This is a genomic window from Siminovitchia terrae (genome assembly GCF_003605405.2).
GTDB lineage: Bacteria > Bacillota > Bacilli > Bacillales > Bacillaceae_C > Siminovitchia > Siminovitchia terrae.
Genome location: NZ_QYTW02000004.1, coordinates 57,672 through 115,342 on the forward strand (window position 1 = coordinate 57,672; position 57,671 = coordinate 115,342).

53 protein-coding genes (2 of these 53 cut by a window edge) are annotated in these 57,671 nt (G+C 42.1%); 44 read left to right on the forward strand and 9 right to left on the reverse strand.

Features of this window, described 5'->3' with window-relative positions:
- The 6 genes from D5F11_RS06310 to argH all read left to right on the forward strand — a co-directional run.
- A protein-coding gene (locus D5F11_RS06310; protein WP_185830532.1) for a class I SAM-dependent methyltransferase crosses the window boundary here: on the forward strand, positions 1–26 show its 3' portion. It extends 970 nt beyond the left edge of the window; the window shows 26 of its 996 coding nt (coding positions 971–996); the start codon falls outside the window, past its left edge; its stop codon occupies positions 24–26.
- A gap of 5 nt (positions 27–31) precedes the next feature.
- Positions 32–1,222, forward strand: a complete 1,191-nt coding sequence (locus D5F11_RS06315) for an acetate kinase (protein WP_120115517.1) — start codon at positions 32–34, stop codon at positions 1,220–1,222.
- Positions 1,223–1,292: 70 nt separating this feature from the next.
- Positions 1,293–2,132, forward strand: a complete 840-nt coding sequence (locus D5F11_RS06320; RefSeq protein WP_245998096.1) for an EcsC family protein — start codon at positions 1,293–1,295, stop codon at positions 2,130–2,132.
- Positions 2,132–2,638 (forward strand): MogA/MoaB family molybdenum cofactor biosynthesis protein, encoded by a 507-nt coding sequence (locus D5F11_RS06325; protein WP_120115469.1) that lies wholly within the window; start codon positions 2,132–2,134, stop codon positions 2,636–2,638. Before D5F11_RS06320 ends, D5F11_RS06325 begins: the two co-directional genes overlap by 1 nt.
- 201 nt (positions 2,639–2,839) lie before the next feature.
- Positions 2,840–4,045, forward strand: coding sequence for an argininosuccinate synthase (locus D5F11_RS06330; RefSeq protein WP_120115468.1), 1,206 nt, complete (start codon positions 2,840–2,842; stop codon positions 4,043–4,045).
- Positions 4,042–5,412: an argininosuccinate lyase gene (argH, locus tag D5F11_RS06335; RefSeq protein WP_120115467.1), complete on the forward strand. Its 1,371-nt coding sequence runs from the start codon at positions 4,042–4,044 to the stop codon at positions 5,410–5,412. The genes D5F11_RS06330 and argH overlap by 4 nt, the downstream gene beginning before the upstream one ends.
- A gap of 71 nt (positions 5,413–5,483) precedes the next feature.
- Here argH and D5F11_RS06340 read toward each other — a convergent pair whose 3' ends face one another.
- The gene (locus tag D5F11_RS06340; protein WP_120115466.1) at positions 5,484–5,936 is read right to left on the reverse strand and encodes a universal stress protein; all 453 of its coding nucleotides are present in this window, start codon (positions 5,934–5,936) and stop codon (positions 5,484–5,486) included.
- Between the two features lie 270 nt (positions 5,937–6,206).
- On the opposite strand from D5F11_RS06340, the gene D5F11_RS06345 reads away from it, so the two are divergent.
- From D5F11_RS06345 to D5F11_RS06355, 3 genes are all read left to right on the forward strand, one after another.
- Positions 6,207–7,049, forward strand: coding sequence for a basic amino acid ABC transporter substrate-binding protein (locus D5F11_RS06345; RefSeq protein WP_120115465.1), 843 nt, complete (start codon positions 6,207–6,209; stop codon positions 7,047–7,049).
- 96 nt (positions 7,050–7,145) lie between these two features.
- A complete protein-coding gene (locus D5F11_RS06350) occupies positions 7,146–7,802 on the forward strand; it encodes an amino acid ABC transporter permease (RefSeq protein WP_120115464.1) in 657 nt (218 codons plus the stop codon).
- The gene (locus tag D5F11_RS06355) at positions 7,799–8,521 is read left to right on the forward strand and encodes an amino acid ABC transporter ATP-binding protein (protein WP_120115463.1); all 723 of its coding nucleotides are present in this window, start codon (positions 7,799–7,801) and stop codon (positions 8,519–8,521) included. The genes D5F11_RS06350 and D5F11_RS06355 overlap by 4 nt, the downstream gene beginning before the upstream one ends.
- 224 nt (positions 8,522–8,745) lie before the next feature.
- Here D5F11_RS06355 and D5F11_RS06360 read toward each other — a convergent pair whose 3' ends face one another.
- Positions 8,746–11,562, reverse strand: a complete 2,817-nt coding sequence (locus D5F11_RS06360; protein WP_120115462.1) for an AfsR/SARP family transcriptional regulator — start codon at positions 11,560–11,562, stop codon at positions 8,746–8,748.
- Positions 11,563–11,747: 185 nt separating this feature from the next.
- Here D5F11_RS06360 and D5F11_RS06365 point away from each other — a divergent pair, with 185 nt between their 5' ends.
- The 3 genes from D5F11_RS06365 to D5F11_RS06375 all read left to right on the forward strand — a co-directional run bounded on the left by D5F11_RS06365 (position 11,748) and on the right by D5F11_RS06375 (position 16,205).
- Positions 11,748–13,217: an aldehyde dehydrogenase family protein gene (locus D5F11_RS06365; protein WP_120115461.1), complete on the forward strand. Its 1,470-nt coding sequence runs from the start codon at positions 11,748–11,750 to the stop codon at positions 13,215–13,217.
- 56 nt (positions 13,218–13,273) lie between these two features.
- Positions 13,274–14,656 (forward strand): aminotransferase family protein, encoded by a 1,383-nt coding sequence (locus tag D5F11_RS06370; protein WP_120115460.1) that lies wholly within the window; start codon positions 13,274–13,276, stop codon positions 14,654–14,656.
- Positions 14,657–14,813: 157 nt separating this feature from the next.
- The gene (locus tag D5F11_RS06375; RefSeq protein ID WP_120115459.1) at positions 14,814–16,205 is read left to right on the forward strand and encodes an APC family permease; all 1,392 of its coding nucleotides are present in this window, start codon (positions 14,814–14,816) and stop codon (positions 16,203–16,205) included.
- A 129-nt stretch (positions 16,206–16,334) separates the two neighbouring features.
- On the opposite strand, the gene D5F11_RS06380 is transcribed toward D5F11_RS06375, so the two are convergent.
- Positions 16,335–17,966 (reverse strand): PucR family transcriptional regulator, encoded by a 1,632-nt coding sequence (locus D5F11_RS06380; RefSeq protein ID WP_120115458.1) that lies wholly within the window; start codon positions 17,964–17,966, stop codon positions 16,335–16,337.
- Between the two features lie 150 nt (positions 17,967–18,116).
- On the opposite strand from D5F11_RS06380, the gene D5F11_RS06385 reads away from it, so the two are divergent.
- The 4 genes from D5F11_RS06385 (at position 18,117) to ald (ending at position 22,564) form a co-directional block, all read left to right on the forward strand.
- Entirely contained in the window at positions 18,117–19,586 is a 1,470-nt protein-coding gene (locus D5F11_RS06385) for a CoA-acylating methylmalonate-semialdehyde dehydrogenase (RefSeq protein WP_120115457.1), read from the forward strand.
- 137 nt (positions 19,587–19,723) lie between these two features.
- Positions 19,724–19,876: a hypothetical protein gene (locus tag D5F11_RS26040; protein WP_185830533.1), complete on the forward strand. Its 153-nt coding sequence runs from the start codon at positions 19,724–19,726 to the stop codon at positions 19,874–19,876.
- Positions 19,877–19,951: 75 nt separating this feature from the next.
- Complete coding sequence (locus tag D5F11_RS06390) at positions 19,952–21,304, forward strand: aspartate aminotransferase family protein (protein ID WP_120115456.1); 1,353 nt, start codon at positions 19,952–19,954, stop codon at positions 21,302–21,304.
- Between the two features lie 147 nt (positions 21,305–21,451).
- Positions 21,452–22,564, forward strand: a complete 1,113-nt coding sequence (ald, locus tag D5F11_RS06395; protein WP_120115455.1) for an alanine dehydrogenase — start codon at positions 21,452–21,454, stop codon at positions 22,562–22,564.
- A 916-nt stretch (positions 22,565–23,480) separates the two neighbouring features.
- Here the strand turns inward: ald and D5F11_RS06400 are convergent.
- Positions 23,481–24,575: a M24 family metallopeptidase gene (locus D5F11_RS06400; RefSeq protein ID WP_120115452.1), complete on the reverse strand. Its 1,095-nt coding sequence runs from the start codon at positions 24,573–24,575 to the stop codon at positions 23,481–23,483.
- Between the two features lie 192 nt (positions 24,576–24,767).
- Here D5F11_RS06400 and D5F11_RS26045 point away from each other — a divergent pair, with 192 nt between their 5' ends.
- From D5F11_RS26045 to D5F11_RS06415, 4 genes are all read left to right on the forward strand, one after another.
- Positions 24,768–24,908, forward strand: a complete 141-nt coding sequence (locus tag D5F11_RS26045; RefSeq protein ID WP_185830534.1) for a hypothetical protein — start codon at positions 24,768–24,770, stop codon at positions 24,906–24,908.
- 17 nt (positions 24,909–24,925) lie between these two features.
- Positions 24,926–25,609, forward strand: a complete 684-nt coding sequence (locus tag D5F11_RS06405; protein ID WP_120115451.1) for a metal-dependent hydrolase — start codon at positions 24,926–24,928, stop codon at positions 25,607–25,609.
- A gap of 52 nt (positions 25,610–25,661) precedes the next feature.
- On the forward strand, positions 25,662–25,904 hold the full coding sequence (locus D5F11_RS06410) for a hypothetical protein (protein WP_120115450.1): 243 nt from the start codon (positions 25,662–25,664) through the stop codon (positions 25,902–25,904).
- Positions 25,905–25,986: 82 nt separating this feature from the next.
- Positions 25,987–27,297, forward strand: a complete 1,311-nt coding sequence (locus D5F11_RS06415) for a CBS domain-containing protein (RefSeq protein WP_120115449.1) — start codon at positions 25,987–25,989, stop codon at positions 27,295–27,297.
- A 347-nt stretch (positions 27,298–27,644) separates the two neighbouring features.
- Here the strand turns inward: D5F11_RS06415 and D5F11_RS06420 are convergent, their stop codons facing one another.
- Complete coding sequence (locus tag D5F11_RS06420) at positions 27,645–27,956, reverse strand: YtpI family protein (RefSeq protein WP_120115448.1); 312 nt, start codon at positions 27,954–27,956, stop codon at positions 27,645–27,647.
- A gap of 130 nt (positions 27,957–28,086) precedes the next feature.
- Here D5F11_RS06420 and D5F11_RS06425 point away from each other — a divergent pair, with 130 nt between their 5' ends.
- A complete protein-coding gene (locus D5F11_RS06425) occupies positions 28,087–29,025 on the forward strand; it encodes a DHH family phosphoesterase (RefSeq protein WP_120115447.1) in 939 nt (312 codons plus the stop codon).
- A gap of 11 nt (positions 29,026–29,036) precedes the next feature.
- Here the strand turns inward: D5F11_RS06425 and ytrI are convergent, their stop codons facing one another.
- Together ytrI and ytrH are read right to left on the reverse strand one after the other, a co-directional pair.
- A complete protein-coding gene (gene ytrI / locus D5F11_RS06430) occupies positions 29,037–29,543 on the reverse strand; it encodes a sporulation membrane protein YtrI (protein ID WP_120115446.1) in 507 nt (168 codons plus the stop codon).
- Entirely contained in the window at positions 29,540–29,872 is a 333-nt protein-coding gene (gene ytrH / locus D5F11_RS06435; protein WP_120115445.1) for a sporulation membrane protein YtrH, read from the reverse strand. The genes ytrI and ytrH overlap by 4 nt, the downstream gene beginning before the upstream one ends.
- Before the next feature lie 160 nt (positions 29,873–30,032).
- On the opposite strand from ytrH, the gene dnaE reads away from it, so the two are divergent.
- From dnaE to D5F11_RS06470, 7 genes are all read left to right on the forward strand, one after another.
- Complete coding sequence (dnaE, locus tag D5F11_RS06440) at positions 30,033–33,386, forward strand: DNA polymerase III subunit alpha (protein WP_120115444.1); 3,354 nt, start codon at positions 30,033–30,035, stop codon at positions 33,384–33,386.
- Between the two features lie 97 nt (positions 33,387–33,483).
- Positions 33,484–34,722 (forward strand): NADP-dependent malic enzyme, encoded by a 1,239-nt coding sequence (ystJ, locus tag D5F11_RS06445; protein ID WP_120115443.1) that lies wholly within the window; start codon positions 33,484–33,486, stop codon positions 34,720–34,722.
- Positions 34,723–34,989: 267 nt separating this feature from the next.
- Complete coding sequence (accD, locus tag D5F11_RS06450) at positions 34,990–35,874, forward strand: acetyl-CoA carboxylase, carboxyltransferase subunit beta (RefSeq protein WP_120115515.1); 885 nt, start codon at positions 34,990–34,992, stop codon at positions 35,872–35,874.
- The gene (accA, locus tag D5F11_RS06455) at positions 35,868–36,848 is read left to right on the forward strand and encodes an acetyl-CoA carboxylase carboxyl transferase subunit alpha (protein WP_120115442.1); all 981 of its coding nucleotides are present in this window, start codon (positions 35,868–35,870) and stop codon (positions 36,846–36,848) included. The genes accD and accA overlap by 7 nt, the downstream gene beginning before the upstream one ends.
- Before the next feature lie 684 nt (positions 36,849–37,532).
- Positions 37,533–38,492 (forward strand): 6-phosphofructokinase, encoded by a 960-nt coding sequence (pfkA, locus tag D5F11_RS06460; RefSeq protein ID WP_120115441.1) that lies wholly within the window; start codon positions 37,533–37,535, stop codon positions 38,490–38,492.
- Positions 38,493–38,518: 26 nt separating this feature from the next.
- A complete protein-coding gene (gene pyk / locus D5F11_RS06465) occupies positions 38,519–40,279 on the forward strand; it encodes a pyruvate kinase (RefSeq protein WP_120115440.1) in 1,761 nt (586 codons plus the stop codon).
- A gap of 47 nt (positions 40,280–40,326) precedes the next feature.
- Positions 40,327–40,713 (forward strand): FxsA family protein, encoded by a 387-nt coding sequence (locus tag D5F11_RS06470; protein WP_120115439.1) that lies wholly within the window; start codon positions 40,327–40,329, stop codon positions 40,711–40,713.
- A 185-nt stretch (positions 40,714–40,898) separates the two neighbouring features.
- Here D5F11_RS06470 and ytvI read toward each other — a convergent pair whose 3' ends face one another.
- The gene (gene ytvI / locus D5F11_RS06475; RefSeq protein ID WP_120115438.1) at positions 40,899–42,026 is read right to left on the reverse strand and encodes a sporulation integral membrane protein YtvI; all 1,128 of its coding nucleotides are present in this window, start codon (positions 42,024–42,026) and stop codon (positions 40,899–40,901) included.
- 86 nt (positions 42,027–42,112) lie between these two features.
- On the opposite strand from ytvI, the gene D5F11_RS06480 reads away from it, so the two are divergent.
- The 14 genes from D5F11_RS06480 (at position 42,113) to D5F11_RS06540 (ending at position 55,817) form a co-directional block, all read left to right on the forward strand.
- Positions 42,113–42,595, forward strand: a complete 483-nt coding sequence (locus tag D5F11_RS06480) for a DUF441 domain-containing protein (protein ID WP_120115437.1) — start codon at positions 42,113–42,115, stop codon at positions 42,593–42,595.
- A 227-nt stretch (positions 42,596–42,822) separates the two neighbouring features.
- Positions 42,823–43,941, forward strand: coding sequence for a citrate synthase (citZ, locus tag D5F11_RS06485; protein WP_120115436.1), 1,119 nt, complete (start codon positions 42,823–42,825; stop codon positions 43,939–43,941).
- 104 nt (positions 43,942–44,045) lie between these two features.
- Complete coding sequence (icd, locus tag D5F11_RS06490; RefSeq protein WP_120115435.1) at positions 44,046–45,317, forward strand: NADP-dependent isocitrate dehydrogenase; 1,272 nt, start codon at positions 44,046–44,048, stop codon at positions 45,315–45,317.
- Between the two features lie 105 nt (positions 45,318–45,422).
- The gene (mdh, locus tag D5F11_RS06495) at positions 45,423–46,361 is read left to right on the forward strand and encodes a malate dehydrogenase (protein ID WP_120115434.1); all 939 of its coding nucleotides are present in this window, start codon (positions 45,423–45,425) and stop codon (positions 46,359–46,361) included.
- A 121-nt stretch (positions 46,362–46,482) separates the two neighbouring features.
- Entirely contained in the window at positions 46,483–46,932 is a 450-nt protein-coding gene (locus tag D5F11_RS06500) for a MaoC/PaaZ C-terminal domain-containing protein (RefSeq protein WP_120115433.1), read from the forward strand.
- 121 nt (positions 46,933–47,053) lie between these two features.
- Positions 47,054–48,010: an FtsH protease activity modulator HflK gene (gene hflK, locus D5F11_RS06505; RefSeq protein WP_120115432.1), complete on the forward strand. Its 957-nt coding sequence runs from the start codon at positions 47,054–47,056 to the stop codon at positions 48,008–48,010.
- Position 48,011: 1 nt separating this feature from the next.
- Positions 48,012–48,944 carry a protease modulator HflC gene (gene hflC, locus D5F11_RS06510; RefSeq protein WP_120115431.1) on the forward strand — a complete coding sequence of 311 codons (933 nt, stop codon included), beginning with the start codon at positions 48,012–48,014 and terminating at the stop codon, positions 48,942–48,944.
- Between the two features lie 79 nt (positions 48,945–49,023).
- A complete protein-coding gene (locus D5F11_RS26050) occupies positions 49,024–49,188 on the forward strand; it encodes a hypothetical protein (RefSeq protein WP_185830535.1) in 165 nt (54 codons plus the stop codon).
- Positions 49,189–49,207: 19 nt separating this feature from the next.
- The gene (locus D5F11_RS06515) at positions 49,208–49,555 is read left to right on the forward strand and encodes a DUF4260 domain-containing protein (RefSeq protein ID WP_120115430.1); all 348 of its coding nucleotides are present in this window, start codon (positions 49,208–49,210) and stop codon (positions 49,553–49,555) included.
- A 253-nt stretch (positions 49,556–49,808) separates the two neighbouring features.
- Entirely contained in the window at positions 49,809–52,430 is a 2,622-nt protein-coding gene (gene polA / locus D5F11_RS06520; RefSeq protein WP_120115514.1) for a DNA polymerase I, read from the forward strand.
- A gap of 42 nt (positions 52,431–52,472) precedes the next feature.
- Positions 52,473–53,303 (forward strand): DNA-formamidopyrimidine glycosylase, encoded by an 831-nt coding sequence (mutM, locus tag D5F11_RS06525; RefSeq protein ID WP_120115429.1) that lies wholly within the window; start codon positions 52,473–52,475, stop codon positions 53,301–53,303.
- Between the two features lie 86 nt (positions 53,304–53,389).
- Entirely contained in the window at positions 53,390–54,022 is a 633-nt protein-coding gene (gene ytaF, locus D5F11_RS06530) for a sporulation membrane protein YtaF (RefSeq protein WP_120115428.1), read from the forward strand.
- Positions 54,023–54,040: 18 nt separating this feature from the next.
- Positions 54,041–54,643, forward strand: a complete 603-nt coding sequence (coaE, locus tag D5F11_RS06535) for a dephospho-CoA kinase (RefSeq protein WP_120115427.1) — start codon at positions 54,041–54,043, stop codon at positions 54,641–54,643.
- A gap of 145 nt (positions 54,644–54,788) precedes the next feature.
- The gene (locus D5F11_RS06540; RefSeq protein ID WP_120115426.1) at positions 54,789–55,817 is read left to right on the forward strand and encodes a glyceraldehyde-3-phosphate dehydrogenase; all 1,029 of its coding nucleotides are present in this window, start codon (positions 54,789–54,791) and stop codon (positions 55,815–55,817) included.
- Positions 55,818–55,980: 163 nt separating this feature from the next.
- On the opposite strand, the gene lepB is transcribed toward D5F11_RS06540, so the two are convergent.
- On the reverse strand, positions 55,981–56,529 hold the full coding sequence (gene lepB / locus D5F11_RS06545) for a signal peptidase I (RefSeq protein WP_120115425.1): 549 nt from the start codon (positions 56,527–56,529) through the stop codon (positions 55,981–55,983).
- Positions 56,530–56,736: 207 nt separating this feature from the next.
- On the opposite strand from lepB, the gene nrdR reads away from it, so the two are divergent.
- Complete coding sequence (gene nrdR, locus D5F11_RS06550; RefSeq protein WP_120115424.1) at positions 56,737–57,192, forward strand: transcriptional regulator NrdR; 456 nt, start codon at positions 56,737–56,739, stop codon at positions 57,190–57,192.
- 16 nt (positions 57,193–57,208) lie between these two features.
- Positions 57,209–57,671 carry the beginning of a replication initiation and membrane attachment family protein gene (locus tag D5F11_RS06555; protein WP_120115423.1) on the forward strand. It continues 968 nt past the right edge of the window, so 463 of the gene's 1,431 nt are visible here — the first part of the coding sequence; its start codon is at positions 57,209–57,211; its stop codon lies off the right edge, out of view.

A 57,671-nucleotide genomic window follows, 5' to 3' on the forward strand; every position in this document is an offset into this window, starting at 1 on the left:
GGTTTGAGGAAAATAAAAAGGGATGATTGGTTTGGCAAAAGTGATTGCGGTCAATGCTGGGAGCTCGTCTATTAAATTTCAGCTATTTCAGATGCCCGATGAAAAAGTCATTGCAAAGGGATTGATTGAACGGATCGGCTTGCCGGGTTCTTTATTGTCTATGTCGGTAAATGAAAAAAGATTTAAAGAGAAGCTTGAAATCCCCAACCATGAGCAGGCGATCAAGCTGCTTTTGGACAGACTGGTAACAAACGGTGCTATTCGGTCTTTTGGGGATTTAGACGGAGTCGGCCACAGAGTTGTCCATGGAGGAGAGAAATTCAATGACTCGGTGTTGATCACGGATACGACCTTGAAAGAGATTGAAGGTCTCGTTGAACTGGCTCCGCTTCATAACCCGGCTAATATTGTCGGAATCAAGGAATTTCAAAAGGTGCTTCCGGATGTTCCACAGTTGGCCGTCTTTGATACAGCGTTCCATCAGACAATGCCTGAGAGCTCTTTTCTGTATAGTCTACCGTATGATTATTATAAAACATTTGGTATCAGGAAATATGGCTTCCATGGGACCTCACACAAATATGTCTCGCAAAGAGCGGCTGAAATTCTTGGACGGCCAATCGAGCAGCTGCGGCTTATCTCCTGCCATTTAGGAAATGGTGCCAGTATTGCTGCAATCAAGGGTGGAAAATCGATAGACACTTCCATGGGTTTTACACCGCTTGCAGGTGTAACAATGGGAACAAGATCAGGAAATATTGATCCGGCGCTAATACCTTATTTAATGGAAAAAACAGACCAGACGGCGGATGAGGTATTGGATATTTTGAATAAGAAATCTGGAATGCTCGGCGTATCTGGTTTTTCCAGTGATTTACGTGATATTGAACTTGAGGCTTCCAGAGGAAATCACCGGGCAGAACTGGCCTTGGATATCTTTGCTGATCGGATCCATAAATATCTCGGTTCATATGCGGCGCGGATGTCTGGAGTAGACGCTATTATCTTTACAGCCGGTATCGGGGAAAACAGCAGCTTTATTCGGGCAAAGGTTTTGAAAGGTCTTCAATTCATGGGAGTGTACTGGGATCCTGATTTGAATAAAGTAACTGGGAAAGAGGCTTTTCTTAATTACTCTTACTCACCTGTAAAAGTGCTTGTAATCCCCACAAATGAAGAAATCATGATTGCACGCGATGTTATGCGGGCCATATCTGCATGATGTGCCTGCTTTGAGTTTTACCGGATGCTTCTCTATACTTAGAAAATAAATAGATGAAAGGGTGTTTGCAGTGGATTGGACAAAAAGAGATGAACAGATTTGGGAAGATTTGCAGGAATGGCGCCAAACACTATTTGAATATGAAACCACAGACATTGAGAACGCCTATGATAAATGGGTGGAACAAGCTTTTTCACTATTGCCTGATTCATTGCAAATCCAATTTTTTGATAAGCTCGACGGGTGGCTGTTTCATTTAAATTCGCTGCTGCGAGAATCACAATTACAAACAGATGCCGAGGAGCGGATTTTGCGTACAGCTCGTTCCATGGATGGCGGCATTGAAACATTGGAAGATTTGAGGAACTTATCGATTGATCAATTGACATTTCTTGCAGAACAGCAAGCAGCAAGACACAGGCTCTACTCTTTTGCACAGGGAGGAATGACGGGTTCGGGGAAAGCTGTCTTGGTTGGAAGCGATTTAGTTGGAATGGCTGTCATTAATTTACGGGCTGTACAATTGATGGCTATGTCATTTGGCTATAGTGTCCAGTCACCGGTCGGATTGTTGGAGACCCTGAAAGTTTTCCATACGGCAACAATGCCTGAACGGTTGAAAATGTTTGGGTGGGAAGATTTAATCAATGACCTGCAAAAGGGAGACGAGCAATTCTATTATCATGAACATGAGCGGATAACGGATTCTTCATGGGTGGATGAGCCTTTGAAGCATCTATTGAAGGTCAGCCTTATTTTAATGCTGTCCAAAAAGAAGGTTTCGGGGCTTCCTCTTGCATCCATGGCTGTAGGAGCAGGTGTTAACTATAAAACAACGAGAAAAATTACAGATTTTACATTAAAATACTATCAATATAAGCACTTGCTGATCAAGAGCGGTGATATTTAATGAGTGTGGATGAACATAAAAAAACGGCTCCCACAACAGTCAACTGTGCAGTCATTACGGTGAGTGACACGAGGACAGAAGAGACAGATAAAAGCGGGAAGCTTATGATAAGCCTGCTTCGTGAAAAAGGACATGAGCTCGGACATTATGCCATCGTCAAGGACGACAAAGATTCTATCTCCTCCGCATTTCGTGAGGCGGCAGACAGTCCAGATGTAGAGGCCGTCTTGATAAACGGTGGGACAGGGATTGCGAAAAGGGATATTACCATTGAAACGATTTCTCCATTTTTTGAAAAAGAAATTGTTGGATTTGGAGAGCTGTTCCGAATGGTTAGCTATCTGGAAGACATCGGCTCGTCAGCCATCATGTCAAGAGCAGCGGCTGGAACATACCGAAGCAAAGCTATTTTTATTACACCGGGATCAAGTGGCGCTGTTCGTACAGCCATGGAAAAATTAATCCTGAAAGAATTGGGCCATGTGATTAGAGAACTGAAGAAATAGGGAGAAAAAGGGGTCTGACCCCCACTGCGTTAATTCGTTACCACTTTAGCGCGATGGGGGTCAGACCCCATTTTTTTATTTTTATACATTTTCATGAATATGTATTGAACTCTTTAAAGATGTATGTTATTATCCAAATATCAAATGATTAAAAATTAGTTTTTGTGCATAATAATACATTCCGAAAACGGAGGGTTTTTTGTGAAAAAGAAAGTTGTTCTTGCTTATTCCGGCGGGTTAGATACATCTGTTGCAGTTAAATGGTTTATTGATAAAGGATATGAAGTTATTGCATGCTGTCTTGATGTCGGCGAAGGCAAAGACTTGAAATTCATTAAAGAAAAAGCTTTAGACATGGGAGCAGCCAAGAGCTACATGATTGATGCAAAAGAAGAGTTCGCTCACGAATTTGTTCTTCCAGCATTGCAGTCACATGCAATGTATGAAAATAAATATCCGCTCGTTTCCGCTTTGTCCAGACCATTGATCGCAAAAAAATTGGTTGAAGTGGCAGAAAAGGAAAACGCAGATGCAGTAGCTCACGGTTGTACAGGTAAAGGAAACGACCAAGTGCGTTTCGAGGTTTCCATCAAAGCCTTGAATCCTGACTTGGAAGTTTTGGCACCTGTTCGTGACTGGAGCTGGTCACGTGAAGAGGAAATTGAATATGCAAAAGAGAAAGGTGTTCCGATTCCAATCGATTTGGACAGCCCATACTCCATTGACCAAAACCTTTGGGGAAGAAGCAACGAATGTGGAATTTTGGAAGATCCTTGGGCAGCGCCTCCAGAAGATGCTTATGACCTCACAGCAGCCCTTGAAGATACACCTGATCAGCCTGAAGTGGTTGAAATTGAATTTGAAAAAGGTGTTCCTGTTGCCATTGATGGAAATAAATATCAGCTAAGCGACTTAATTCTTTACTTGAATTCTGTTGCTGGAAAGCACGGCATTGGAAGAATCGACCATGTCGAAAACAGACTCGTTGGTATTAAGTCTCGTGAAGTGTACGAATGCCCAGGCGCGATCACTTTGTTGACTGCACATAAAGAACTGGAAGATTTGACGCTTGTAAAAGATATCGGTCATTTCAAGCCGATCATCAGCAAAAAATTGACTGAGATGATTTATGAAGGCCTTTGGTTCTCACCACTTACACCTGCTCTTGAAGCATTCCTTAAAGAAACACAGCAGTTTGTCAACGGTACTGTCCGAGTAAAACTGTTCAAAGGTCATGCGATTGTAGAAGGAAGAAAATCACCGAACTCTCTATATAACGAAAAACTTGCGACATACACATCAGACGACGAGTTCGATCAATCTGCATCTGTCGGTTTCATTAAGCTCTGGGGATTACCGACTGAAGTTCACAGCTCAGTGAATAAAAAGGATACTGTTAAACAATGAAAAAATTATGGGGAGGCCGCTTTTCCAAGACGCCAGAGCAATGGATCGAGGAGTTTGGGGCCTCCATCTCCTTTGACCAGCAATTAGTTTTGGAAGATATCGAAGGGTCGCTTGCACATGTTAAAATGCTCGGTAAGACAGGAATTTTAACACAGGACGAAAGCGAGCAGATCCAAGCGGGTCTTCTAAAGTTAAAGGAAAAAGCAGAAGCAGGGGAACTGGAGTATTCCGTTTCCGAAGAGGATATCCACCTGAACCTGGAAAAGATGCTCATTGATGAAATCGGCCCGGTAGGCGGCAAGCTTCATACAGGAAGAAGCCGTAATGACCAAGTGGCTACTGACATGCATTTGTATTTGAAAAAACAAGTCCAAGTGATTATTGACCATATCACGGAAATGCAAGCTGCCCTTGTTGGACAGGCGGAGAAAAATGTGGAAACCATTTTACCTGGTTACACACATTTGCAAAGGGCGCAGCCAGTTTCATTCGGGCATCATCTTCTAGCTTATTTTTGGATGCTTGAACGCGACAAACAGCGCTTCCAGGAAAGCCTGAAAAGAATCGACATTTCGCCGCTTGGCGCAAGTGCTCTTGCAGGAACAACTTTCCCAATCGATCGTCATTATTCAGCGGAACTGCTCGGCTTTTCCAGTGTATACGAAAACAGCATGGATGCCGTGAGTGATCGTGATTTCATTGTGGAGTTTTTGAGCAATTCTGCATTGAACATTACTCATTTGACTAGACTGGCCGAAGAGATCATCCTTTGGTCAAGCAAAGAGTTCAGCTTTATTGAACTTGACGATACGTATGCGACCGGAAGCAGCATTATGCCACAGAAGAAAAACCCTGACATGGCGGAGTTAATCCGTGGAAAAAGCGGCAGAGTATTTGGAAATCTTATTTCTATGCTGACGATTTTAAAAGGTCTGCCTATGACTTATAACAAAGATATGCAGGAAGACAAAGAGGGTATGTTTGACACAGTCCATACGATGGTTGGTTCATTGAAAATTTTTGCAGGAATGATTGAAACGATGACGGTAAAGACAGACGTCATGGAAGAAGCGGTTAACCAGGACTTTTCCAATGCGACAGAACTTGCAGATTATCTGGCGGCAAAAGGAATCCCGTTCCGTGAAGCGCATGAAATCGTCGGTAAGCTTGTGTTGTATTGCATTAACAAGAACTGCTATTTACTGGACCTCACTTTGGAAGAATTCAAGGAAGCTTGCAACGAAATCTCCAATGATGTCTATTCCGTACTGTCACCGACAGAAGCGGTAAGAAGAAGAAACTCATACGGCGGTACAGGATTTGACCAAGTCAAAATTCAATTGGAACAAGCCAAAAAGCTTATATGAAAAAAGAGCGTTTCCCTTTTGGGATAACGCTCTTTTCATAGAATTAGCCTGCTTCCAGCTCCAACACGGGATTACTCGTCATTTTCTGTTCTAACGACAAGGACATCACATTTAGCAGAACGAGTAATGTTTTCGGAAACACTTCCGATGAGTAGGCGCTCTACAGCATTCAGTCCTGTAGCCCCGCAAACGATCAAGTCAACATTCAAATCTTTAGCTGCTTGTTTGGAGATGACCACTTTCGGAGAGCCGTGCTCAATCAGTGTCTCTACATTTGTAAGCCCAGCTTCAGCTGCTTCTTTTTTGTAACCGGCAAGAAGCTTCTCTGCATATGTTCTTGCACGTTCAGCCATGGTGACATCGTAAGCTTCAACAGCACCATATGATCTTGTGTCGACGACATGGATGAGAGTCAGCTTTGCATCATTGTTTCTTTTGGCAACCTGTACGGCTTTTTTAAATGCCCATTCTGCTTGTTTTGATCCATCAACAGCGACTAAAATATTTTTGTAAGACAAATCCATCAAAATCGCCTCCCTATCTTTATTTTAACATTATTGAAAGAGTATATCTCATTCAAACCGTAAATAATAGATAAAAGGAAGACGACTGCCTTCACAGAAAAAACACATTTATATTTTAATAATAAAAAAATATATAAAAATAAAGATTTTGTATAAAAATGCATAAAAATCATTGATTATAAATCCATTACAAGCTATTCTTATATAGGAAGAAATACCGAAATCTCTATCAATTATACGAATTGCAACAAATGAAAGAGGGGCATATAGTTGAAAATATCAATGAAAAAAACGTTATTGTCTATTATTGCAGGATCTGCTCTTGTTTTATCAGCCTGTGGAGGTGGAGAGGCTGAAAAAGATTCATCCGATAAAGGTGGGGCAAAGACAGAAGAAACGAAAGTGTTGAATGTTGGTACAGAAGCCACATTTGCACCTTTCGAATTCATGGACAAGGGTGAAGTGACTGGGTTTGATGTAGATTTGTTGAACGCAGTGGCTGAAGAAGCCGGATATGAAGTAAAAATTGAGAATACTGGTTGGGATGCCATGTTTGCGGGTCTTCAAAGCAAGCAGTTGGATATTGGTATGGCAGGGGTCACAATTACGGATGAAAGAGTTGAATCTTACGATTTTTCAAATCCATATTTTGAATCAAAAACAATGATCGCTTTCAAAGAAGGTAAAGTGGATATTAAAAACGCGAAAGATTTGGATGGGAAAAAACTAGGCGTTCAAAACGGAACGACCGGACAATTTGCTGCTGAAAAAGTGGTTGGTAAAAATTCTCCTGATATTTCTAAATACGAAACAGCTGCTCTTATGTTCCAGGCATTGCAAGGTGACAATGTTCAGGCCGCTGTAACAGACATTGCAGTTGCATTGGAATATCAAAAGAAAAATCCTGATGCAGGAATTCAAACTGTCGCAGACGACAAGGAGTTCGAGTCTGAATTTTACGGAATTGTTTTTCCAAAAGGAAGCGACCTTGTAGATGAATTCGACTCAGCACTAAACACTGTCATTGATAACGGAACATATGCTGAAATCTATAAAAAATGGTTTGATAAAGAGCCGGATGTCGAAGCTTTAAAGAAAGCGGCTGAGAAATAATATATCAATACGGCTGTCCAATAATGGTGTTCACCTGTGGATAGCCGTTTTTTTCTCTAAGGTATTGGACAGGCAAACAAGGAAAGGTGAAACCCAATGAACATTCGGTATGATATTATATTAGATTATTTACCGTTTTTTATAAAAGGAACGTTGTTGACGCTTGGACTGACAGCTGCAGGGGTAGCGCTGGGATTAATACTGGGACTTTTTATCGGGCTTGGAAAAATGGCCAACAGACTATGGGTTCGCATGCCATTTATTTGGTATATCAATTTCTTTAGAGGGACTCCATTTTTAGTGCAAATCCTTCTTATTCATTTTGGGGTTGTACCGTTATTTATGAGTCCTGCCAACCCGATTGTTTCTGCTATAATAGCTCTGGCTCTTAACTCTGCGGCTTATATGGCTGAGATTTTCAGAGCAGGTATTCAATCAATTGATAAAGGACAGATAGAAGCAGCTCGCTCTCTTGGTATGACCCATAAACAAGCAATGAAGTTAGTTATTTTGCCGCAGGCTTTTAAACGGATGATTCCGCCGCTTGGAAATGAATTTATTTCATTGTTGAAGGAAACCTCGTTAGCAGCCATCATTGCGGCACCTGAGCTCATGTATTGGGGACGCGCCGCGCAAGGGCAGTATATCCGTGTATGGGAACCCTATATTACAGTAGCAATCATTTATTTAATCCTTACCTTATCATTGACATACTTGATGAACTTCATTGAAAGGAGGATGAAGACTGAATGATTTCTGTTAAAAATTTGAAAAAATCCTTTGGAGACAATGAAGTGCTTAAAGATATTACTCTTGAAGTGAATCCACAGGAAGTTGTAGTTGTAATCGGACCATCAGGATCAGGAAAGTCTACATTCATCCGCTGCTTGAACCTTCTTGAGTCTGTAACTGGCGGCCATGTGTATGTGACAGGGAAAGATCTTACAAATAAAAAGACTGATATCAATGAAATCCGTAAGAATGTCGGAATGGTATTTCAGCATTTCAACTTGTTTCCACATAAAGCTGTTTTGGAAAACATTACAATGGCCCCGATTAATGTCAAAGGGGTATCCAAACAAGCAGCTAACGAAAAGGGGATGGATCTCCTTCATAAAGTCGGATTGGCAGATAAAGCAAATGTCTACCCAGATTCTTTGTCTGGAGGCCAAAAGCAGCGTGTAGCGATTGCCAGGGCCTTGGCGATGGAACCAAAAGTGATGCTTTTTGACGAACCGACATCAGCACTGGACCCTGAAATGGTGGGTGAAGTCCTTGAAGTGATGAAGCAGCTCGCCAAAGACGGGATGACAATGGTTGTGGTCACCCATGAAATGGGGTTTGCCAGGGAAGTCGGAGACCGAGTTATTTTTATGGATAACGGATATATCGTCGAAGAAAATGATCCTGCGGAGCTTTTTTCCAATCCGCAGCATGAACGTACGAAAGCTTTCTTAGGAAAAGTTTTATAAATGTCAAAGCCTGAATTCTTTAATTGCAGGCTTTTTTTATGGTTACAAATCGTGAGGGTGAGTTCAGAAGGCTGAACAGTGAAGCTAACCACCTTTAATGTAGCCAAACCATATTAGGATTTCAAGACAGGCTATCAAACATAATTGTGGAGCGGAATCGGAATAAAACTTTTAAAAAAAGTGGCGCCGCTCCCTGGATGTGAAAGCTGGCACCATTTGTAAAGTTATCCGTGCATTTGCACACTGAATTTAGAAAATATATTTTCTATTTGATCATTTACGGATATTCCCATCTCATTGGTAAAAAACTGTTTCATGTCACTTGCCACTTTAGTTGCTTTGGTAACAAGATTCTTCTTTAATAGCATTTCGAGATAATCAAAATAAATGTCTTCTTGATACGGGTCCTTGTCCAGAATCCTCTCAAAATACTCAAAGCACTTTTTATAATGGTTTTGCTCAAAGTAATGCTGAGCAAGCGTTTGACTTGTTTTTACGAATAAAACCCTAAGCCGTTCACGTTCATTTTCCAACATCGCTTCATATGGATATTCCTCAAAATAGTCTCCACGGAACAGTTTGACAGCTTCTTCTAAATTATTTATATCGGCATCATCTCCTTTTTTAGTCAGAGTCATAAATGTTTCTATATCCAAATCTACGTCGGTTGTATCAAACAAGTATTGGTTGCCAAATCTTTTAATAAAGCGGGAATGGACCCCGGACTTCAAATTGGGCTCTAATGTTTTCCTTAGGACGGACAATGATACGTTGAAATGATTATCAATCGTACTCAAAGAACCATCAGGAAAAACAGTATCGATAATCATGTCTTTTTCTATTTTTTTATTTCTGTGTGTAATGAAAAATTGCAGTAGGCGCAAACTTGATTGACGCTTGATTGTAATTGGCTTATTTTCGTAGCATACATTGAAGTTTCCAAGCGTATGAATCGTAAGCTGTTTCGGTCGCTCTTTCAAATTCTTCACTTTGGCTTTTGGCTTCGATCCATCCAAAAGCCAATAAAAATCATATTTTTCACATGTGTTTTTTATTTCCGAGTAAGTTTTGGCAGCCTGCGCTTTATCTCCGATAACTGTATATAAATGGTATAACGATATCTCAACCATGCATTGGTAATGTGTAAAAAGGGAGAATGCTTCAGATGCTTGTTCAAAACATCTTTTTGCTTCTTCAAATTTTTTGCATTTTAAATAGCTTTTCCCTAGTTCATGTTTGGACCATCCGTTGTCAAAGTCATTATTGAAGCTTTCAGCAAGGCTGACAGCTTTTTCTCCCCATTCAATAGCTTTGGTTCCATCGTTTTTTACACTGTACAGTCTACCCATTGTCGTGTATATGAATGTCAAGGATGATTTATCGTGCTCTTTGGCGATATTCAGTGCTAATTGGATATAAGGGGCAGCTTTATCTACTTTTTCTTTATCGAGATAGATGGTTGCGAGAGTATCTAACGCGTGAATTTGAGTATGTTTGATCTTGTAACGTTCAGAAATGAAAACGGCTTTTCGCACATGCTCAATCGCTTCTTCATCCTTCCGCAAATATCTGTATATCTCGGCCAGTAAGATTAAATTCAGCGCACTCATGGCATGGTCGTGAAATTGTTCTGAGCCCTTTAATGAATCGCTGAAAAGCTGTTTTGCTTTCACGATATCTCCGCGCATCAGATAGATGGTTGCAAGGCGATGTTGGAGGTTGCAAAGCCAAAGTTCATTCTTCTTTTTTCTTAAAAGGGATATGTTTTCTTCAAAAAGGGTTGTCAACTCCTTTAGTGTGGCGAGCGGTACACACCGGATCAAAAACAATGTATTGTTGGCAAATGAGTCACCAGCTGATATCTCCTCGAGCCATCCGTCCAAAAATAGCATTGACTCGACTGGATTATATAAATCTCTGATCAATCCCATGACCTTGGCCGCCTTCAAGTAATCTTTTCCAATTGTATAATGGGCAAAGGAATTGATTAGTTGATAACGCTCTTCATAAATGGTAGCCAGCCTCAAATGTTCCTTCATATAATCATTTTTTATTTTATTTTTATAGTTTTGATACAAATACTGCCTGAATAAACGATGGTAACGGATCATGCCCTGTTGGTCCCGATATACAAATAAATGCTGGGTGAGCAGACGGCTTAATATTTTTTCTGAATAGTCGATGCCAAGAAACTCATCAATTACGACTGGATCTAGTTCAGTGAGCAAACTCGTTTTATATAAAAAATGTTTGACCTCTTCAGGCTGTGCTTGAAGGACTTCCACAGATAAATAGTCATAAATGTCTTGGACATAAGGGAACGTAGACCACAGCGATAAGCGCTCCTTGACGTTCATTTTGGCAATGACACCAAGAATGAGCTGGTAGCTTGCAATCCAGCCCTCGGTCCTTTCGAAAATGAATTGTACTTCCTGATTTTCCAAATTCAATTGATTCATTTCATTGAAAAAGCGGCATGTTTCATCAAGGGTAAAGGCTAAATCGGCAGTCGTAAGTTCTTTGTATTTCCGCTCTACTTTCAACTTGGCTATTGGTAATCGCGGGAGGCCTCTGCTGATAATAATGACGGTCACTGCCGGGGAGGTATGTATTAATTCATTTATGATCGGTTCTATTTCGGGGCTTGAATCTACCAACTGGTAGTCGTCAAAGACGAGCAGCAGCGGCTCTTTTCTGTCCGCCAATATTGAAACGATGGTAGCCAATTCAGAGTCAACCTCTTCGGCTTCTAAAATTTGCGGCGAGTGGTCAATCCCCAATTGTCTAGAGATACCGGTTTTGACATAGCTGAGAAATATATGGGCATAGCGATCCGAGCTTCCTAACTGGTACCAGACTGCTGGAATCCTTTTCTCGCAGATGTAGCTGGAAATAAGCATGGTTTTTCCATAGCCGCTGTCACCAGTAACCAGCAGCAATGAAACCTTTTCATGCTGATCCAGTTCATTAAATAACCGCTTTCTTTTCAAAGATGGAGAGTAATTAGGCATTTGTAACTTATTTTCCTCAATATTCATCATTATCTCCCCCTCATTTTAAAGTACTGTAACCGCTGTCTTTTTTTAGATTAGGGTTGGCCCAGGTCGGATATGTATTTTGTTAAAAAGTAAGAAAGTTTGTAAGTTTCCAGTAAGTCTTTTGGTCTATCATTTAGTTTAAGTTAAATCCTCACAATATTCAATATGACTTTGAAGGGAGATTGACGATGACTAAGGAATACAAACTATTTATTAATGGAGAGTGGACAGATGCTCTCTCAGGAAAAACATTTGAAACTTACAATCCAGGGACAGGAGAAGTGAATGCTGTCGTCGCAGAAGCGGGAAAGGCAGATGTTGATCGCGCTGTTCAGGCGGCGAGAAGGGCTTTTGAATCAAATGAATGGAAGAACATGCCGCCGGGGGAAAGAGGTAGGCTTCTGTTCATGGCCGCACTTAAAATGAGAGAAAAGATTGAACGCCTTGCTGAAGTGGAATCGAGAGAATGCGGTTTAACGATAAAAGAGACCCAATTCATTGCTTTGCCGGCAACTATTGATGTTCTTGAATTTTATTCGGGGCTTGCCAATAAATTACAAGGGGAAACACTTGCTTCACCTCCTGACCGATTGAATTATACGATTCGTGAGCCGCTTGGTGTTATCGGGGCAGTGGTACCTTGGAATTTCCCATTGATGCTCGCTATGTGGAAAATTGCACCTGCACTTGCAGCCGGAAATACGATTGTGCTTAAACCGGCGGAACAGACACCTTCCAGCTTGCTTGAATTAATGGAGATTTTCCAGGAAGTTGGTATTCCAGATGGAGTTATAAACGTTGTTCCTGGGTTTGGAAAAGAAGCGGGAAGTGCACTAGTGTCACACCCAGGCATTGACAAAATCGCCTTTACAGGATCAACTGCAACAGGAAGATTTATCATGCAGGCTGCCAGCGAGAATTTGAAACCGTTATCACTCGAGCTTGGAGGGAAATCCCCAAATATTATCTTTGAAGACGCCAACCTTGCAAATGCAGTAAAAATGGCTGCGTTCGGTATTTATTTTGCCCAAGGACAGGTTTGTGCGGCAGGCTCCCGTATCTTTGTCCAGGACTCTATTTACGATGACTTCATGGATGCATTTGTTAAGCAGGCAAAATCAATCAAGGTTGGCAATCAGTTGGATATGGCTACACAGATGGGGCCACAAATTTCACAAACACAACTTGAAAGAATTGAGGATTATGTGGCGGCTGGACTGGATGAGGGAGCAAGCTTACTGACTGGTGGGGAGAGACTTTTTTCAGGAGATGGATATTTCTTTACTCCGACCATTTTGGAAAACGTATCCAATGAAATGAGAATTGCCCAAGAAGAAATTTTCGGACCTGTAGCGTCAGTTATTCGATTCAAGGATGAAGAGGATGCATTAAGAAAAGCAAATGATACGATATATGGATTGGCTGCGGGCGTATGGACGAACGATATTAAACGCGGTCATCGGATGGCCAGAGGTCTCAAATCCGGAACTGTATGGATCAATACATATAGTCTCTTGGACAGTGCGGCTCCATTTGGCGGAACCAAACAGAGCGGGTTCGGGCGTGAACTGGGTGTTCAGGCTATGGATATGTATACGGAAACAAAGCATGTCTGGGTTGATTTGAATCCTGACGCTATCGATTGGTACGGCGCTTAAGGCGTACCTGTCCATAAATAATAACTTACAGAAGAACTTTAGGGGAGGAATTGATAATGACTAAATCTGTAACAACTGAAATCAGTGTGGAGGAATTACGAGAACTGGACAAAAAACATTTTTTGCACCCGACTACTCCGATCAAAGAACAGCAGGTGGAAGGGCCTGAACTCATTTTTGAATCAGGAAAAGGCATTCGCATCACCGATGTAAATGGCGATGAATACATCGACGGGGTATCTTCCTTATGGAATGTCAACGTCGGTTATGGGAGAAAAGAACTTGCTGAGGCAGCAAGTGAGCAGATTCTCAAGCTTTCTTACGGTTCTTCTTTTTTCAACCAGTCGCACGAAGTAGTTATACGTTTAGCCACAAAGCTAGCAAGCATCGCACCCGGCGACCTGAATGTAAGCTTCTTTACATCTGGAGGATCGGAATCTAACGAAACAGCCTTTAAAATCGTTCGACATTATTGGAAGCTAAAAGGGCGACCGGAAAAAAGATTAATTATTGGATTGGAAAATGGGTATCATGGTGTAACGATGGGAACGACGAGCGCCACAGGCGTTCCTGAATTTAAAAATATGATCACAGAAATCGCCCCTGGTTTCTTGCATGCTTTGCCGCATCAAACTGAATGCGAAAAAGGGGAAAAGTCCCATCCCAACTACGAAAGAAGCATCAGGGGGATCATCGAGAAGGAAGGACCGGAAAATATTGCGGCTGTCATTCTTGAGCCTATACAGGGAGTCGGTGGTGTGAATATTCCTCCAGAAGGATATTTGAAATCGGTCCGCGACCTTTGTGATGAGCATGATATTTTCATGATTACAGATGAAGTTATCACGGGATTCGGAAGAACAGGAAAAATGTTCGGGGTTGAACACTGGGATATCGTTCCTGATCTAATGTGTGTTGCGAAAGGGATTACGAGCGGCTACGTCCAGCTTGGGGCAGTCATGATGTCAAGCAAGCTGAGAGATGAGCTAGCAGACATGTCTGAAGGACCGATGTTCCATGGATTCACCTACAGCGGACATCCGACGGCTTGTGCAGTAGCATTGAAAAATATAGAAATCATTGAAAATGAAGGCCTTGTGGAGAATGCCCGTGAAATGGGAGAGGGATTGTTAAAAGGCCTGAAGTATCTGGAGGAAAACCACAAGATTACTGCAAAAGCCAGAGGGCTGGGATTAATGGCGGCTATTGAGCTGTTCAAAGATCCTGAGACAGGTGAAGGCTTTGCGCCGGAATTGTTTGCAGCTCCAGCGGTTGTCGCCGCTTGTAAGCAACGCAATCTGATTTTGAGGCCGCTTATTTTCGGAGGAATGAATGCTGTGGCCATTGCACCTCCATTAATCTCACAAAAGCAGGACATTGAAACAATCATCGAGATTTTATCAGATTCAATTAAAGAGTTTGAGCAAAAAGTTCTTTAATTACTGATGAAAGGGCTGTCCCAAAATTGACAAATTCGGAGAAGACCTTTGGGACGGTCTCTTTTTCTCATGATTATGCTAGTTCTTTTTTCTGATTCATTTAGTGTAAACGATTTCATACGGGTGTATAGAAATAGATTAAGAGAGGAGTGTTATTATGGAAGCTAGAAGGACCTCCGAAGCGGTTTTACAACCTGCTGATACGAATACCGGCACCGACGAATTGAAGAAAGTATTTAAAACAAGAGATTTGGTAGTCTTTGGACTTGTTTTCATGGCTCCAGTATCAGCTCAGACATTATTTGGAGAATTGTCGTTGATCTCCCAAGGCCATGCCGTGTTATCTTATCTCGTTGCACTTGTTGCCATGATTTTCACGGCTGCTAGTTACGGAAAAATGGCAAGCGCTTTTCCGGCCGCAGGTTCAACATATAGTTATACGGCACGTGCCATCCACCCGGCTGTTGGATTTATTGCAGGCTGGACCATTTTGCTGGACTACTTAATGATGCCTATTTTATTGACAAAGTTGAGTGCATTATTTTCTTTGGAGCTCTTTCCGAACGTTCCATATTGGATTATGCTGTTAGTCTTTTTCGTTCCAATCACTCTTTTCAATTACTACGGAACTAAAATTACAGCTCGTGTAAATATGGCCATGACTGCAGCTATGCTGTTTAGTCTAGTCATTTTTATTATCTTTGCGATGTCAAGTCTTGTGCGTACTGACGGGTTTGTTAGTCTTTTTTCAATCACCGGAATCTTTAACGCCCACACATTTTCAATGGACGCTTTAATAGCAGGTGCTTCCATTGCCGTTTTGTCGTACTTAGGATTTGATGCAGTAACGACAATGGCGGAAGATTCAAGGGAATCCGGAAATATAGTTGGTAGAGCAGCGGTGATTGCTTTGTTGTTTGCTTCTCTTTTCTATATAATGCAAGTCTATTTTGCAACCTTGGTTGCTCCGGATTTCAAATCCTTCCAATCTCCCGATACAGCCTTTTTTGAGATTGCTACTGCTGTCGGCGGCAGCGGATTAGCTACTATTTGCACTGTCATCATCGCTTTAACTGGTATTGCTACAGGATTGGCCGGACAATCCTCTGGATCAAGGATTCTGTTTGGCATGGGGCGTGACAGGGTGCTTCCATCGATCTTTGCTAAACTTCATCCGAAGCATAAAAGCCCATACGCCAGCATTATCATTTTAGCTGTAACAGGGTATTTAGGAGCGCTATTACTGCCATTGTCTTTCATTTTTTCGATTATGGTCTTTGGAGCATTAATTGGATTTACTTGCGTTAATATCTCAGTATTTTTGGAATTCTATATTAAAAGGAAGGAACGTTCAGGGAAATATATTTTGCTGCACTTGTTATTCCCAGCATTGGGGGTATTTGTCTGCTTAAACATCTTATTCGGAATGGATGCCATCGGAATTACAGTGGGCTTTTCCTGGATGTTTATTGGAATCATCGTGTTGTTGTTTAGAATGATCTCTGTAAAAAAATCCGGGGCAGCGGATCCTTTTAAATTGGATATGTGATGTGAAAAGTGTAAACGCTTCGGTTTGTGCTTGGCATCAAAGATTCACTCCTCGCGCTTTTCTTTACTATTGCAATCATAAAAAGAGGAAAAACATCTGCCAATCTAAAGTAATGTTTTTCCTCTTTATTCAAGATCTCTTAATTAATTCATATCCCTTGATTGCCGCTTCGACGGCAATTCTTTGATTTGACTCCATGTAATCCTTTCCGAGTAACTGCTCAATCTTATCGAGTCGATGATAAAGTGTTTGTCTTACGATATAGAGCTGTTCGGCCGCTTCTTTTTTCGATCCGCCGCAAGCAAAATAGACTTTTAATGTCTCGTAAAGATCGCTGTCATTTTGGGAATCGTAATCCAGGATGGGCCCGAGATAATCTTCTACATAGGTGGATAGTTCACCGCTCTTTCTCAAGGGGAGAAGCAACCTGTATATCCCGATATCGTCATAAGTAATCATCTTCTCTTTGATGTTTGAATGATTTAAGGCAACGACTTCTTTTGCTTCCGCATAGCTTTTAGATAATTGGTCAATGTGCTTGTATTCCCGTCCAACTCCGTAAATCTTGTTATTCCCCAAAAGCACCTTGTGATCCTTCGTTCGTAGAAGGTGTTGGGTTAAACGTGTCAGCATATCTTTCCCTTTCTCGGGAGCATTCGCCGGGAACGCAGCGATAACAGCGATTTCCTCTTTAGTTGCCGACACAGCGGGGAAAAATCCGAACCTTTTAAAAGATCCCCGGATCATCAATGATCTTTGGAGCTTTATATCCTCCCATTCTTCTTCACTGATCATCCGGTCAGGCATCTGAATCTCCATGACAAATACCCTATATCTCATGTCGGGTCCTGCAAATGGCAAATGACTGATCAACTCCTCGGAGTTATAATCCCTGCCCTGTAAAACAGCCCTCACAAATTTGTCTTCGGAATGCTGCTTTCTTTCTTCAATCGTTCTGTTTCGTAAAAGAATTTGGGCAATGGCAAGAGCGGCCCTGTCCAAAATTAAAAAATGAAATTCTTCCGGAGCATCATCAGCGGTATGAAGACATAAGTAGCCCCAAATTTGGCCAAGTCCTTCAACCGGCATAAAAACAAATGATTCATTATCAATTGTAAGCATTCTTTGAGAGATGGTCTCAGTTTCAGTTTCCGCTGTTTGAAAATGATCCAGGATCAAATCGTGAAAGTACTTTTGATCAGAGGGATAGTAGAAGCTCTTGCCCTGTAAAGGAACGAAAATAATGGTCCGATGAAAGTAATCGTACAATTCATGAAGTATTTTTAAAATACCGTTTGAAGACATGGACAGCTCAATGAACCTTCTTGAAGAAGAATCTAAGTAGCTTAGCAGGTCATGATGCCTATTGATAATCAAACTATGAAGCTCCTGCGTAATGTCTACGAATTTGACAGTCTCTTCAAACATGATAATAGGAAAATGATTCATTTCGGCAAGCTCTAAAATATCTTCGTGAATTTCTTGAAAATAAGGACCCTTTTCAATGCAAATCCCGGCTGCATTCGAAGCAATCAACTGCTGGACAAATTTTAGCTGGGTGGAGACGTCGAGGTGGAGTCCGACACCAGTTGTTAAAATCAACTCTCCTCCATGAATGAGTGAGCCAAAGTCTTCCACTTCCAAAACGTGGACCCATCGGATCACTCTGTCAAGACCGCCGGATCCGGCAAGTACTTTAGCGCGCTTGAAATGACTTCTTGTAAAAATATCCTTTACTTTCAATGTGAATTCATTCATCATGGCGACGGCCTCCAATATGTTAAATGAAATAGAACGATGATTTTACATAATGTCTAATGATTTAAAAGCGAATAGTTTGTAAAATTGATTATGAAGTGAAAGGAAGAATGAGTCAAATATAAATCTTACTAAGCTTAGGAGGATGAAAAGATGAGTGCTGTTTCTGAAAAGACGAAAACGCTTGCGAATTTTATAAATGGACAATGGGTTAAATCTAAGACAGACAAATATGAAGATGTTCCAAATCCGGCAACTGGAGAAATCCTTGCCCGCGTTCCAGTTTCTACAAAGGAGGATCTGGAAGATGCGGTAACAGCTGCCAAAAAAGCATTTAAGACATGGGGAAAAACTGCGGTTCCGCAAAGGGCGAGAATCCTTTTTAAGTATCACCAGTTATTAATCAATGAGTGGGACGAACTGGCAAAATTGATCACTATCGAAAATGGGAAAAATTTTGCTGAAGCATATGGTGAAGTTCAAAGAGGGATTGAGTGTGTGGAGTTTGCTGCAGGAGCGCCGACATTGATGATGGGACATCAGCTTCCTGATATTGCAACAAATATTGAATCCGGAATGTACCGTTATCCGCTTGGAGTAGTTGGAGGAATCACTCCGTTCAACTTCCCAATGATGGTTCCGTGCTGGATGTTCCCTCTTGCCATTGCTGCTGGAAACACATTTATCTTGAAACCATCTGAAAGAACACCGCTTTTGGCAAATCGATTGGCTGAGCTTCTGAATGAAGCAGGTCTTCCTGAAGGAGTATTCAATATCGTACACGGTGCACATGATATTGTAAATGGAATTTTGGAGCATTCTGATATTCCGGCCGTTTCATTTGTTGGATCACAGCCGGTTGCCGAATACGTCTACAAAACTGGTACCGCAAACGGCAAACGAGTTCAGGCACTGGCAGGAGCCAAAAACCATACGATTGTCCTTGAAGATGCAGATTTGGATTCTGCAGCAAACAACATCTTTAACGCGGCCTTCGGTTCTGCAGGAGAGCGCTGCATGGCGTGTTCAGTCGTTGTTGCAGTTGACGACATTGCAGACGAGCTTGTTAAAAAGCTTGTTGAAAAATCTGATAGCATCAAAATGGGTGACGGACTGCAAGACGGTGTTTTCTTGGGACCGGTCATTCGCGATTCCCATAAAGCTAAAACACTCGGCTATATCGAATCAGGAATTGAGCAAGGCGCAAAACTTGTCCGCGACGGACGTAAAGATCAAACTTTATCAGAAGGCGGCTATTTCGTAGGGCCGACAATCTTTGAGAACGTAACGACTGATATGAAAATCTGGAAAGAGGAAATCTTTGCTCCTGTTCTTTCAGTCATTCGCGTAAAAGATTTGGATGAAGCAATTGAATTAACGAACAAATCTGATTTTGCAAACGGTGCCTGCTTGTTCACAGACAGTGCCAAAGCTATCCGCAAGTTCAGGGAAGAGATTGATGCTGGTATGCTTGGCATTAACTTAGGTGTTCCTGCTCCGATGGCATTCTTCCCATTCTCCGGCTACAAGAAATCTTTCTACGGAGATCTGCATGCAAACGGACGTGATGGAATCGAGTTCTATACACGTAAGAAAATGGTTACTCAAAGGCACGCTTATTAATACAGGGGTGGAGGTCGGCCGCCTTTAATTGGCGGCTCTATCTTTGAATAGCTCAGCCCAATTTGGGCAGTTGTTTCTTGCTAGGCAGGTTATTTAACTTCATTCAGCAGAAGTCTCCCACTTCTGTAAGTGGTAAGATGAATGCATATTGGTATTCCATTCAGTGGGGGTTCAAACCCCGGCTGAATAAAGTCAAAGCCTCCAGTGGATGCCACAGATTTTCAGAGGAATTTATCGAGCGGAGCTCGATAAAATCTGGGCGCAAATACGCCAAGGCGCATTTGATATAAAAACATGGACATAGACAGTCTGGCCTGCCCATACAATTGGGGAAGAGCCCGGGCTCAAAAGAAAGGGGTAAAGCTATGACAACAGTTAAAACGGATACATTAGTTGATAGAGACCGCCAAAATGTTTGGCACCACATCTCTCCGTATAACGAATCGAGCCCTCCGACAGTTTTTACAGAAGCGAAAGGGGCTTGGATGACAGATCACAAAGGAAACAAGGTGCTGGACGGCATGTCCGGGCTATGGTGTGTAAATGTTGGATATGGAAGGGAAGAGTTGGCAAAAGCCGCCTATGATCAAATGATCAAAATGACTTATACCCCGATGACACAAAGCCATCAACCCGCGATCGATTTGGCGGAGAAATTGAATGAATATTTAGATGATGACTACATGATTTTCTATTCAAACAGTGGATCTGACGCCAATGAGGTTGCCTTTAAGATTGTGAGGCAATATCATCAGCAAAACGGTGAGTCTTCCAGATTTAAATTTATCTCACGTTACCGCGCCTATCACGGAAGCTCCATGGGTGCATTGTCGGCAACAGGCCAGGCGTTAAGGAAATATAAATATGAGCCATTGGTACCTGGATTTTTACACGTTGCGCCACCAGACAGCTATAGAAGGCCGACAGGTATGTCCGTTGAGGAGTTCAACATTCAAAAAGCGCAGGAATTTGAAGAAAAAATCATCTGGGAGCAAAAAGAAACGATTGCCGGAATCATTATGGAGCCTCTTATCACTGGTGGAGGTGTCATCATACCGCATCCGGTTTATATGGAAAAGGTTCAAGAAATTTGCACTAAGTATGGCGTCTTGTTGATCATCGACGAAGTTATCTGCGGATTTGGCAGAACTGGTAAGATGTTCGGACACATGCACTATAAGGTAAAACCGGACATTATCTCAATGGCCAAAGGTTTGACAAGCGCCTATTTGCCATTATCTGTCACGGCTGTTAGAAAAGACATTTATGAGACTTTTAAAAAGAGCGAAGAAAACAGCCATTTCCGACACGTGAACACATTTGGCGGAAATCCTGCAGCTTGTGCACTAGCTTTGAAAAATTTGGAAATCATGGAAAAAGAAAATCTAGTTGCTCGTTCCGCGGAACTTGGAGAACGCCTGCAAAGTGAATTGGCTGAGTTGAATGACCATCCTCATATCGGTGATATCCGGATCAAAGGATTTTTAATGGGAATTGAAATGGTGGAAGACAAGGAAACAAAAGAGCCTGCAACGAACGAGAGGGTCGGAAAGATCATTGCAGAGTGTAGGACCAAAGGATTGATTATTGGTAAAAACGGGGACACTGTTGCCGGATATAACAACATTTTAACTTTATCTCCTCCACTTTCTTGTACCGACGAAGATGTTAATTTTATTATTTCGACAATCAAGGATGTATTAAATAATAATAAATAAAATGCAGGTTAAAATACTGTGTACAGAGGTGTTTTCGACAACACCTCTGTATTGTTCACAAAAATGTTTTCTCAGGGGGCTTTCGTTTACTGAATTAAAGTGATATATTCTATTTGTGATAGTTAGAACATGTTAGGAGGAAGTATTATGATTATTGGTGTACCTAAGGAGATTAAAAGTAACGAAAACCGTGTTGCTATGACACCGGCTGGTGCTTATACATTGTCACAAGCAGGCCATGAAGTACATATTGAAACAGGTGCAGGGCTCGGCTCAAGCTTTACTGATGAGCAGTATGTTGAAGCTGGCGCGAAAATTGTCGGCGGTGCTAAAGAAGCTTGGGACGCAGACATGGTTATGAAAGTTAAAGAACCTCTTGAAGAAGAGTTTGGCTATTTCCGTGAAGGACTTATCCTTTTCACATATTTGCACCTTGCTGCAGAACCAGCTTTAACTAAAGCTCTTGTAGAGAAGAAAGTTGTTGCGATTGCTTACGAAACTGTACAGCTTCCAAATCGCTCACTTCCACTTCTTTCTCCAATGAGTGAAGTTGCAGGAAGAATGGCTACACAAATCGGTGCTCAATTCCTTTCCAAAACTTATGGAGGAAAAGGAAAACTTCTTGCTGGAATCCCAGGTGTAGAGCGTGGAAAAGTAACAGTTATCGGTGGTGGACAAGCTGGTACAAACGCTGCGAAAATGGCAGTAGGTCTTGGTGCAGACGTAACAGTTATCGACTTGAGTGTTGACCGTCTTCGCCAGCTTGACGATATTTTCGGCAACGATATTAAAACATTAGTTTCTAACCCATTCAACATTGCTAATGCGGTTAAAGAATCCGACTTAGTTGTTGGTGCGGTTCTTATCCCAGGAGCGAAAGCACCTAAACTTGTTTCGGAAGAAATGGTTAAATCCATGTCTCCAGGTTCTGTCCTTGTAGACATCGCGATCGACCAAGGCGGTATCTTTGCTACTAGCGACAGAGTTACAACTCATGACAACCCAACTTACGAAAAACATGGCGTTGTTCACTATGCTGTTGCTAACATGCCTGGTGCTGTTCCACAAACATCAACTATGGGATTGACTAACGTAACAGTTCCTTATGCGCTTCAAATCGCAAACAAAGGCTACAAGCAAGCTTGCCAAGATAACGAAGCTCTATTCAAAGGAATCAACGTTCTTGATGGAAAAGTTACATTCAAAGCAGTTGCTGATGATCTCGGATACGATTTCGTTGATGCAAAAGAATTGCTTTAATAAGGAAATGCGGAAGGCGGCTGCTTAGGGGCGACAAGCGCTGGCCGCCGACTAACGCCACATCCTGTGGCGTCGGTGGCACTAGGACGTCCTGTCCGTCGGAGAAAAACCAAGAAGGCGTTTGGCCTTATTGGTTTTTTTGAAGCGACCTCGAAGCCCCTGCCGCCTGAAGCTGGACAATAGAAATGCGGAAGGCGGCTGCTTAGGGGCGACAAGCGCTGGCCGCCGACTAACGCCACATCCTGTGGCGTCGGTGGCACTAGGACGTCCTGTCCGTCGGAGAAAAACCAAGAAGGCGTTTGGCCTTATTGGTTTTTTTGAAGCGACCTCGAAGCCCCTGCCGCCTGAAGCTGGACAATAGAAATGCGGAAGGCGGCTGCTTAGGGGCGACAAGCGCTGGCCGCCGACTAACGCCACATCCTGTGGCGTCGGTGGCACTAGGACGTCCTGTCCGTCGGAGAAAAAACCAAGAAGGCGTTCTTGGCCTTATTGGTTTTTTTGAAGCGACCTCGAAGCCCCTGCCGCCTGAAGCTAGACAATAGAAATGCGGAAGCGCCTATACTAGCCTCGACAATTAGATGATTCCCGCGGAGGCAGCTTTTTCATCCATAGGGAATCGGCTTATGAGGGGCTTGGTGCTTTATAACAAATAAAAACAACCGCGAGTAATCAAATCCCGCGGTTGTTTTTTATTGCTTTGATTTTGAAAATCAATAGAAGCTGTTTGCACGAAAAAAGGAAGTTTCGCGCGATAATCGGAAAGATCGCACGATAAAAGGAAATTCCGCACGAAAAATAGGTAGATCGCACAATTAAATGATTTTCCGCACGATCAATTTGTTTCCCCATGTTTTCACTCCAAAAATCGCTTCCCACGCGCTTTTACCAATACCAGAGCACTCCAGGTTTCCCATCTCTATTCGATGATTTGCAAGGTTTTAGGATATTGTGTTAAAACTTCAACTCCATCTTCAGTTACAAGAACATCATCCTCAATGCGCACCCCGGCAACTCCAGGAATGTAGATTCCTGGCTCGATAGTAAATACCATCCCAGGCTCCAGTTCCATTTCGTTAGTCTCTGTCATGGAAGGGAATTCGTGTACGCTGATTCCGAGACCATGGCCGAGCCGATGGGTGAAATATTCCCCGAAGCCAGCATCTCTAATGATATTCCTTGCAGTTTGATCCAGTTTTTTTGCTTTTACCCCGGGTCTTGTCAATTTGACTGCTGCTTCTTCAGCTTTTAAAACCGTCTCGTATATTTCTTTTTGTCTATCGGAAATTTCCCCGAAGGCAAGTGTCCTAGTAATATCAGAACAATAGCCGTTGTAAACGACTCCTAAATCCATCAATACAAGTTGTCCTCGTTCGATTTTCGTCAAGCCAGGGATTCCGTGCGGTGAGGCAGCATTCGCTCCGGTTAGTACGAGAGGATCGAATGACATTCCGGCTCCCTTTTTCTTGATTTCATATTCGATGGCTGCAATGATATCAAGCTCTGTTTTTCCTTCCGCCAGCTCGTTTGCACCGACTTCGACAGCAAAATCGACCAGCTCGCATGCCCTCTTGATCAATTCAATTTCCTGTTCATCCTTTAAAAGGCGCAATTCGTTTAAAATATTATCAGCGCTTATAAAATGGGCATGTTCAAATCTGTTTGACAGTTCTTCATATCTACTCAAGTTCAAGTGATCCTTTTCCACAGCCCACGACTGTAACTTTGGAATGCGCGATTGTATTCGCTCTTCTGCAAGGTTCCATGGGTTGTCAGAGTCACTATACCCCAGAATTTCCTTATCCCAGCCCGCGTTCCTTGCATCATCTACTTCCATACCAGGACAAATGAGAAGAGGCTCTTTTTCTTGAAAGACAACGAGACCAAGCAGCCGTTCGTGCGGTTCGCACCTAAATCTGGTAAGATAAAATACATTATCTGGTGAAGAAATGAAGGCTGCATCGATTTGTTGGTCTTTCAGCCACGAGATCAATTTTTCTAGCCTGGAGTTCATAACTATCATCCCCTTGATTTCAATTATTTAATTTGAGATTAGCATTAGATAGTGAAAGAAACAAATAAGTAGGAAAACAATTAGAAAACAGGAAGGAAATACTCAAGTAATCTCGAAATCAATTGGATATAGGGATTTTAACTTCATTCAGCAGAAGTCTCCTACTTCTGTAAGTGGAGGGATGAATGCCTATTGGTATTTATTCAGTGGGGGTTCAAACCCCGGCTGAATGAAGTTAAAGCCTCCGGCGGATGCCACAGATTTTCAGAAGAACTTATCGAGCGAAGCTCGATAAAATCTGGGCGCAAATACGCCAAGGCGCATTTGATTTAAAGGAGTGTTGTAGGAAGATGAAAGTCTCGTATCATGGACATTCAGTGGTGAAAATTGTAACAGAAGGGAAAACGATTTTAATCGATCCTTTTATAACTGGAAATGAATTGACGGATTTAAAAGCGGAGAATGAAAATCCGGATGTTATTATTTTAACGCATGGGCATTCCGACCATGTCGGTGACACTGTAGAGCTTGCTAAAAAATGCGGTTCACTCGTAATTGCTCCGAATGAACTTGCAACCTACATCGGATGGCAAGGTGTGAATACGCATCCAATGCATATTGGTGGAGCGTATGAATTTGATTTCGGCAAAGTAAAATTCACGCCTGCTTTTCACGGTTCTGCTATTTTTACAGATGATAAACAAATCATTTATTTAGGCATGCCTGCTGGAGTTTTATTGATGGCGGAAGGAAAAACAATTTATCATGCTGGAGATACTGCACTGTATTCGGATATGAAATTGATTGGAGAGCGTCATCCTATTGATTTGGCATTTTTGCCGATTGGTGACAATTTTACAATGGGGCCGGAAGATGCTGCGCTGGCAGCGGAATTTGTGCAGGCTAAAACGGTTGTCCCGATTCACTACAACACATTCCCGCCCATTAAGCAGGACCCGCAGCGTTTTATCGAATTGCTAAAAGAGAATATTTACGGGAAAGTCATGAATCCTGGGGATTTAATCGAGCTATAAGCATATCCCTCTGCATATATTAATACCATTAGTTTATGCAGGGGGTAATTTTATGAATAACCGTTATTTGCTTTGCCTTCTAATTTGCTCTGCTCTGATTTACTTTGCAGTACCTCGCATAGACCCGGCCGCTTCAGGGATGGAAGGGGGATTTGCTACAAGCTGGCTGGTGTTTGCTTTCCTTGTTTTTGCAGGAAACCTAGCAGCTCTTTTATTTCCTTATAGACATAACAAAAGATACGCTGAGAATTCTGAGAGGGACAGAAAAAGAAAAGAGCGTATGAGAGCAAACTAAAAGAAGGAGAAAATTGATGAACCGGGCTTTTCACTATATAATAATCTTAATGATTGTACGGTAAATGAAAAGGGTGAAAAGCTTGTCGACAAAGCATGAACAAATCATTCGGCATATTGACGGATTGCCTGTAGGGGAAAAAATCTCTGTAAGGCAAATTGCAAAAGCGTTGAATGTCAGCGAAGGAACAGCCTACAGAGCTATTAAAGACGCTGAAAACAAGGGATATGTAAGTACAATTGAACGGGTCGGAACGATCCGAATAGAACAGAAGAAAAAAGAGAATATAGAGAAGCTGACATATGCAGAGGTTGTCAATATTATTGACGGCCAAGTTTTGGGTGGAAGAGCTGGCCTTCATAAAACTCTCAACAAATTTGTCATTGGTGCAATGAAACTTGATGCGATGATGAGGTATACGGGTGCTAACAACCTACTGATCGTTGGTAATCGGACAAAAGCCCACGAATACGCATTAATGGCTGGGGCAGCGGTTTTAATTACCGGCGGATTTGATACGGAAGACCATGTGAAAAAGCTTGCGGATGAGTTAGAGCTGCCGATTATCTCAACAAGCTACGATACTTTTACTGTGGCTGCCATGATTAATAGGGCTATCTACGACCAGTTAATCAAGAAAGAAATCATTCTAGTTGAGGATATTTTTATTCCTCTTGAAGATACGATTACCATCACAACAAAGGAAAAAGTATCAGACTGGTATAAAAAGAAGGAAATGTCCGATCACAGCCGTTATCCGGTGGTTGATTTGAATAATAAGCTACAAGGGATGGTTACTGGGAAGGACGTCATCGGGCAGGATCCAGATGCAGGTATTGATAAATTGATGACGAAGAATCCAATCTTCGTTGGCAGAAAAACCAGTGTAGCCTCAGTTGCCCATATGATGATTTGGGAAGGAATCGAGGTGCTTCCGGTTGTGGATGAGCACCAGAGGCTTGAAGGGATTATTAGTCGCCAGGATGTCTTGAAAGCGTTGCAAATGATCCAGCGCCAGCCACAGGTTGGAGAAACGATTGATGACACCATCTCAAAACAGCTCTCTAACAGCAAATATGCAGGGGAACCTTCCTTTACATTCGAGGTGACTCCGCAAATGACAAGCCAGCTGGGAACTATTTCCTACGGAGTTTTCTCGTCCATTATAGCTGAAGCCTCCAACAGACTGTTCAGGCTACAGAAAAAAGGAGAGCTTGCCGTTGAAAGTATGACCATTTACTTCTTGAAACCGGTCCAAATGGACACTACTCTTGAAGTTGTCCCCAGAATATTGGAAGCTGGGCGTAAATTCGGTAAAGTGGACGTCGAGGCATTCAATAATGGAGAAATTGTAGGGAAAGCGCTGATGATGTGCCGCCTGATTGATCGGTAATTGGAAAAGTGCAGGCGCTCGTTTTGCGACGTATTGGACCGGAGCGCCTGGATTTTTGATCATTATTATACTCCAGAGGTAGCTTGACGGTTATAAGTGCCCATATTTCCGTTACAGCGTGAATACCGGAACTAATGCTATTTAAAGGAGTCCGTATTTGGGAGACAATCTGATTTTTGGTAACTATTAACGTCTAAATGTACCTGAATTTCAGTTTCAACCCGATTTCCGGTCACCATTATTCGTGCTCACATCAAGTGCTGGCACTTTTTCGGAAATAAATGACGCACAATGACTGTTAACGAAGGGCCCCCAACACAAAAAGCCGCTTTTCAGCGGCTTTTCAATCAGCGGGTTTGTCCATCAAAATGCTTCGCTTCTTCTTTTACATACGGAATATGATGACGGAAAGATTTAAATCCCACCCATGCACTGGCACATCCCAGTAAAATAAAAATGGCAGCAACAACGTAGGTTGTTGTTGTACTGAACAAAAAAAGCTGGTTTAATCCGAATAACGCAACAAAAAGACCTAGGGCCATGCTGGATTTTCCGCTGAGCAACTTTCTTTCCATCGGCCGTTTGCTTCGAAAGTACTTTATTTTATAGTAAATATAAAATGAAGCTGACAAGATGATCAGAAAAACTAAAAATGGCATTTCTCCATCCCCCAAATCAATAACTGGTCATCCATCTTATTGTAACGTCAATCAATTATAAATGCTACTTGCCCAATATCGAATATTTCATGAACTTCCTGTTGATTGCGCAAGGTGAAAGGAGCTTCTTATGAAAGAAGAGATTTTTGAAGCTGTCAAAAGCTATAATACCATTATTATCCACCGACATGTCCGTCCGGATCCTGACGCCTATGGATCTCAAGGGGGATTAGCTGAAATTTTGCGGGCATCCTTCTCTGATAAGCAGATTTATGCCGTGGGAAAACATGATCCATCCTTGGGTTATTTACGAAAGCCAGATGTCATTTCCGATGAAGTGTACAAAGGAGCTTTGGTCATCGTTTGTGATACAGCAAACCAGGAAAGGATCTGCGATTCAAGATATCATTTGGGGGATAAGTTGATCAAAATCGACCATCATCCAAATGAAGATCCATACGGAGATATTTTATGGGTTGATTTGAAAGCATCTTCTGTAAGTGAAATGATCTATGAATTTTATAAATCATTCAGTGACGAAGGTTTAAAAATGACCGATGAAGCGGCTAGATTAATATATGCTGGAATTGTCGGGGACACAGGACGGTTTTTATATCCGAGTGCAACAGAAAAAACATTTGAATACGCCAAAGAATTAATAAGCTATTCCTTTGACCGGGTACTCCTCTATAACAATATGTACGAGCTAGACCCAAACATGATCAAGCTACAGGGCTATGTATTGGAAAACTTCACCATGAATGAAGATGGGGCGGCAGTTATATCCATTCATAGTGGAACACTTAAGGAATACGGCATTCTTCCGTCAGAGGCATCTCAGCTTGTAAGCTCTTTGGGGATGGTAAAAGGGATCAAGGCATGGGTCTTTTTTATCGAAGAAGATGATCAAATCCGTGTCCGCCTACGTTCAAAAGGTCCAGTCATCAATACGATCGCCATGAAATTTAGAGGCGGTGGACATCCCCTTGCAGCAGGTGCTTCAGTTTACTCATGGGATGAAGCAAAAGAAGTGATAGAAGATATAAAAGCGGTGTGCAGACAAAATTAACGGCCGACATGTTAGTCAGCCAGTTTCATTTCCAATACAAGGCTGATCGTTGTATAAAAATATAATTCTTTGACGATCAGCCTGTATTGCTTTCCGTTTATGTTCAATGTTTTATTTTCAACCGTCTTTTTTATAATTTCTTTATTTTTATAAACGGTTGTCAAATCCTTAGCAATCAGCGATCTTAAGTCCTCTTTAACGGATTCCTCTGCTTCAAAAATACTTTGGCGGTCACGGATTTCGTATCGTTCAAAGTTATGGATTTTAACATCAATCTCCTGGATGGTCAGCATTTCTTCATTTTTTTTATTTAGTTCCTGGTATTCCTCTTCCCAAATTTGAATATAACCACTTAATTCCTTGATCCGGATAGCCTGCCTTTCTATGATTGTGCTATTTTTTTGCTGGATGTTTCCAAATATGAACAGGAAGATAAGCCAGCTAATGCACCCACCAACAGCAGCACCGGCAAAGAAACGCTGCCATACCGGATGGCGATACAATGGAGGAATCCTCATGATATGTGCTCCTGAGTAAGCCACGAAATGATCAAGGAGGCTGTTTTGGCACCACCCATTGCAGACAATATCAATAAAAACTGCTTGAACAGGTCAGTTGTACCGCCTTCCAAAAAGCCTTTTTCAAAACTGTACACTGTGTCGAAGGTTCCTCCAATGGCTGCAATGATAGCCCAAATCCTTACCCGTCCCGCTATGTTGGCTATTTCCGCCAGCAGCGGTGCTCCGGTAATGAAAGCAGCCAATCCGCCGATCAAGGAGCCTCCAAGCATCACTCCAAAAGCAATGAAGTAACTATTAAAGAAAGCTGGAATAAATGGTTCTTGCATGATTACCAACCCCAAAGATTAAAATATTCTTCCTTTGTTATTACTTATATGGGACAAACCGTTAATGTATGTAAAAATAAAGGTTATAATAGAGGGGAACGAATATTCCATTTGAACTTTTATTGACAGGATAGTATCGGATAGAAATGAGGTAAATCACTTGAACTTTGTTCAATTGCAAATAGCCACTGCATACAGTTTGCTGTCAAGTACGGTTTCCATTTCTGAGTTGGTTCAGGAAGCAAAAAAGAAGAATTACTATGCTCTGTCCATCACAGATCATAATGTTTTATATGGTGTCCTGTCTTTCTATCAGACTTGCAAGGAAGCAGGGATCAAACCAATCATCGGGATGACTGCGGATGTGGCAGCGGAAGGGCAACAAGCGTATCCATTGGTTTTATTGGCCAGAAACAATACAGGCTATACCAACCTTTTAAAAATCTCAAGTGCCATTCAAATACAGCAAGATAAAACCATTTCGTGGAAATGGCTTAGGTCTTACAGTAAAGGATTAATAGCCATTACACCAGGAATTAGGGGAGAAATTGAGCAGCTCTTGAAGGAAGGGGACCTGGAGCAGGCAAGAACAGCTACGGAGCGTTACACCTCTACGTTTGATGAAGACTCCTTTTATCTTTCATTGCAAGATCATCAAACTAATACTCCGTCTGGTTTTACTCGAATAATTGATGACTTTGCAAAGGGTCTGGGATTAAAGACGGTTGTGACGAATGATGTACGGTATTTGAAAAAAGAGGATCACTTTGCCTATATGTGTCTTGAAGCAATCCGTGAAGGAGAAAAGCTGGACATCACTGATGAAAATGTATATAAAACCGGAGAATATTATTTCAAAGGCAAGGAAGCCATGTGTGAGCTATTTTCCGAGTATACAGAAGCACTTGAAAACACCTTTCGGATTGCAGAGGAATGCAACGTCTTCATTGAAACGGACAGACAACTGCTGCCAAAGTATCCTGTTTCCGAAAGACAGACAGCGAAAAGCATGCTTTTGGAGCAATGTGAAAAAGGATTGGAGAAAAGGGGAATAGATAGTCACGAATACCGGAGAAGACTGAAGTATGAGCTGGAAATCATTAACCAAATGGGGTTCAATGACTATTTTCTGATTGTATGGGACTTTATGAAGTATGCGAGAGAGAACGGAATTCTGACAGGCCCAGGCCGTGGATCGGCAGCTGGATCGCTTGTCTCCTATGCGCTTGAAATTACGGATGTCGATCCAATCAAACATGGCCTATTGTTTGAGAGGTTCTTAAACCCTGAAAGAATCACCATGCCAGATATTGATATCGATTTTCCGGACGTCCGCCGTGATCAGGTAATCGAATATGTGGGTGAGAAATACGGAAAAATGAATGTGGCTCATATTATTACATTCGGAACTTTTGCGGCGAAGGCAGCGCTCCGTGATACAGCCCGGGTTTTTGGTTTAAGCCCGAAAGAAATCGATCGGCTTTCTAAAATGCTACCTTCGCGCCTAGGACTGACATTGGCGGGTGCTATTAAAGAATCTGGAGAATTGCGAGATATGATTGCATCCTCTGAGCAAAACCGCCTGATGTTTGAAACGGCTTTAAAGTTGGAGGGACTTCCAAGACACACTTCCATTCATGCTGCGGGGGTAGTCATTAGCGAGGAACCTCTCGTGAACATTATCCCAATCAAAGAAGGTCCAGACGGTGTGTATGTGACACAGCTTCCTATGGAAGACCTAGAAAAAATAGGCCTCCTGAAAATGGACTTTTTGGGGTTACGGAATCTAACCCTTTTGGAGCAGGTGATCAAAAGTATTAAAATCCATACAGGAAAAACAATTAGTTTAAAGAATATCCCGTTTGCAGATGAAAAAACATTTCAGTTGCTGCAAAAAGGTGATACGACCGGAATTTTTCAACTGGAATCTGAAGGGATGAGAAAGGTCCTAAGAGAACTTGGTCCAACGGAGTTCGAAGACATTGTAGCAGTTAATGCACTTTTCAGACCGGGTCCGATGGAGAACATACCGGCTTATATTAAAAGAAAACATGGCAAAGAGAAGATTGAATACCCTCACCCTGATCTGAAGCCAATCTTGGATTTCACGTATGGAGTTATTGTCTATCAAGAGCAAATCATGCAAATAGCGGCGGCTCTTTCCGGCTATTCTCTGGGGGAAGCCGATCTTCTCAGAAGAGCTGTGAGCAAGAAGAAGCGTGAGGTCCTTGACCAGCAGAGGAAGCGGTTCGTTTCAGGAGCAGTTGAAAAAGGATATGACCAGAATACCGCAAATACCACATACGATTTAATTGTCCGCTTTGCGAATTATGGATTCAACCGCAGTCATGCGGTGGCATACAGTTTTATTTCATGGCAGCTTGCCTGGCTGAAGGCTCATTATCCAAAATATTTCATGGCAGCTCTCTTGACGTCTGTGATAGGCAACGAGGACAAAATTGCCCTTTATACAGCGGAAGCCAAGCAGAAAGGAATAGAAGTCCTGCCCCCGTCCATTAATAAAAGTCATTTTCCTTTTCTGGCTGAAAAGGAGGGGATCCGCTTTAGTCTAAGGGGAATCAAAGGCCTCGGTGTTGCTGCAATGAAAGAAATTGTTCAGGCGAGGGAAGGAGGACCTTTCAAAGACCTGTTCGATTTTTGCCTTAGAGTATCTCCGAGAATCATTAATAAAAAAATACTAGAGTCACTTGTATATGCCGGCAGCTTTGATGAGTTTGGAAAAGATAGGGCTGTTTTACTTGCAACACTTCATGTGGCTGTTGAGCATGCAGAACTGATGAGACCTTCGAGTGGTACGTCGGATCTTTTCGTCGAAGAAGAGATGTTCCAGATAAAACCGATGTATGTAGAAGCTGAGCCGATGCAGCTTGCAGACAAGCTGGCATTTGAAAAAGAAACGACAGGCATATTTTTATCTAGTCATCCGGCAACTGCTTTTGAAGAAGGGTTCATATCAGCCGGTGCCGTCAAGCTGATTCATCTGGAACCTGGACAAAAAAATAAATCAGCAGGCATATACTTGACTGGAGTCAAAACAATCCGTACAAAAAAGGGCGACGTCATGGCTTTTATTACAATGAGCGACCCTTCAGGGGAAATGGAAGGCGTCGTTTTTCCGGATGTTTACAAACGGAGCAGTGAATTGGTGAAACAGGGGGAAGTTGTACTTGTCAGTGGGAATGTTGAGGAACGTAAAGGCGCCATTCAGTTTATTGTTCAAAGAATTGTTTCAGTAGGAGAACTGAAACATAAAGTCAACAAACAAAGTAAGACGTTGTATGTGAAAATTCCGACTGACTTACAAGCACCTACTATATTAAATAAACTGCATTCCATTTTTGAAAAATATCCGGGGCAAACAAGGATCATCCTCTATTATGAGAAAGAAAATAAAATGATAAGGCTTGGGGATAAAAAGCGCGTCGATCCTACAGATACATGTTTTAAAGAGATTAGCGAGCTTCTTGGAGCAGACTGTGTAAAGTTAAAATAATTTTCTCAAATAGACGATAATATGGTATATTGTTTTATAAGCTTTTTTATTGGTGTATAAAAAACTGGGTATGGTTTGTATGAAGGAGTGAATATTGTTGTCATTGCGTGATGAAGCATTGCATATACACAAATTACATAAGGGGAAGCTTGAATCAAAATCAAAAATTGAAGTAAAAAATGGAAAAGATTTGAGTCTAGCATACTCCCCTGGTGTTGCTGAGCCATGTAAGGAAATTTATGAAAATCCAGGAACTGTGTATGAATATACAATGAAAGGCAACATGGTTGCTGTCGTTTCTGACGGAACAGCAGTATTGGGACTGGGAAATATCGGCCCTGAGGCAGCTTTGCCAGTCATGGAAGGTAAAGCAGTATTGTTTAAGAGCTTTGCTGGTGTGGATGCTTTTCCAATCTGTCTAGATACAACAAATGTAGATGATATTGTCCAAACAGTTAAACTGCTTGAACCGACATTCGGGGGAGTGAATCTCGAGGATATAGCGGCTCCAAACTGTTTTGAAATCGAAAATAGATTAAAAAAAGAATTAAGCATTCCTGTTTTTCATGATGACCAACATGGTACGGCCATTGTTACAGTAGCTGGTCTTGTGAACGCATTGAAAATTACAGGAAGAAGAATGTCTGAAATAAAAGTGGTGGCGAACGGAGCCGGTGCAGCGGGAATTGCGATTATCAAGCTGCTCCATAGCTATGGTGTTCGTGATATCATCATGTGTGATTCCAGAGGGGCTATCTATGAAGGCCGTGAAGAAGGAATGAATGAAGTAAAGACTGAAGTGGCCAAATTCACCAACCGCGATCGACTTGACGGTGATTTGTCCTATGTCATCCAGGATGCGGACGTCTTTATCGGAGTATCCGTAGCTGGTGCATTGACAGAGGAAATGGTTGCTTCCATGAAAAAAGATCCGATTATTTTTGCTATGGCCAATCCTGATCCGGAAATTATGCCTGAAGTGGCCAAGGCAGCTGGTGCGAAAGTAGTTGGGACAGGAAGATCTGACTTTCCGAACCAGGTCAACAACGTATTGGCATTCCCTGGACTCTTTCGTGGAGCACTTGACGTGCAGGCTACGAAGATCAACGAGAGAATGAAACAGGCAGCAGTAGAGGCTATAGCCAGCTTGGTTTCGGAAGACGAACTTTCTCCTGATTTTGTCATTCCGGGACCATTTGACCCGAGGGTTGCCCCTTATGTGGCTGCTGCTGTTGCCAAAGCTGCCATGGAGTCCGGAGTAGCACGTATAAAAGTGGACCCAGAAAAGGTCAAGGAAAAGACCATGCAGCTGGCTGTTATTGGCAAAGATAAATAATAAATATAGGAAAGGCCGTGCCGATTTGAAGGCCGGTCTTTCCTATGCGTGTTCAAGCCTTGGATAAATAAAATGAAAGGGCAGGAAAAATGCCCGATTCAGACGACCAGATTGTTACAGAACCGTTGATGCTACATCAAGTGTCGCCTAGCTCGCAAGAATAGAGCCGTTTCTCTAATCGTATGTGTATGTTTATGAGGGAGGCTGCTTGTCTTGCCGAGGTCTATCAAGGCGTTGCACTTTTCTGATTTGAAAGGAGGGCCTGCTGTGCTGAAAGATTTTTTTTCAAAGCAAAAGAATGCAAAGCCAAAGAAAAGGAAGTACGCAACCATTCCTTCTGAATCTGCCAAGCAGGATGTTCCCGAAGGAATTATGTCGAAATGTCCGGAATGTAAGAAGATTATGTATACGAAAGAACTTCAGAAGAATAACAAGGTGTGCCTCAATTGCGGCCATCATTACAAAATGACGGCTCATGAAAGGGTCGAAAGCCTGTTTGATGAGGGTTCCTTTGTACCCTTTGATGAAAAAATAGCAACAGAAAATCCACTCGGGTTTCCGAATTATTTAGAGAAATTGGAACAAGATAGGAAAAAATCCAATTTGGACGAAGCGGTCCTTACAGGATCAGGTACTATCAATCAAATAGAAGTGATTACAGCGATCATGGATTCGCATTTCCGCATGGGGAGTATGGGTTCGGTTGTAGGCGAAAAAATTGCGAGAGCCATTGAAGCTGCAGCCGAAAAACGAGTGCCATTCATTATTTTTACCGCTTCAGGCGGTGCCAGGATGCAAGAGGGATTATTATCTTTAATGCAGATGGGCAAAACGAGTGCGGCACTTAAAATGTTCAGTGATCAAGGCGGTTTAATTATTTCTATCATGACTCATCCTACGACAGGAGGGGTTTCAGCAAGCTTCGCTTCGCTTGGCGACTTTAATTTTGCGGAACCAGGGGCTTTGATCGGTTTTGCCGGTCGGCGTGTTATTGAGCAGACCATAAGGGAAGAACTTCCTGATGATTTCCAGACGGCTGAATTCCTATTGAATCATGGTCAGCTTGATGCAGTCATCCCGCGTTCTGAAATGAAGGAAAAGCTGACGACAGTGCTTGAAATTCATCAACAAGTAGGTGAAATTGCATGGTGAACGAGCTGGAATTTGAAAGACCCGTGCTTGAACTGCGAGAAAAAATAGCGGAATTGAGAGAGATCACGAAAAACTCGGATGTGGATTTGTCAGATGAAATCGACAAATTGGAATCCCGGTTGGAAATGCTTGAAAAAGAAATATATGAAAATATGCGTCCTTGGGACCGCGTGCAGTTTGCCCGTCATCCCAAAAGGCCAACAACGCTTGATTATGTTGAGCATTTATTTACTGATTTTCTGGAGCTTCATGGAGACAGGCTGTATGGTGATGATCATGCCCTTGTAGGAGGAATTGCCAAATACAGAGGTCTTCCAGTGACTGTGATTGGCCACCAGCGGGGAAGGGACACTAAGGAAAATATTCGCCGGAATTTTGGGATGCCGCATCCGGAAGGCTATCGTAAGGCCTTACGTTTGATGAAACAGGCTGAAAAATTTCGCAGACCTGTTATTTGCTTCATCGATACAAAAGGAGCATATCCGGGAAAATCAGCAGAAGAACGGGGACAGAGTGAAGCCATCGCACGCAATCTTTTTGAAATGGCTGGCTTGAAGGTGCCGATTATTTGTATCGTCACTGGAGAGGGAGGAAGTGGAGGAGCTTTGGGTCTTGGAATCGGAGATCGGATCTATATGCTGGAAAACTCTACGTATTCGGTAATTACCCCTGAAGGGGCGGCAAGTATTTTATGGAAAGATGCCTCCTTGGCGAAGCAGGCGGCAGAAGCAATGAAAATCACTGCGCCTGATCTGAAGGATCTCGGGATCATTGATGAAATCATTTCTGAGGTAAGAGGTGGGGCCCACAGAGATATTCAAAAGCAGGCGGCAGAAATTGACAAAGTCCTGAAAAAAGCTTTGAAGGAGCTTATTCATCAAGACTCCGATACCCTTATAAAAGATCGTTACGAGAAATTTAAAAAGATGGGTAAATATGCGGAACAAAAAGAATATGAAAATGTTCAAAACTAAGGAATGTCCATTGGACATTCTTTTTTTACGTATATATTTGCTAATTTAAGTAGGTTCCTGTAAAAAGGCTAAACAGGGACATAGGTCATCAATTTAAAACTATTCGAGTTGTGAAAGAGTCTAATTGACTCAAGGTAATAATCATTGCTCAAATTATCTATAAACGCCCATTAATGGCGTGACTCACAAAAACGGGTCACAAATCCGCTTTAACTTCATTCAGAAGAAGTCTCCCACATCTGTAAGTGGTGAGATGAATGCATATTGGCATACCATTCAGTGGGGTTCGAACCCCGGCTGAATAAAGTTAAAGCCTCCAGCGGATGCCACAGACTTTCAGAGGAAATTTATCAAGCGAAGCTCGATAAAATCTGGGCGTAAATACGCCAAGGCGCATTTGATGTGTCCCAGCCAATAGTCAAAATCGGAAAGAAAAGGCACTATCCCTTTCATAAATACTCAAGTCATCAAGGGATAAGCGGTAGTTTGTTTCTTTGCTGGTCGTGTATTTACAATCATCATTTCGCTGCGTGAAACAAGCCACCCCGATCTTCTTGCTTCTAATTTGCCAACTTTTTAAACAACCTCTTATATTAAAATTTGTTAATAGCATGATGAAATGTTATTTTTAACATATAAAGTCTATTCAAAAATACATATTTTTTGTCCAATGGAGTGACTCAGATGAGAAGGATAGGGATCTTGACAAGTGGTGGAGATGCTCCTGGAATGAATGCGGCCATCCGTGCAGTGGTAAGAAAATCGATCTACCACGGGCTTGAAACGTACGGTATATACCAGGGCTTTAGTGGATTAATAACGGGCAATATAAAAAAAATGGAGCTTGGATCAGTTGGTGATATTATCCATAGAGGCGGTACAATCCTGCAGTCAGCCCGATGTGAAGAATTCAAAACAGATAAAGGCCAGCAGGAAGGCATTACGTGTTTGAATAATCATGGAATCGAAGGATTGATCGTAATAGGCGGAGACGGCTCCTATTTAGGGGCTAGAGCGCTTAGTGAGCTTGGTTTTCCTTGTATTGGTGTGCCGGGTACAATAGATAATGATATACCTGGAACCCAATATACAATTGGATTTGACACTGCATTGAATACCGTGTTGGATGCTGTCGACAAAATCCGCGATACTGCTACATCGCATGAAAGGACATTTGTCATTGAAGTAATGGGGAGAGATGCGGGTGACATCGCACTTTGGGCAGGGCTCGCAGGCGGCGCTGAATCAATCCTTATTCCGGAGGAACCCTACGATATGGAGGACATCGCCAATCGGATTGAAAATGGGCTTAAAAGAGGGAAAAAGCACAGTATTATCATTGTTGCCGAAGGAGTTGCCAGCGGTGCTGAATTTGCCGAGAATTTAACAGAAAAAACAGGGCTTGAAACGAGAGTTTCCGTCCTTGGTCATATACAAAGAGGTGGAACGCCGACAGGATTTGATCGTGTTCTTGCCAGCAGGCTTGGAGCAAAAGCGGTCGAATTGCTGATGGCTGGAGAAGGGGGACGCGCTGTCGGAATAGAAGCAGGCAAAGTAGTGGATGCGGATTTGCTGACTGTTTTTGATAAGGCGAAACACATGAATCATGACTTATACCAATTATCAAAAGAACTATCTATATAGATGACTTTCCAATAGGAGGATTATTGATGAAAAAAACAAAAATAGTCTGTACGATCGGACCGGCAAGTGAAAGCCCAGAGCTAATTCAACAATTGATAGAGGAAGGAATGAATGTCGCCAGACTGAACTTTTCCCATGGGACCCAGGATGAGCATCGTGAGCGAATCACCAATATCCGTAAAGCTGCTGAAAAAGCTGGAAGTGAAATTGGAATCCTGCTTGATACAAAAGGTCCTGAAATTAGAACGCACGATATGGAAAATGGAGCGATTGAGCTGGAAACTGGTCAAATACTTTCTGTTTCCATGGAAGAGGTATTAGGTACGAATGAAAAAATATCCGTTACTTATGATGGTTTGATCAATGATGTTCATGTCGGTTCCAAAATTTTACTAGATGATGGATTAATCGAGCTTGAAGTGATCGACTTGAAAAAAGAATACAATGAAATAATAACGAAAGTTCTGAACAACGGAACTTTAAAAAATAAAAAAGGAGTAAACGTCCCTGGGGTTTCCGTCAACCTACCTGGAATTACCGAAAAAGATGCAAAGGATATCCTTTTTGGAGTAGAGCAAGGCGTTGATTTCATCGCGGCTTCATTTGTAAGGAGGGCCTCTGATGTGCTCGAAATTCGACAGCTGCTGGAAACAAATGATGCTGCTCATATGTATATCATTCCAAAAATCGAAAACCAGGAAGGCGTCGACAACATTGATGAAATATTAGAGGTATCGGACGGCCTGATGGTCGCTAGAGGCGACTTGGGAGTGGAAATTCCGGCTGAATCGGTTCCTATGGTCCAAAAAAGGCTGATTAAAAAATGTAACGAGGCTGGTAAACCGGTTATCACGGCTACCCAAATGCTCGACTCCATGCAGCGAAATCCAAGGCCGACAAGAGCGGAAGCAAGCGATGTTGCGAATGCCATCTTTGATGGTTCAGATGCAGTCATGCTCTCTGGAGAAACCGCGGCGGGAGCCTACCCAGTGGAAGCCGTCCGAACCATGAACAATATTGCCCTTGAGGCAGAAAAAGCACTGAACCACAAAGAGATCCTTTCTCAGGTAAGCAAGTATAATGGACACAACATGATGGACGCCATTTGCCAATCAGTAGCTCACACTGCAATCAATCTTGGTGTAAATGCCATTGTGGCACCAACAGAAAGCGGACATACAGCAAGGATGATTTCGAAGTATCGCCCAAAAGCGCCGATTGTTGCTGTAACATCCAGTGTTGGAGTGACCAGACTCCTGACATTGGTTTGGGGAGTATCTCCCCAAGTTGGTGAGAAGGTGACAACAACAGATGAAATGCTTGATCTTGCAGTCACTGAGAGTCTTAACACTGGTATAGTAAAGCATGGAGACCTCATCATTATCACAGCAGGGGTTCCAGTTGGGGAAGCGGGGACAACAAACTTGATGAAAGTGCATGTTGTTGGAGACGTCTTGGCAAAAGGGCAAGGAATTGGAAGAAAGTCCGCCTATGGAAAAGTAGTCATTGTTAAAAATGCCAGCGAAGCCTTGGAAAAAGTAGAAAAAGGCGACATTATGGTTGTCATTGGAACAGACAAGGAAATGGTTCCCGCTCTTGAAAAATGTTCGGCTCTTGTTGCGGAAGAAGGCGGGCTGACCAGCCATGCGGCTGTAGTCGGAATCAATCTTGGGGTTCCAGTCATAGTTGGAGTGGACAATGCAACGAGCATTTTCCATGATGGGCAGGAAATAACCGTCGATGGTACCCGCGGAGTAGTGTACAATGGTCATGCGAGTGTTCTATGAGGACTTGTGATATAATAGAGTAAAGACCATTAGGGAAGTGACAAAATTTGAGATTTTTACTTTTCCTGTTCATTGTCGTCCCGGCTTTGGAAATTGGTCTGTTCATTTTGGCAGGCAAAACCATAGGCGGCTTCACAACGATTGCTCTTATTATTGCAACTGGGATTCTCGGTGCTTTTTTTGCAAAACAGCAGGGCATGGGAGTGCTAAGAAAAATGCAAGAGCAAATGAGATCCGGATATCCACCCGGAGAGGCGCTTATCGAGGGTGTTTGTGTTTTGTTTGGGGGCCTGCTTCTATTGATACCGGGTTTCATTACAGACCTCACAGGGCTGTTGCTGATCCTTCCACCTACGAGAAGAATGATCCAGCCTGTTCTCTTGAAAATCTTTAAGAGATGGTTTTCAAGAAAGCAGATTTATATATATCGGTAAAAAAAGAGCGGAAGCTCTTTTTTTCGTGACAGAGCAGATTTGGAAAAATGAAGATTATGTCGACTATCAGGGGAAGAAAACAACGGTCGTGATGCTGGAAGGGTTCCTTCACCATGGAAAATTTCCTTGAAATAAATGAGCCGGCAACTCTCGCAAAGGACGAACGCTGCTGGCTCCTAGAATTTTTATTTCATGATTTTCGGTGGGGGGCCTTTAATATAAGCCCAAATGTCCCGAAAAACATTCGCCTTATGAAGAGTAGTGAGCAGAACCAATGTCACAGGGCCCAAAATAAGCCCGAGAAACCCTACCAGTTTAAAGCCCACAAATAAGGAAATGAGTGTTCCTAAAGGAGACAAGCCAATATTGGAAGAGAGGATTTTCGGTTCCATCAATTGGCGTTGGACAATCACAACTGTATATAGAATTCCGAGCCCGATAGCAAGACCAATATTGCCTGTCACTGCTTCATAGATAATCCACGGCACAAATACTGTCCCGGTCCCTAAATATGGAAGCAAATCGAGCAAGCCCAAAATAAGTGCTATGGTGATAGCGTAATTGATACGTAGAATCAACAGGCCGACTAAAACGATGACAAGAGTGATGGAAATCAGTGTGATCTGTGCTTTGACAAAGCCGACAAGGGCTTTTTTCAAATCAGCAAACACTCTTATGCCACTGCTTTTCACTTTATTCGGAAGAAGGCGGCTGGTAAGGACGGACAGCCGTTCCCAATCCTTGCTGATGAAGAAAGTAGCCAATAAGGAAAAAATGATCACGGTGGCGGCGTTTGGAATCCATGACACAAGGCCAGGTAATTTAAGGAAAAAGTTTTGTAGGAAAGCCGTCACGCTTTCTGTAATTCGTCCGCTTGTCTCGTCAATGCTGTTCATGATCGTATCCCTTTGACCGCTGTCCAGGCTTTGGAACATGCCTGCCAGTTTGTTATAAAAAGGGATCACTTGGTTTGCAAACATCTTCTCTAAATATTTGATCAGAGTGGCGACATGTTCAGGGACGACTGTTGCAAGATAGGAAGCACCAGCGACAATCTCGGCTATCAAAAGTGTGATTAGCCCGGTAAAAATCCCAATCAAAACGATTAATGTGGTCAAAACAGCTAAGGTACGGGGGAATTTCCATTTTCTTTCTAAAATCCCCACTACGGGATTGATGGCCGTGGCAATAATTAGAGCTATGATAAATGGGTAAATAACTTTTGAAGCATAGTATATGGATAGGAGGGACGCAGCCGCAACGATAATGACAATAAAAAAGCGGACAACCCTATCTGCATTTTCACGATTCAAAGGAAGCACCCACCTTATCAATCTATTTACATACTATGATACCATGATAAGGTAAAAAACTGTACGAATTTGGAAGGATGAGCTCTATGTTCAATCAAGCTTTTTTCTTTTTGATTCTGTTGCTAGGAATTGGGATAGCCGCAAAAAACCAATCACTTGTCATCGCAGTGGCGGTTCTGATCATTCTTAAATTGGCAGGAGCTGATGAAAAACTCTTTACCATGATTCAAGCGAAGGGAATCAACTGGGGAGTCACTGTTATCACGATTGCTGTTTTAGCACCTATTGCAAGTGGGTATATCGGTTTTAAGGAGCTCGGTGGAGCGATCAAGTCCCCGTACGCTTGGATTGCTCTTGGCGCTGGGATGGCGGTAGCCATCATAGCAAAATATGGGGTCACGTTATTATCCGAAGACCCCCATATCACCACCGCACTTGTCCTTGGAACAATTATGGCAGTTTCCCTCTTTAAAGGTGTGGCTGTCGGCCCGTTGATTGGCGCAGGCATAGCCTACTTAGCAATGAAGTTTTTCGAGGTTTTCCGCTCGGGATCAGGCATGGGTGGATAGAAAATTTAGCCATCTATAAAGAAAATCTTATTGCTAGGTATAAAAAATATGAATCATTATAAAATGTTGAAAAATAGACAAGAATTTAGTTTTGTTTATAATAGAAGATAAGTTCATTATGATTTTCCACATAACTATTTTCTTTGTCTGAAGTTTTCCCCTAACAATTTGTATTACGTGCTTTCCACCTAAGGAATTTTAAAAAAGAGATAAAGGAGAGGTTTTCAATGACAGCAACACGTGGGTTAGAAGGGGTAGTAGCCACAACGTCCTCTATAAGTTCCATCATTGATGACACGCTTACATACGTTGGCTACAACATTGATGATCTAACTGAAAATGCAAGTTTCGAAGAAGTCATTTATTTATTATGGCACCTTGAATTGCCTACAAAGGAGCAGCTTCAGGAATTAAAGGAGCAGTTAGCAGAAAATATGGAGTTGCCGCAGGAAGTCCTCGACAGCTTTAAAACATATCCACTGGATAAAGTGCATCCAATGGCCGTTCTCCGGACAGCAGTCTCCGCTCTTGGAATCTTTGATGAAGACGCAGAAGTGATGGATAAAGAAGCAAACTATCAAAAAGCGATCCGCCTTCAAGCGAAAATGCCTGCAATTGTAGCCGCATTTGCCCGTATCCGCAAAGGGCTTGAGCCGATTGCTCCACGCAAAGACCTAGGTTTTGCCGCCAACTTCATGTATATGATTAAAGGCGAGGAGCCTGACCAAATCGAAATTGAAGCGATGGATAAGGCGCTAATCCTCCATGCAGACCATGAGCTTAATGCATCTACCTTTACCGCGAGAGTGTGTGTTGCGACCCTTTCAGATATTTATTCAGGAATCACAGCAGCTATCGGAGCATTAAAAGGACCTCTGCATGGCGGTGCAAATGAACAGGTTATGAAAATGCTTACAGAAATCGGTTCTGCGGACAATGCTGAAAGCTATATCAAAGATAAGCTTGAGAACAAAGAGAAAATCATGGGCTTTGGCCATCGTGTTTACCGCAAGGGAGACCCGCGGGCTAAGCACTTGAAAGAAATGTCAAAAAGACTGACTGAAATTACCGGTGAGCCGGAATGGTACAACATTTCTATCAAGGTTGAAGAGGTATTTACTTCCGAAAAACCATTACCTCCGAACGTTGACTTCTATTCTGCATCTGTTTACCATAGTCTCGGATTTGATCACGATTTATTTACGCCAATTTTTGCGGTAAGCCGTACTTCAGGATGGCTTGCACATATTTTAGAACAGTACGAAAATAACCGTCTGATTCGTCCACGGGCAGAATATATCGGACCGGGAATGCGCTCATACATCTCGCTTGACGAGCGCAAATAATGACGAGTTAGAATTTTATGTTGTATTTTGATATGATAGAGCGGGGAAAAGGTTAGAGGCTTTTGCTTTCTAACCTTTGATACTGAAATTGGAGGGATTTAGATATGTCTCAAGCTGAAAAAATCACAGTTTCAAATGGTGTATTAAATACGCCTGACCATCCAATCATTCCTTTTATTGAGGGAGATGGAACAGGCCCTGATATTTGGGCTGCGTCACAAAGAGTTTTAGATGCAGCTGTAGAAAAAGCTTATGGCGGCAAACGAAAAATTGAGTGGAAAGAAGTATATGCGGGTGAAAAAGCCCATAATAAATTCGGTGAATGGCTTCCTGAGGAAACCTTGGATACGATTCGAGAATACCTTATCGCTATTAAAGGCCCCCTTACAACTCCAATCGGCGGTGGCTTCCGTTCATTGAATGTTGCGCTGCGTCAGGAGCTTGACCTGTATGTATGTCTGCGTCCGGTCCGTTACTTTGAAGGAGTTCCTTCCCCTGTAAAACGTCCGGAAGATACAGATATGGTTATTTTCCGTGAAAATACAGAGGATATTTACGCAGGGATTGAATATCAAGAAGGATCCGAAGAAGTGAAAAAACTGATCAATTTCCTTCAAAATGAAATGGGTGTAAATAAAATCCGCTTCCCTGAAACTTCAGGCATTGGAATCAAACCGATTTCTTCAGAAGGAACAAAACGCTTGGCCCGTGCAGCAATCAATTATGCTATTAAAGAAGGGCGTAAATCTGTAACGCTTGTACATAAAGGCAATATTATGAAATTTACAGAAGGTGCCTTCAAAAACTGGGGATATGAAGTGGCTGAGCAGGAGTTCGGAGACAAAGTATTCACATGGAACCAATACGACAAAATCAAAGAGGAGCAAGGAACAGAAGCTGCGAACAAAGCGCAGGCTGACGCAGAAGCTGCTGGAAAAATCATTATCAAAGATGCGATTGCTGATATTTTCCTTCAGCAAATCCTTACTCGTTCCAAAGAATTTGATGTAGTGGCGACAATGAATCTTAACGGGGACTATATCTCCGATGCATTGGCAGCACAAGTTGGAGGAATCGGTATTGCTCCTGGTGCAAACATCAACTACGATACAGGCCATGCGATTTTTGAAGCTACGCACGGAACAGCTCCAAAGTATGCGGGATTGGATAAAGTGAACCCGTCCTCAGTCATTCTTTCAGGAGTTCTTATGCTTGAGCATATCGGCTGGGGCGAAGCTGCTCAATTAATTACGAAGTCAATGGAAAAGACAATTGAATCAAAAGTTGTCACATATGACTTTGCCCGCTTAATGGAAGGTGCGACAGAAGTAAAAACTTCTGAATTCGGAACTAAATTGATTGAAAACATGGATTAAATTTCTTTCTTCAAGGGAAAATTGGGTTTAAGAGCATAAAATTGGAGACTGTTTTTAAAACAGTCTCCAATTAGTGTGAAATTTAATGAAAGAAGGGACTTCCCCATGTCATTAAAGCGGAAAAAAATATCTGTTATTGGTGGAGGATTTACAGGGGCTACAACAGCGTTCCTGGCAGCACAAAAAGAACTTGGAGATGTCGTCCTGATCGATATTCCAAAAATGGAGAACACTGTAAAAGGGAAAGCGCTGGACATGTTAGAGGCGAGTCCGGTCCAAGGATTCGATGCAAGAATCATTGGTACATCCAACTATGAAGACACGAAAGACTCTGATGTTGTCGTCATTACTGCAGGCATTGCCCGAAAACCGGGAATGAGCCGTGATGATCTGGTGCAAACAAACCAGAAAGTAATGAAAAGCGTAACGCAGGAAATCGTTAAATATTCTCCAAACTGTCATATCGTTGTGCTGACAAATCCAGTGGATGCCATGACATATACCGTGTTTAAAGAATCTGGATTCCCGAAAAACCGTGTAATCGGGCAGTCAGGCATCCTGGATACTGCACGTTTCCGTACATTTATCGCACAAGAGTTAAACCTTTCTGTGAAAGACATTACAGGATTCGTCTTGGGGGGCCATGGAGACGACATGGTTCCGCTAGTTCGCTATTCCTATGCAGGAGGAATTCCACTTGAGAAACTTATTCCACAGGATCGACTTGATGTCATTGTGGAAAGGACACGAAAAGGCGGAGGCGAAATCGTGAATCTGCTTGGCAACGGAAGTGCTTATTATGCGCCGGCTGCATCACTCGTTGAGATGGTTGAAGCTATTGTGAAAGATCAGCGGAGGGTGCTGCCTTCCATTGCCTACCTTGAAGGAGAATATGGATATGAGGGCATTTACTTAGGAGTGCCTACGATCCTTGGCAAGGATGGAATCGAGCAAGTAATTGAACTTGAACTGACAGCCGAGGAAAAAGCAGCTTTGGATAAATCAGCAGACGCTGTCCGAGAAGTGATGAACGTTTTAGAGTAAATTCTGATGAAGACCAATCATTTATAATGGTTGGTTTTCTTTTTCTTTGTTTTTAATAATAAAAATGGTATTATATTTCAAAATAGATCGTAAACTCATAAACTTTTCGGGGGTGCTCTTATTGTTATTGGGGAAAAAGCGTAAGCTGGGAAGGCAGATTGGTGAAATCTCATCAGGAGAAAAGCTGAAACTGACAGAGAAAATCGAAGATAAGGATCTATTGCTGTATCTTGGTTTGACAAATGACGCCAACCCGCTGTATATCCAGCATGACTATACTTCCCAAACACCGTATGAAAAGCCAATTGTACCATCGATCATGTTGACCGGCATTATCATTTCAGCCGTTACAAAATATTTGCCTGGTCCAGGATCTAATATCCTAAAGCAGGAGATAGAGTTTCTGAAGCCAGTCTTTCATTATGCTACAATCGAATTTTTGTTTGAGGTTATCGATGTCAATGAACAGGATCGTATGATTACTGTAAATGTACAGGGGACAGACAGTGGAGAAACGGTCATAACGGGCACGCTCCTTGTGTCTCCGCCATATCCATCCGTAGAGACATAACAAATAAAAAGTAAAAGTGCAGGCGATTAGGCCTGTTTTTTTATTTATGTGAAATGAAACCTTTTTTCTATTGTAGCGTAATACAATAGTATTAAGAGAAAAAGAGAAAGGAACGTGGGGAATGAGTTTAAAAAGGGTATACGCAGCAGTAGGCATGGTGATTGCAGGACTTGTGCTCATTGTCGCGCTTTTTACTTCCTGGTATACGCTGGACGAATCGGACCAGGCGGTGATTTTGACGTTCGGCAAAGCTGAGGATACGGTAACGGATCCGGGGTTGCATTTCAAACTTCCTTGGCCAGTGCAGCGGGTTGAGAAGCTTGCAAGAGAGACAAAGAGCCTGCAGTTTGGTTTCAAAAATTCAGAGGGGAAAAAGGAACTGTCTGAAGAAACAAAAATGATTACGGGAGACGAGAATATCGTTTTTGCGGACCTTGTGGTCCAATGGAAGATAACAGATCCCAAGAAATATTTATTTAATGCGGACAATCCCGAAGAGGTGTTGTATGACGCGACATCCGCATCCTTAAGGAGTATTATCGGAAGTTCGAAAATTGATGATGCCCTCACTTCTGGAAAAGCTGAGATTGAAGGTAATGTTAGGGATCTTTTAACTACGCTCATGGAAAAATATGATGTCGGTATTTCTATTTTGGCTGTTAAGCTTAAAGATGTAGAGCTTCCCAATAAAGAAGTCCGAAGCGCTTTTACAGCGGTGACGGATGCTAGGGAAACGATGAACACTAAAATGAACGAAGCGAAAAAATATGAGAATCAGCGAATGAATGAAGCAAAAGGGGAAAGGGATGCTATTATCTCCAAAGCGAAAGGGGAAAAGGCCGCAAGGCTGGAAACCGCACGTGGAGATGTGGCAGTCTTCAATAAGTTGTATAAAGAGTATAAGAGCAACCCGGAAGTGACAAGGGAACGTCTGACAATTGAGACGCTGGAACAGGTGCTCCCAGGAGCGGAGATTTACATTATGAATGATGAAGGTAATACGTTAAAATACTTCCCAATCCGGCCGATGGAAAAAGAGGAGCCGAAACCGGCAGAGAAGACGGAGGGGGATGAGTAGCATGGATAAGAAAGTAGTTGACTTTGGTTCACGTAAGGCTACCGAACTGGAGTGGAGGAAATATACAAAATTTGGACTCTTATTGATTATTCTGGTTGCTCTTCTGCTGATTTTGATTTCTAGCCTATTCATAGTAAAGGAAGGGGAATTCAAGGTTATACGCCAGTTTGGTGAGGTGGTTCGAATCAAAACGGAACCTGGGCTTGCCATGAAAGTACCATTTATTCAAAGCGTTTCAACCCTTCCTAAATACCAAATGACGTACGATGTATCACAGGCGGAAATCAATACGAAAGATAAGAAAAGGATGATTATAGATAATTATGCGCTATGGAAAATCGTAGATCCGAAAAAGATGATTGCTAATGCGCGTTCGGTGGAAAACGCTGAATCGAGAATGGAGGAATTTATTTATTCCGTTGTCCGGACAGAATTGGGGCAACTGAACTATGATGAAATTATCAATGATGAAAAATCCTCCCGTGGAAGCCTGAACGATAGAGTGACGGAAAAAGTCAATGAATTGCTGTCCAAAGACGAATACGGAGTCGTTGTTACGGATGTTCGAATGAAGCGTACAGATCTTCCGAATGAGAACGAAAACTCGGTTTACACTCGGATGATTTCCGAACGTGAATCAACGGCCCAAGAATATTTGTCACGAGGAGACGCGGAGAAAAATAGGATTACTGCAAAAACGGACCAGAAAGTAAGGGAAATGCTTTCTAAAGCACAGGCTGATGCAGAAGTGATCCGCTCTGAAGGTGAAGGGCAGGCCGCCAAAATCTACAACGACTCTTTTTCAAAAGATCGTGAATTCTATCAGCTTTTCCGGACCTTGGAATCCTATAAAAAGACAATTGGCGAGGACACAGTTATTGTTCTTCCTTCTGACTCTCCATATGCGAAGCTGCTGAAGGGATATACGAAATGATGAAATGCCGGGGCGGGAGCACCCGGCATTTTAGTTTAACTTCATTCAGCAGAAGTTTCCCACTTCTGTAAGTGGTGGGATGAATGCCTATGGATATTCCATTCAGTGGGGGGGCAAACCCCGGTTGAATAAAGTTAAAGACTCGGGCGGATGCCACAGATTTTTAGAGGAAATTTATCGGGCGAAGCTCGATAAAATCTGGGCGCAAATACGCCAAGGCGCATTTGATAAAAAGGTCAAATGATTTCCTGGAGGGATGAATATTGAATAAGGTGCTTTTACATGTGGAAGGGCTCGTGGTTTTTGCTTTAAGTTTATGGCTTTATGGACATTGCCAATTCAGTTGGATATTGTTTATTGTACTTTTATTTGCACCAGATCTTTCGATGTTTGGATATATAGTCAATAATCAAATCGGTGCAATCATATATAATGTATTCCATACATATGCAGTAACAATACTTGTTGTTGTCTTTGGGGTGGTCTTTTCGGCCCCATTAGTCATGGCAATCGGTTTGATATGGACGGCTCATATTGGCATGGATAGGATGTTAGGTTATGGATTGAAGTATTCTACTGAATTTAAAGACACTCATTTAAACCGTGTATAACTATAGGCTTCTATCATGGAGTCTTTTTATTTTGTAAAAAGTGAAGCGGTGAGAGTCTATGGAATTTGAGGTAATTTTTGGTGAATGTACCTTATATGCTCTCAAATTTTAGAATATCCCAAACTTTAGTCTTTCCGCGTTCTTCTCTTTTTTTCACATTCCCGAACACACATGCTAGAATAAAAATATCAGACAGGCGGACGTTCTGCTTGCTTAGGAGGTATTTGGCTTGGGAAAAAATAGTAAGAAATTGATGCTTATAGACGGGAACAGTGTTGCCTACCGCGCTTTTTTTGCGTTACCGCTGCTGCATAATGAAAAAGGAGTTTATACAAATGCCGTTTATGGCTTTACCACGATGCTGATGAAGGTGCTAGAGGAAGAGAAGCCAACTCATATTCTGGTCGCATTTGATGCGGGGAAGACGACATTTCGCCACGAAACATACAAGGAGTATAAAGGCGGCCGTCAGAAAACGCCGCCAGAGCTTTCTGAACAGTTTCCATTTCTGAGAGAGCTGCTAGATGCCTACGGAATTAAACGATATGAGCTTGAAAATTACGAGGCGGACGATATCATCGGAACTCTTGCAATCGAGGCGGAAAAGGACGGTTATGAAGTCAAAGTCATTTCTGGAGACAAAGACTTGACGCAATTGACGACTGACCATATAACAGTAGGAATTACAAGAAAAGGTATCACTGACATTGAAAATTATACCCCGGAACATATTAAGGAAAAGTATGGCCTGACACCTGAACAAATCATTGACATGAAGGGGTTGATGGGAGATCAGTCAGATAATATCCCTGGAGTACCTGGAGTGGGAGAGAAAACGGCCATCAAATTGTTGAAGGAATTCGATACTTTAGAGAATCTGCTTGGATCTATCGACAAGGTCAATGGTCCCAAATTAAAAGAGCGCCTGGAGGAATTTAAGGAACAGGCTGTTATGAGTAAGGAACTCGCCACCATTTTAACGAAAGCTCCGATTGACATCAATCTACCTAATTTAATATATGAGGGATATAATCCTGCGGTTTTGAGAACTCTTTTCCAGGAGCTCGAATTCAATTCCCTTCTTGGAAAGCTTGAAGGCGGCGAAGAGGAAAATGAAGATCAGCAGGAAAGTATAGCTATTGAATTTCAAACGGCCGAGTCAATTAATGAAGGACTTTTTGCTGATCATACAGCACTATATGTGGAAATTCTTGAAGATAATTATCATACTGGCCCCATTGTCGGCTTTGGCCTTTCAAACGAAAAAGGAAATATTTTCCTACCTGCGGAGACTGCATTGCAATCGGAAGCTTTTAAAAAATGGGCGGAAGATGAAACGAAGAAAAAGCATGTCTATGACGGGAAGCGGTCGATTGTTTCCTTAAGAAGACATGGTATTGAATTAAAAGGGATCGACTTTGATCTGCTGTTAGTCTCATATTTGCTTAATCCATCTGAATCCACGACTGATTTTGCCGGTGTTGCGCAGCGTCATAAATATACGAACGTGCAAACAGATGAAGCGGTTTATGGAAAAGGCGCCAAGAGAAAAGTAGCTGAAGGAGATGTTCTTGCTGAACATCTTGCCAAAAAGGCGTTAGGCATTGCTTCTCTGTACAAGCCTTTGCTTGATGAGCTGGATAAAAATGAATTGCTTGATCTTTTCTATGACTTGGAACTTCCATTGTCGTTCATTCTAGCAGATATGGAGTATACAGGCGTCAAGGTGGATATTGATAGACTTAAGGACATGAAAGCTGAGATGGCCGAAAGGCTATTACGAATTGAAGAAAAAATATATGACCTTGCGGGGGAAAAATTTAATATTAATTCGCCAAAACAGCTTGGAGTCATTTTATTCGAAAAACTAGGCTTGCCTGTCATTAAGAAAACAAAAACAGGATATTCTACTGCGGCGGATGTACTAGAAAAACTAGCACCCGCACATGAAGTGATCGAAGAGATTCTGAACTACAGACAGCTTGGAAAATTGCAGTCAACTTATATAGAGGGTCTACTTAAAGTAGTGCATAAGGATACCGATAAAGTGCATACCCGTTTTAACCAGGCGTTGACACAAACAGGGAGATTGAGTTCAACGGATCCGAACCTGCAAAATATCCCTATCCGCCTGGAAGAAGGACGAAAAATTCGCCAGGCATTCATCCCTTCGCAGGATGATTGGGTGATTTTTGCTGCGGACTATTCACAGATTGAACTTAGGGTGCTTGCGCATATCGCGGAAGACGAGAAGCTGATGGAAGCTTTCAGGGAAGATATGGATATCCATACAAAAACAGCGATGGATGTTTTTCATGTAAGCAGAGATGAAGTGACATCTAATATGAGGCGTCAGGCAAAGGCGGTTAACTTTGGGATTATCTATGGGATTAGCGACTACGGTCTTTCACAAAATTTAGGAATCACTAGGAAAGAAGCTGGCACTTTTATTGATCGGTATTTGGAAAGCTACCCTAGTGTACGGAATTATATGAAGGACATAGTGATGGAAGCAAAGCAAAAAGGTTATGTATCAACGCTTCTTCATAGAAGAAGATATATTTCGGAAATAACCAGCAGGAACTTTAATATCAGAAGCTTTGCGGAACGCACAGCCATGAACACTCCGATTCAGGGAAGTGCAGCAGATATCATAAAAAAAGCAATGATCGATATGTATAAAAAACTTGAAGAAGAAGGATTGAAGACCCGCCTTTTACTCCAAGTGCACGATGAATTGATTTTCGAGGCCCCTAAAGATGAAATTGAAAAGCTGAAAAAATTGGTTCCAGATGTGATGGAACATGCGATGGAGCTTAAGGTTCCTCTGAAAGTCGATTATTCATACGGTCCAACATGGTATGATGCAAAATAAATAAAATATCATCAATATGCTTGAACATCAAGGAGTGGGGATATGCCGGAATTACCGGAAGTTGAGAATGTAAGAAGGTCATTGCTTCAATTGGTACAGGGGAAAACCATTCAAGGAGTTGAAGCCAGCTGGCCCAAAATCATCAAACAACCTCTTGAGGTTGAGCAATTTTATGATGCTTTGAGGGATCAGACAATCCATGATTTACAACGAAAAGGGAAATTCTTGATTTTTATACTTGATGACTATGCGCTTGTTTCACACTTGCGGATGGAAGGTCATTACAGTGTGAATCAAAATGGGGATCCGGCAGATAAGCATACACATGTGACATTTATGTTTTCTGACGGAACCGAATTGCGTTATCGCGATGTTCGGAAATTTGGTACGATGCATTTATTCAAAAAAGGGGAAGAAGATAAAGAATTGCCTTTAGCAAAGCTTGGTCCAGAGCCATTTTCCCCTTCATTTTCATCGGAATATCTTAAGGTGGAGTTTCAGAAAACGGAACGGATCATAAAGGCAGTGCTGCTTGATCAGACCATTGTGGCCGGGCTTGGAAATATATATGCGGATGAAGTTTTATATAAAGCGAAAATACATCCGGAGAGGAAAGCCAAGACACTGACGGAAAAAGAAATCGAGAAATTGAGCCGAGAAATGGCACAGACATTGGAAGACTCCATCGTTGCAGGAGGAAGTTCAGTAAACACCTATATGGATTCAATGGGATTGAGCGGAACATATCAGGAAAGGCTAAAAGTGTACGGGCGGAACGGTGAAGCTTGTTTGGATTGCGGCACCATTTTGGAAAAAACAAAAGTGGCGGGACGTGGGACACATTTTTGTCCAACGTGTCAAAAGAATCCATAATTATACGTTAAATTCAGCTTTTTAACCATCAGCAAGTATCCTTCATATAATAGTTTATCGCAATTTGAAGGGGAAGGAGCTTGCAGATGGGCTATACATTTTCGCTTTTATTATTAGCAATTGCGATCAGTCTTGACAGCTTTGGAGCCGGATTGGCGTATGGATTGAGGAATATTAAAATTCCTCTTAAATCAATCATCATTATTGCATCCTGTACCGCTTTATCACTTGGAACAGCTATGATCTTGGGACAGCTGATCCAAGGGTTCCTGTCTCCTGCAGCCGCTAACCGAATTGGCGGAGCGATCCTCATTATGATCGGTGGTTGGGTCATTCTTCAGTTTATTAGGTCTGAAAGAGAACAAGCGGGACAGCAGGAAAAAATTGAATTTAACTGGGAAATCAAATCGCTTGGAATTGTCATCCATATTTTAAAAAAACCGACTAGAGCTGACTTCGATTTTTCGGGTACAGTCACAGGTATCGAAGCATTCATGCTGGGTACGGCGCTATCTCTTGACGCTTTTGGAGTGGGGATTGGTGCCGCGATGATTGGATTCAGTCCAATCATCTTATCCGGAGCTGCGGCTGTGATGGGCGGGTTGTTTTTATCTGGAGGCATTGCTTTTGGAGGATTATTTGCTCATATGCGCGCCATACAGAAATTCACCTTTTTTCCTGGAGTATTGTTAATTGTCATCGGACTATTAAAAATGTAAAACGAAAGAGGCTGGCATATGGCATTCATTGTAGGATTAACAGGAGGAATTGCAAGCGGTAAAAGCACTGTTTCCAAGCTTTTAGAAGAGCGGGGCTTTGCCATTATTGATGCAGATATCGCAGCAAGAAAAGTTGTCGAGCCAGAAGAAAAAGCATACAGAGAAATTGTGGAGACGTTTGGAAATGAGATCCTATTGGAAGATGGATCGCTTGATCGAGCTAGATTGGGATCCATCGTTTTTCAAAACGAAGAAGAGAGAAAGAAATTAAATGGCATCGTTCACCCTGCTGTACGAAAAAAAATGAAGGATTGGCAAGCGGAAGCAGTCGAAGCTGGAAAGCAGACTGTTATTCTAGACATTCCTTTGCTGTATGAAAGTAAATTAACCCATCTTGTTGAAAAAACGATTGTTGTCTTTGTCAATAAAGAGACACAATTGGAAAGGCTGATGGAAAGAAATGCCTTTACAGAGGAAGAGGCGATATCAAGAATCGCATCTCAAATGCCTTTGCAGGAAAAAGTAAAAATGGCGGACGCTGTGATAGACAACAACGGTAGTATGGAAGAAACCGAAAGGCAACTGGAACAGCTGATTGAAAAATGGAAAATGAAACCTTGAACGGGAGCGAATGGGCGCTTCCGTTTTTGGTTATTTTAAACTGTAAAAGTCATCATTTTGTAGTTTTTTTTTATCTTAAATATGTTATACTATTTACGATCATATGAAATTAAGTATAACACTATATAGGGGGCTCCCGGTTATTATGAAGGCTAATGTTGCAATTAATGGATTTGGTCGTATCGGCCGCATGGTTTTTAGAAAAGCGATCATGGAAGACCGATTTAATATTGTTGCGGTCAATGCAAGCTATCCTGCTGAAACACTTGCCCATTTAATCAAATATGATACAACTCACGGTACTTTTGGTGCCGATGTACAAGCTAAAGAAAATTCTTTGGTCGTAAATGGAAAAGAAATTAAATTATTGAGCAACCGTAATCCTCTTGAACTTCCTTGGGGAGAGCTCGGTATCGATATCGTTATTGAGGCTACTGGAGTATTCAATTCCCGCGACAAAGCAGCGATGCATCTTGAAGCAGGCGCCAAGAAAGTCGTTTTGACAGCTCCTGGTAAGAATGAAGATGTAACGATCGTCATGGGCGTAAATGATAAAGATTTAAACATCAACAAGCATGACATCATTTCTAATGCATCTTGTACAACAAACTGCCTGGCACCAGTCGCAAAAGTGATTGACGATGCATTTGGCATTGAGAATGGCTTGATGACAACTGTTCATGCTTATACAAACGACCAAAAGAATCTTGATAACCCTCATAAAGATTTACGTCGTGCACGTGCATGCGCACAATCCATCATTCCTACAACTACTGGGGCGGCAAAAGCTTTGTCACTTGTCTTACCTCATTTGAAAGGTAAATTGCACGGAATGGCACTCCGTGTTCCAACACCTAACGTGTCACTCGTTGACCTTGTTGTAGATGTTAAACGTCCGGTAACGGTTCAAGATGTAAATAAAGCATTCGAAGCAGCAGCAAATGGTCCGTTGAAAGATATTTTATCCTTTACGACAGAGCCGCTTGTTTCAATCGACTTCAACACTAACCCGAACTCAGCGATCATCGATGGCCTTTCAACGATCGTCATGGACGAAACAAAACTGAAAGTTCTTGCATGGTATGACAACGAGTGGGGCTATTCCTCCCGCGTAGTAGACCTTGTGTCTTATGTAGCATCTATGCTTGATAAAAAAGAAGCAAAAGCAGGTTAATACGAATTAGAGAAGGGACAAATCCACCGTGGATTTGTCCCTTTTATAGTGCTGCGTGGTTAATGATGCTACGTCAAATCATAGAGCCATCAAGTTACATGGCTGTTGCGGCCGAGAAACTCTTCTTTGCATTTTGCTCACACTTTTCTTATCGTTCTTCAACCTATTTTGGCATCCCGATTTCATTCAAAGGATAGAAACGAAATTTTACTTCCCCAATCACTGAATCATTAGAAATGAACCCGAATGTGCGGCTGTCCTTGCTGTTTAAACGGTTATCTCCCATCACAAACAACATATTTTCAGGGACTTTGTTTTTTCCTGTTTTCTCAAGCAAAGAAAAATCTTCAGTCAAGCTGTTGCTTGGATTGTTTCTTTTATTTTCATCTAAATAAGGTTCTTTATAGGCTTTTCCATTAATATAGAGGACATCATTTTTCATTTCGATGCTGTCTCCGGGCAGACCAATCACACGTTTGATGTAATGCTCATTTTCAGCATCTGGTGCTCTGAAAACAATCACATCAAATAGCTGAATTTTGGATGTTTTACTGATGATGACTCGATCGTGATCCAGGAAAGAGGGAGCCATCGATTCTCCAAAAACAGTTGTGGGTGAGAAAAGAAATTGCCTGCAAATAAAAGCGAGAATGATAGCAATTGCGAATGATTTAACCCAGGAAACCATTTCTTTCTTTGTACTTTCCTTCATGTTTTTCCCTCCAAGAATTTTATTTTGATATATTTACTGTATACTATTTTTACAACCAAGAACAACTGATTTCTTATTAATGACTGCTCCTAAGCCTTTTTTCTGTAAGCATTTAGGGCTATTAGCTAAGTTCTGTTTTTCTCCTTTTTCTTTCGACTTCAATTACTGTATAATGAGTAGAAGCATATTGGAACGGAGCTGAAGAAGATGAAATGCCCTTCATGCAAGCATAACGGCACGCGTGTCGTGGACTCAAGGCCTGCAGATGAATGGAGGTCCATTAGAAGAAGGCGTGAATGTGAGCGGTGCTCCTATCGTTTCACAACTTTTGAGCGTGTGGAAGAGATGCCCTTGATCGTAATCAAAAAAGAAGGCACTCGCGAAGAGTTTAGCAGAGAGAAAATTTTGCGAGGTCTCATCAGGGCCTGTGAAAAAAGACCAGTTGCATTGGAACAGTTGGAAACGATCACCAATGAGATTGAAAGTGAACTCCGCAATCTGGGACAAGCGGAAGTCAATTCAGAGGCAATTGGAGAAATGGTAATGGATAAGCTGGCGAGAGTCGATGAGGTCGCCTATGTCCGTTTTGCTTCAGTTTACAGGCAGTTCAAAGATATCAATGTATTTTTGGATGAGCTGAAAGATTTAATTAAAAAAGATTAGTGAAAGTGTGTTTGGCTTGAAACAATATTGGAACGAGGTCCAGCCTATAGATAGTTTTTATTCAGTGATGAACGGGATCATTCACGACCATGACAGGAAGGTCATTTCATTTTTGTATCAGCCTTTAATGGGAGTTGTCTGTACGAATTTGTATATGACTCTTGCCTATATGGTTGAAGAAAACCGTTTATGGTCTGAAGAATGGAATCATTATCATCTGATGGGTCTGCTGGACCTGAATTTGGATGATATTTACCATGCGAGGTTGAAGCTCGAGGGAATGGGTCTTTTGAAGACATTCGTTAAAGAGGCCGAGGGTCACAGAATATACATCTATGAGCTGCAACCGCCGTTATCAGCGGAACAATTTTTTACCGATGGCATGCTGAATATTTACTTATATCAAAAGCTTGGACAAACCCATTTTCTAAAATTGAAAAGGGCTTTTTCCGATATGTCTATCAATAAAGAAGAGTATT

Excerpts from the sequence above, each read along its gene's own strand:
- D5F11_RS06420 (WP_120115448.1), bottom strand. The coding sequence starts at position 27,956 with ATGCCATTTTTAGTTTTTCTGATCATCTTGTCAGCTTCATTTTATATT.
- D5F11_RS06410 (WP_120115450.1), top strand. The coding sequence starts at position 25,662 with ATGAATAACCGTTATTTGCTTTGCCTTCTAATTTGCTCTGCTCTGATT.
- lepB (WP_120115425.1), bottom strand. The coding sequence starts at position 56,529 with ATGAAGGAAAGTACAAAGAAAGAAATGGTTTCCTGGGTTAAATCATTC.
- accA (WP_120115442.1), top strand. The coding sequence starts at position 35,868 with ATGGTGAACGAGCTGGAATTTGAAAGACCCGTGCTTGAACTGCGAGAA.
- hflC (WP_120115431.1), top strand. The coding sequence starts at position 48,012 with ATGGATAAGAAAGTAGTTGACTTTGGTTCACGTAAGGCTACCGAACTG.
- argH (WP_120115467.1), top strand. The coding sequence starts at position 4,042 with ATGAAAAAATTATGGGGAGGCCGCTTTTCCAAGACGCCAGAGCAATGG.
- hflK (WP_120115432.1), top strand. The coding sequence starts at position 47,054 with ATGAGTTTAAAAAGGGTATACGCAGCAGTAGGCATGGTGATTGCAGGA.
- D5F11_RS26050 (WP_185830535.1), top strand. The coding sequence starts at position 49,024 with ATGAATGCCTATGGATATTCCATTCAGTGGGGGGGCAAACCCCGGTTG.
- D5F11_RS06325 (WP_120115469.1), top strand. The coding sequence starts at position 2,132 with ATGAGTGTGGATGAACATAAAAAAACGGCTCCCACAACAGTCAACTGT.
- D5F11_RS06400 (WP_120115452.1), bottom strand. The coding sequence starts at position 24,575 with ATGAACTCCAGGCTAGAAAAATTGATCTCGTGGCTGAAAGACCAACAA.
- D5F11_RS06355 (WP_120115463.1), top strand. The coding sequence starts at position 7,799 with ATGATTTCTGTTAAAAATTTGAAAAAATCCTTTGGAGACAATGAAGTG.
- mdh (WP_120115434.1), top strand. The coding sequence starts at position 45,423 with ATGTCATTAAAGCGGAAAAAAATATCTGTTATTGGTGGAGGATTTACA.
- coaE (WP_120115427.1), top strand. The coding sequence starts at position 54,041 with ATGGCATTCATTGTAGGATTAACAGGAGGAATTGCAAGCGGTAAAAGC.
- D5F11_RS06540 (WP_120115426.1), top strand. The coding sequence starts at position 54,789 with ATGAAGGCTAATGTTGCAATTAATGGATTTGGTCGTATCGGCCGCATG.
- D5F11_RS06350 (WP_120115464.1), top strand. The coding sequence starts at position 7,146 with ATGAACATTCGGTATGATATTATATTAGATTATTTACCGTTTTTTATA.
- D5F11_RS06405 (WP_120115451.1), top strand. The coding sequence starts at position 24,926 with ATGAAAGTCTCGTATCATGGACATTCAGTGGTGAAAATTGTAACAGAA.
- ytrI (WP_120115446.1), bottom strand. The coding sequence starts at position 29,543 with ATGAGGATTCCTCCATTGTATCGCCATCCGGTATGGCAGCGTTTCTTT.
- D5F11_RS06365 (WP_120115461.1), top strand. The coding sequence starts at position 11,748 with ATGACTAAGGAATACAAACTATTTATTAATGGAGAGTGGACAGATGCT.
- D5F11_RS06370 (WP_120115460.1), top strand. The coding sequence starts at position 13,274 with ATGACTAAATCTGTAACAACTGAAATCAGTGTGGAGGAATTACGAGAA.
- polA (WP_120115514.1), top strand. The coding sequence starts at position 49,809 with ATGCTTATAGACGGGAACAGTGTTGCCTACCGCGCTTTTTTTGCGTTA.
- pyk (WP_120115440.1), top strand. The coding sequence starts at position 38,519 with ATGAAAAAAACAAAAATAGTCTGTACGATCGGACCGGCAAGTGAAAGC.
- D5F11_RS06385 (WP_120115457.1), top strand. The coding sequence starts at position 18,117 with ATGAGTGCTGTTTCTGAAAAGACGAAAACGCTTGCGAATTTTATAAAT.
- ytaF (WP_120115428.1), top strand. The coding sequence starts at position 53,390 with ATGGGCTATACATTTTCGCTTTTATTATTAGCAATTGCGATCAGTCTT.
- D5F11_RS06375 (WP_120115459.1), top strand. The coding sequence starts at position 14,814 with ATGGAAGCTAGAAGGACCTCCGAAGCGGTTTTACAACCTGCTGATACG.
- D5F11_RS06390 (WP_120115456.1), top strand. The coding sequence starts at position 19,952 with ATGACAACAGTTAAAACGGATACATTAGTTGATAGAGACCGCCAAAAT.
- D5F11_RS26040 (WP_185830533.1), top strand. The coding sequence starts at position 19,724 with ATGAATGCATATTGGTATTCCATTCAGTGGGGGTTCAAACCCCGGCTG.
- D5F11_RS06340 (WP_120115466.1), bottom strand. The coding sequence starts at position 5,936 with ATGGATTTGTCTTACAAAAATATTTTAGTCGCTGTTGATGGATCAAAA.
- pfkA (WP_120115441.1), top strand. The coding sequence starts at position 37,533 with ATGAGAAGGATAGGGATCTTGACAAGTGGTGGAGATGCTCCTGGAATG.
- D5F11_RS06360 (WP_120115462.1), bottom strand. The coding sequence starts at position 11,562 with ATGATGAATATTGAGGAAAATAAGTTACAAATGCCTAATTACTCTCCA.
- mutM (WP_120115429.1), top strand. The coding sequence starts at position 52,473 with ATGCCGGAATTACCGGAAGTTGAGAATGTAAGAAGGTCATTGCTTCAA.
- ald (WP_120115455.1), top strand. The coding sequence starts at position 21,452 with ATGATTATTGGTGTACCTAAGGAGATTAAAAGTAACGAAAACCGTGTT.
- nrdR (WP_120115424.1), top strand. The coding sequence starts at position 56,737 with ATGAAATGCCCTTCATGCAAGCATAACGGCACGCGTGTCGTGGACTCA.
- ytrH (WP_120115445.1), bottom strand. The coding sequence starts at position 29,872 with ATGCAAGAACCATTTATTCCAGCTTTCTTTAATAGTTACTTCATTGCT.
- D5F11_RS06380 (WP_120115458.1), bottom strand. The coding sequence starts at position 17,966 with ATGATGAATGAATTCACATTGAAAGTAAAGGATATTTTTACAAGAAGT.
- D5F11_RS06480 (WP_120115437.1), top strand. The coding sequence starts at position 42,113 with ATGTTCAATCAAGCTTTTTTCTTTTTGATTCTGTTGCTAGGAATTGGG.
- icd (WP_120115435.1), top strand. The coding sequence starts at position 44,046 with ATGTCTCAAGCTGAAAAAATCACAGTTTCAAATGGTGTATTAAATACG.
- D5F11_RS06425 (WP_120115447.1), top strand. The coding sequence starts at position 28,087 with ATGAAAGAAGAGATTTTTGAAGCTGTCAAAAGCTATAATACCATTATT.
- citZ (WP_120115436.1), top strand. The coding sequence starts at position 42,823 with ATGACAGCAACACGTGGGTTAGAAGGGGTAGTAGCCACAACGTCCTCT.